Here is a 57,671-nt window from a genome sequence, read left to right as displayed (position 1 = left end):
TTCTACTGGATTGTAGATGAAATGAATATAAATATCGATTTACCATAAACTATAGCTACAAAATATATTCTATAAAAAAAGGAGGCATTTTTATGAATGAAAACTTTAATTTCCCTACCAACGTACCTGAGCAAAAACAAGATAAACAGCCAGGACTCGAGTCACTTATGAATCCAAGACCTATTTCCGAAAATCCAAATTGTGTAGGTTCTAGCAAATTAGTGAATAAAGTTGCCTTAATTACAGGAGGTGATAGTGGCATTGGAAAAGCAGTTGCGTTGTCTTATGCCAGAGAAGGCGCAGATATAGCCATAGTATATCTTGATGAGCATGAAGATGCGCTAGAGACAAAAAAACTTATTGAAACAAAAGGTAGGAAATGTATTTTGATACCTGGAGATATAGGAGAATATAATTTTTGTAATGAGGCTGTAACCAAAACAATAAATGAGCTTGGCAAAATAGACATTCTTGTGAACAACGCCGCGGAGCAACATCCTCAAAATAGTATTGAAGATATTACAGTGGAGCAACTAGAAAAAACCTTTAAAACCAATATTTTCGCCATGTTTTATATGGTAAAAGCTACATTACCCCATTTAAAAGAAGGTGCTACAATTATAAATACTTCTTCAGTTACCGCCTATGAAGGACATAAAACACTAATTGATTACTCCTCAACTAAGGGAGCAATAGTTACCTTTACTCGTTCCTTAGCTCTTTCCCTTGCAAGTAGAAAAATACGAGTTAATGCAGTGGCCCCAGGTCCTATATGGACACCTCTTATACCCGCATCATTTAGCGCCATTGAGGTTGGCAAATTTGGAAGCAAAACTCCCATGGGAAGACCAGGTCAACCAGTGGAACTTGCTGAAACTTATGTATTTTTAGCTTCTAACGGCGCTTCCTATATAAGTGGCGAAACTATCCATGTCAATGGTGGGGTGGTTATAAATGGCTAGTGGCATCTTTATCCACACATATAATAAGAATTCATAGGCAATTATATATAGCAAAAGTATTTTTGAAAAGGAGATACTATTATTATGAGAAAACACTTTGCTTTAATTTTTGCTACTAGTTTACTTTTTATCATGATAAATATAAGAATATCCCCTGTTGCAAATGCTATTTCCACTAAGGAAAATACTACTATATATAATGTGGCAATGAAGCAAGACCTACTATGTCTAATGATAGCTTATCCTAAATATATTACAAATATTGAAGAAAAAAATGGATATGTATATTTAGTACTTAGGTCTGGAAAGAAGCTCTTGTACGATGACAAAATAAGAAAAAATTCACAAGAAAAACTAGAAAACCCAGATCTTCAAGATACCCTAGAGCAAATATACCCCCTTTCACCTATTAGAACTATTATGAAAATAGATTATGACCCTGGTCGTAATCGTTCCTATGGATTATTGACGGAAATTTATGGTTCTTCTAAAAAAGATATAGAATCTAGACTTACAAAAGTTAAGGTAGGCTACAACAATTATCAATTCAATATAAGTAATAGTGCAGCCGATTCACTTCAAGCTGTTATGAAAGAAGTAATGCCCCTTGCACAAAGAAACCCAAAGGTAAGAACCTGCCTTTTGCCTTGCAGTGGTACTTTTAATTACCGGGTAATTTCAGGCACAAATAGGTTAAGCCCTCATGCTTTTGGAATTGCTATAGATCTTGCTAGTGATAAAAGAGATTATTGGAAATGGGCTTCTAAAGAAGCTGGTGAAAAAAGACTAGCCTCCTATGCCAACGAACTTGTGGAAATCTTTGAGAACCACGGTTTTGTTTGGGGCGGTAAATGGTCACACTTTGATATCCTACATTTCGAGTATAGGCCTGAAATAATTTTAAAAGCACGCTATTTTACAAATAGTATGGATTCAACAAAATTATGGTATGAAGGTGCACCATTAAAACAACTTGATATAAAAAATGTCGTAGAAAAAATCGATACATTAATAAAATAATAGGAGTAAAATATTATGAATTTTTTTAAAGGGTCAAATCTACAATGGTCCAAAAACAGATTATTTATATTTATAATACTTCTTTTATTGGTGCAAATATGCTCTCCTAACTTTGCCTACGCTGCAACAGATGATGAAAAAAAAGAGGTTACGAGTCATATAGAAAAAATTTTTCAAAGCAGAAACAAAGCTATATTAAGCGGTGATTTAGAATTAATTAAATCAATTTATAACATGGACACAAAATATGGAACTTGGGCTTATGAATATGAAAAACGAAAGATGGATTATATTAATAATTGGGAAGAAAAACAAGGTGTTAAGTTTATAGATATTACACCAACAGTAATTGTAAAAAGAATTAAAGGTAGTAATGATAATTTTTCTGTTTATTTATTGTGTTCCACAGAATATAAGTATGTATATGAAGATCAACCAGAAATAGAAAATATTTCAAGAATCGGAACCTATCACAATTTACAGCTTATGAGTAAGGGCGGATCTTTGGTGATTTCTAAAGAGTGGTATAAAGATCCCTTTGCTAATTCACTAGACTTAGACAATATTAAGGTAGATTCAATAAAAAGCCATATACTATCTCAAACTGCAAGAGATTTTTCTACTCTGCACAAGAGAAGAGTCACGGCTATAGAATATGCTGAAAAATATTGCGGTGCTGCAAGTGAAGCTGAAAATGAATATAAGTATAACAAAAAATATGTTGACTATAATCCCCAAGGTGGTGATTGTGCAAACTTTGCCTCACAAATTCTTTTTGAAGGTGGGAAATTTAGAAAAAATTCTGCTTGGAACTATGACAAAAATGGTGCAACAACAGGTTGGCTTAATGCGGATGGATTTAAAAGATACATGACAAATAGTGGCAGAGCATCGATAATTGCCTATGGTAGCTACGAGAAAGTATACAAGGCTAGTTATAAACTACTGCCAGGAGATTTCGTTGCCTATGAAAAGAAAAATGACATCACTCATATTTCTGTTGTGACGGGGGCAGATTCAAAAGGATATTCCTTGGTTAGTTGTCATAATTCGGATAGAAATAAAGTACCTTGGGATCTTGGGTGGAGCGATAAGAGCATTAAATTTTGGTTAGTTAGAGTTCATTATTAATAAAAATACTAAAAGCTGAGGAGATTAAACCCTCAGCTTTTATATGCCACCAACATGCCACTTGCCACGTAGATAGCACCAGTTTTTTAAATTTCCATGATAATAGGAAAAATAGTTGGTCTACGATTTGTTTTTTTGTATAAATATCGCTCTACGGATTTTTTCATGTTAGATTTTAATACATACCATTCAATGACTTTATTATCTAAGCATTTATTAAGTTCAGTCCTTACAATCTCTTTTACTTCATTAATCAATTCATCTGATTCCTTTGCATATATGAATCCACGAGTAATTATATCTGGTCCTGCAATTATACTATAAGATTGTCGCTCTAAGGTAACTACTATTGTTAACATCCCATCTTCTGCTAGGTGCTTTCTATCTCTAAGCACTATACTTCCAACGTCACCAACACCTAACCCATCTACAAATACAGCTCCCGTGTGTACTTTCCCTGCTATTTTAGCTTCATCAACTGTAATTTCTAATATCTGCCCTGTTTCCATAGTAAATATATTTTCACCCTGCATACCTAACCCTTGTGCTAATTTAGCATGTTGCCTTATATGTCTATATTCACCATGAACTGGCATAAAGTATTTAGGATGAACTAAGGCATGGATTAATTTTAATTCCTCTTGGTAGGCGTGGCCGGATACATGCACTTCTTCTAAATCCTCATAAATTACCTCTGCTCCTTTTTTGAATAACTCATTTATTACTCTAGATATAAGTTTCTCATTGCCTGGAATTGGAGATGCAGAAATAATATACAAGTCCTCTGGCTCAATGGTAATTTTCCTATGAGTAGAAAAAGCTATTCTTGCAAGACCTGCCATGGGTTCGCCTTGACTTCCAGTAGTTATTATTGTAATGTTTTTATTATTGTAATTTTGCATATCATCCATTCTTATAATGTACTCTTCTGGTATATGAAGATATCCTAGGTCCATAGCCACTTTTGAGATATTCTCCATACTCCTTCCACTAAAAACAATTTTTCTATCATTCATTACAGAAGCATCTGCAATTTGTTGCATTCTATGAATATTTGAAGCAAAGGTGGCTACAATAACTCTTCCCGCGGCATTAGAAATTATTCTAGTTAAAGTCTTTCCTATAGCTTTTTCTGAAATCGTATGCCCTTCCCGTTCCACGTTTGTACTATCAGCCATAAGAAGCATTACGCCCTCTTTACCTAAATTTGAAATACGTTCTAGGTCCATGACTAATCCATCAATGGGAGTAAAATCTATTTTGAAATCACCTGTATGTAATATGACACCAAGTGGTGAGTGAATGGCAATAGCACAGGAGTCTGCTATGCTGTGAGTGACCCTTATAAATTCTATTTTGAAATTCTTTAATTCTATTATGTCTCCTGCATTTACATTGTGAAGTTCACAATCTGATAATATATTGTGCTCTTTTAGCTTATTTTCAACTATTCCTAATGTTAGCTTTGTACCGTAAACAGGTACATTCAATTGTTTTAGAATGTAGGGCAATGCTCCTATATGATCTTCATGTCCATGAGTTAAAAAAATACCTTTTACTTTTTCTGCATTACTTTTTAAATAGGTTATATCTGGAATTACTAAATCCACACCATACATTTCCTCATCAGGAAATGAGATACCACAATCTATAACAATGATTTCGTCCTCATACTCAAAAGCAGTTATATTCTTACCTATTTCTCCGAGGCCACCTAATGGAATAACCTTGATGCACTCTTCGTTTTTCACTAAATCCTCCCCTTCATTTATATGGATTAAATTATTAATTTCATTTTCTTTATTTTGCCTTATATTATGAAATTAATACCTTTCTTTTGGATAATTATTATTGTAAGGTATTTTCAAAAAAAATAACTGCTTCAAAGTAGATTCTATGCTGCTGACATCTATAATTTAAATAGGTATTCATCTTTAAACCCATAGCTGTTCTTTACCTTACTTTATAAAAATATTTAAAAGAATACTAAAAAAATTAATGAGCACCCTAGTAGTATAGATAAAACCGTTAAAACTATAAACTATAAGGAGATAAACTAATATGAGAACTGAAGAACAAATCAAATCAGAAGTTTCAAGGCAGGTTATTGACAGTATGAAAACTACTTTAAATGAAGAGTTAACTCAGGTAGAAAAAGAATTTGAAGAAACTTATAAAAATAAGCTTGAACAAGAACTACAATATTCTTTAGAGCTTGCGGAGAGTGGCCTTCAACATAATTCTAGCAAAACACTAAAAGTAGAAAACAAAAAACTAATGCAACAATTAGATAGTATAAGAGTTGAGAAAATGAAAGTTGAGAACAAGTTAAAAACATTAAATGAATTCGAAAATATATAGTTTCAAAAAGTTAATAAATCACTTAAAAAAAAGCTCATAAAAATCATGAGCTTTTTATTAATTAATAAATAACTATTATAAGTGCTCCCCTTAGTAAGTATAAATCTATGAAATGGTAGATTTCTATCATCAACCTTACCTCTCCATAATATATCTTTATTTACATAATATTTTTTCAATATGATTTAAATCAAAATATAAAAAAATAAACTGTGGTTATTAATAATAATTAGTCAGTTTAAGTTAAAGATGATATTATAAAATAAGTTAACCAAAAATTAAAAAATACATTTGGTAGGTGATAAATATATGAAGCAGTGTAATTGTACAAATTGTAATACCTCAATCTGCGCTAAAAAAGTACCAATATTTTCTTTCCTTTCTGATAAGGAACTAAAAAAAATTGTAGATATGACTGGACATAAATCTTACAAAAAAGGATCTATATTGTGCCACGCGGGAGATAAATCTGATACCTTATTTATAATTAATGAAGGTGGAGTAAAGATTTCAAAGCTCACGAAAGATGGCAAAGAACAAATTGTTCATATCTTAACTAGTGGAGATTTTTTTGGAGAATTGAGTCTTTTCAACAATAATGAAACCTATAATTTTGATGTTTATGCCATATCAGACACAAAAATATGTACACTAACAAAGCAAAATATGGATGAAATTCTTCTGAATAATCCTGAAATATCTTTAAAACTACTACAAGTAATCACAAAACGTCTCAGTGAAACTGAAAATCTTGCTCAGAATCTGGCTACTAACGATGCTGAAATTCGAATAGCATATATGCTTTTAGAATTTGCTGAAAAATATGGCGTTCCCACTTCAGAGGGTTTGCAAGTTAAACTGCCTATTAGTAAAGAAGAGATGGCAAGCTATGTGGGAGTCACAAGGGAAACTATAAGTAGGAAACTTAGCATATTTGAAGACTTGGGCATTATAAGCCATAAAGGCAATAAGATGCTAATTATAGAAAAATTAGATATGTTAAAATCCTATGTAGAGTAAGCATTTAGATAGCCACAATTTGACTTATTCTTTTCATTATAGTATGATTTAGCTTAATGAATAAATATTACATTATGCTTTATATGTATATTTTAGTATAGATAAGGAGAATTAAATTACCATGAATATTTCTACTAAAGGAAGATATGGTTTAAGGGCAATGGTTGATATCGCTGTTAATTCATCGGGAGACTATATTCCCTTAAAGGTTATCGCTGAAAGACAAGCCATCTCAGAAAATTATCTAGAACAAGTTTTCTCAGTACTTAGAAAGGCTAATCTTGTAAAAAGTGCAAGAGGGTCCCAAGGTGGTTATACCCTATCAAAAGAAGCATCAAAAATCACTGTAGGAGAAGTTCTAAGAATTCTTGAAGGTGACTTAAGTATTACTGGCGATAATGATGGGGCCTTAGGCCTTGATAAAACCATAAAAGTTTGCATAAACACCTTGGTATGGGAAAAGGTTAATGAGCAAATTAATAAAGTTATGGACTCTGTAACACTACAAGATCTCGTAGAAAAGTACAATACCCTTAATACAGAATATACCTTAGACTTTATAATATAAATGAAGCATAGTAACACCTAGATTTTTTAAGTGTTATTATTCTTCATTTATTTTTATAACCATAGATACCACAACTACTAAATTCTTTTCCAAGAGGTAATATATTCCTCAAGCATTTTACAAAGTACATTTCTAATTTTGGAATAATGCTCACAATTAATAATGTTAGCATATAAAATTTGTATGCTAATAGGCAATGTTCAAGCAAGCGTTATATGTGTATATTTAAGTAAATCATAACATAATGCTTCAAAAATAGTAAAGATTAAATATATTTTGAATCATATTGTGTAGACTAACCTCTTAAATAGTACAACCATAAAAAACACCTGATTTCTTATATGATGTAAGATTGGCATCTCAACTTTCTCTTGTTATTCTTTTTATATGCTAATTATTTTCAAACAATAGATCTTTGATTTCTACTTGTAAAGGTTACTAAATACTTAAAAAAAATATACTGACATCGACAAATACTAGTCTTGATTAAGATAAAAGCAAAATGGAGGGTAGTTCCATATGAATGATAAAGAACATCTACGCTATTTGTGTATGATAGAAGATATGACCGATCCCAAGCAGGCAGATGCTGAAAAAAAGAATATAGCTAGGGAACTCAAAGATAGGATTCAAGAACTTGCCTTTCAAAACAAAGAGAAAGCGCAACGGGCAGCAGAGTTAATCATTGCTAATAAAGAACTTGCATATCAAAACGAGGAGAAATGTAAACGAGCGGCAGAGCTAATCATTGCTAATAAAGAGCTTGCCTTTCAAAATGAAGAGAAATGTAAACGGGCAGCAGAGTTAATCATTGCTAATAAAGAACTTACATTTCAAAATAAAGAGAAAGGTAAACGAGCGGCAGAGCTAGTCATCGCTAATAAAGAGCTTGCCTTTCAAAATGAAGAAAAAGGTAAACGAGCGGCAGAGCTACTCATTGCTAATAAAGAGTTAATCATTGCAAATAAGGCACAGGGAGAATTTCTTGTTAACATATCTCATGAACTTAAAACGCCATTAAATGTTATTTTTTCAGCAGCTCAGTTGTTTGATATGTACTGTAAGAGTGGATCACTGGAGGATAAGAAGGATTCAATTATTAAATATATTTACTCAATAAAACTAAATTCCTATAGATTATCCAAACTTATTAATAATATAATTGATTTATCAAAAATTGAAGCAGGATTCTTTAAATTGAGCTTATCAAATAACAATATCGTGGAAATTGTAGAAGGAATAGTGATGTCTGTAACCACTTTAACAGAAAGTAAAGGTTTAAATATTATTTTTGATACGGATATAGAAGAAAAAACTATTGCTTGTGACACAGAAATGATAGAGAGAATGATATTAAATCTTATATCAAATGCCATAAAATTTTCAAATGTGGGTGATGAAATAATTGTAGATGTCAAGGACAAAAATGAATTTGTTGAAATATCAGTGAAAGATAATGGTATTGGCATTAAAAAAGAGCACTTAGATATGATATTTAATAGATTTAAACAGGTAGATAAATCTCTATCAAGAAATACAGAAGGTGCGGGTGTTGGCTTAAGTTTAGTTAAATCAATTATAAAACTACATGGTGGTAGTATAAACGTTAAAAGTAAATTTGGTAAGGGAAGTAAGTTTACAGTTATGCTTCCTTCTATACAAGTACTTCAGGAGAATATGATAGATAATAACAAAATGATAAGTGGAGATGAAAATATACGAGTGGAACTTTCAGATATTTATATGCAAATTCCTTAATATCCATATTTTATGCCCCTACTTTATTAGGTACATAATGCATTAGTTTTATACTTTTTTAATTCATATAAACCTTACTATTAATTTACACAAATAAAATATAGCAGAAAAAAACTCTCCTACTATATTCGATGGATTATTTGTAAAGTTATTTTTTGTACTAAATATTAGTGGTGTAACTTTCATTATTTATTTGCAACTGAATTTAATTTTCTATTTAATAATAGTGAAAAAAATAAATTTGCTATTGCATATTTAGGTTGACTTAAGGCAATTAAAATTCTTTTTTTAATAATAGAGGGGGATACTTCGTTTAAATCTGGTTCATAAAATACTAATGCCTTATTAAGGCTATCCACTTTACTTATTGAAAAAATATTATTTGTTTCCAATGTTACTTTCTTATAATTTTCAAATTCCTTCATGATTTCCTCAATTAATTGCTCTAAACTGTATATCTGTATTCTATGTATTCCTAAACATTCTGAGCATATTTCGGCCATAGATATAATAACACTATGTCCATTTAATTCACCTGTTATATATTTTCTTATTTTTCTTAATAATCTAAATTTAACGCCGCTTGCAATGTTTGAATTGCTTTCATTTATATTTGATCCATAAAATGCATATATTTTCTCAATTTCTTTTTCTTCTAAATCATTAGCGAATTTATTCTTGCTCTCCTTACAAATTTCACAATCTACAATGTAGTACTGTTTTCCTATAGTCTTTCCAAATGCCCTTAGAGTATCAAAATAACCAAGTTCTATATTGTTTTTTGAGCTTTCTTCACTAAACTGAAGTGTTCTTCCAAGATATTCTGAATTTTTAATGTAGATAATTTTATTATTACTTGTATCAACCTTCTTTATCCTACCTAAACCAGAAACATCTACTATGATGATATTTTTACTTTTCTCGCATATTAGTGAAATGGGTATATTATCATATATTCCCCCATCTACATATCTTTTTTCATCAATAATCTGAGGTTTGAACGTAGGAAAACATGAACTGGCAAGCAAATATTCTATAAGCCTACCTTCTGGAATATCTTTTATAAAAATATTTATTGGCTTAAAATCTGTTAAAGAAAAAGTAACAATTCCAAAATCAATTTTTGATTCTCTTATTTTCTTTTCATCAATCACCTTGTATAATAGTTCTTTTAATGGTGTGACATCCATACCACCTGATAGTAGTGAACTTTTTATAGTATTCATAATTGACACTAAGCTTAAGTTTTTGTGTGTTAATACATCCCCTTCTTGTCCAAAATTAATGATTTTACTCATGGTCAAATCATTCCACATGTTATAAGCTATATCAAAATCTCCTTGCACCATAATAGCTCCATTTAAAGCGCCCACAGAGGTTCCTACAACTACCTCCACATAAATCCCCAATTCACTTAGAGCTTTCCAAACTCCTATTTCATATGCTCCTTTGGCACCGCCACCGCCTAAAACAACTCCGTATTTTTCATTATTCATCATACTTTTTTCCTCATATTAAATTTCCTCCTTAAGCCTATATTGATATTATATCAATAAAAAGAGTACATAATTACAATTAGATGTTTTAAAAAACTTTATTACTTGTTTTTTATCTATAGGTGTTGAAGCCAAAATACCGTTAAAATAAAATTAAAAAAGGGGTCCCACTTTGGGGACCCTATACATACTTTCTCATGTGCTTTAATGCATTTTTTTCAACTCTAGATACCTGTGCTTGTGATATGCCTATTTCATCGGCCACTTCCATTTGAGTTTTTCCATCGAAGAACCTCAGATTTAAAATTAACTTTTCTCTATCTTTTAATTTTTTCATTCCCTCATTAATTGATATATTTTCAAGCCAACTATCATCTGAGTTTTTACTGTCGCTAATTTGATCCATTACATAAATTTCATCTCCACCATCATGATAAATTGGTTGAAATAAAGATACCGGATCTTGTATAGCATCTAGTGCAAATACTACGTCCTCCCTTGGTAAATTTAGTTCTTTTGCTATTTGAGATATAGTTGGTTCTTTATTGTCTTCATTTACCAATCTATCTCTAACTTGTAATGCTCTATATGCAATATCCCTTAATGATCTACTAACTCTTATAGAGTTATTATCTCTTAAGTATCTTCTTATTTCCCCTATAATCATAGGGACTGCATATGTTGAAAATCTAAGGTTTAGACTTAAATCAAAATTATCAATGGATTTCATTAAACCAATACAGCCTACTTGAAATAAATCATCTACATTTTCCCCTCTATTATTGAAGCGCTTTATAACACTTAAAACCAACCTTAAATTCCCCTCAATAAATTTTTCTCTACACTCATACTCGCCATTTTGTATCCTTAATAGTAACTCTTTCTTCTCTTTTTCTTTTAATACAGGCAATTTTGAAGTATTTACTCCACATATTTCTACTTTATTGAACATCATAAGGTCATCCTTCCCTTCAGAGTAATTGCTTTTAAATTATGTCCTTATGATTTATTTTTTATACTACAGACAACCCTAAAACATTTTCTTATAATTTTTTTATTCAACATTTATTGGCCTTTTGATATATTTGAAGGTTTAATATATTCTATTCCTAATGCCCATGAAGCAAATAATAGAAGCAAATTCAAAATATTAGTGTATTATATGTCCCTAAAATCAAGGTTTAATCATATGGCTATATAAGACACCACATAATAAGAAGGTTACGAACTAATTTCTATTTCTTATTCTTTTATAAATTATTTGCATAAAAGCAATCATAGTTATAAAAAGACCAATAATACTAATTAATGTATCATTTTTGTGATAATTATATGTTAATGCCTGTTGCATAGATATAAACCATGGCAATAGTATCCCACGCTTTGTTCACTTTTCTCATACCCCCATATTTGTAGCACTAATTTTTCATGATATACATCTAATTACTTTCATCTATTTCAATACCAGCTAACTTCATTAAGTACATGGCATTTCTTGTAGGTGAAACTCCAATTTTTAATTTATAATCAAAATGAATTTCATTCTCTCTATAATATTCAGAAAAATGATAGTTCTTAATTTTTGAATTTTTATGATTTTCCATTTCGCCGAGCTTTAAATCATGCGTGGATATAAATCCTAGATTTCCAGCTTTACTTAGTTGTTTTACCAAAACCATAGCTCCAGTGTGTCTATCCCTTGAATTGGTTCCTTTAAAAACTTCATCTAATAAAAACAGTACTTGTTTTTCATCTTTTGAAGCCTTAACGATATTTTTAATTTTTAATATTTCTGCATAAAAGGAAGATATACTTTGCCCTAGATTATCACTTACCCTCATGCAACTATAAAGATCCATAATAGTACAATAAAACTGCTCTGCACATACCGGAGCTCCAGCATAAGCTAATGCAATGTTAATTCCCACAGTTCTCATAAATGTACTCTTCCCAGACATATTAGAACCTGTTATAAGCATAACTGGATGTGATGCTTCTACCTTTAGGTTATTGCATACCCGTTTTTCTCCTAAAAGTGGATGCCCCATATTTTTAGCTGTAATCATTGATGGCCCCGTTACAATCCTTGGCATACACCAATAGGGATTATCATATTTGATAACTGCAATACTACACAAAGCTTCTAATTCCCCTATTGTATTAATCCACTTTTCAAATTCATTCTCTGATTTTATCTTCCACCTTTCAATAGAAATAGTCCAGTGATATTCTATCATTAGAATTGGATTTAAAATAGGGTATAGCGTATTACGCCTATTGGCTATAACTTCACATATTTTAGAAAAAGCATCAATCTGTTTAGACGCACTTCGCCCCTCATTATCATAAAGTTTTTCACATAAATTCACAATATACTCTGATTTAAATTTGTGCTTTTCTATATGTCTAAGCATATTTCTATATGTTTTTATGTTATCGTTATATTTTTCAGCAATAATTAAATTCTTCATTCTATCTTGTTTTTTTATCCTTAGAACAATGGATTGAATCATAATTAATAAAATAGGTATATAATATGGAATTAAATAAAATATTTTTGGCGCACTTCTATTAATATCAAATAAAGCTGCTAGAACATAGTCCATTATTCTAACTACCACGGTTAAGGTAGTTATCGTAGTCACCATTGAAAAAATTCTTAAAAACCAAATTACTTGCTTTTTTAATATATAGTTATTTCTTTCTTTTATCCAGGAAAAAAGCTCTTTGGGATTCTGTTTGTTGCTGCAAATTATTTTTCCTTCTGCCTCAAGTCTTTGTCTAAAATATATTTTTTGTTCAAGTTCTTTAACTGCAGATTGTCTATCATATATGCTCTGTTCATTTTGAGGTTTTTCCGTAAATATCTCTTTAAGCTTTTGTCTTCCAATGTAAGTATAGGCTACATTTATCCATTGGAATAAAGAACCCTTCCCAAAAATGTCAAGATCATATGAATAATTATGATTTTCATCTATAAAGTCTTCACCAGTATCTTCAAAGTGTTTCCAGTCTCCATTAAATCGTTTTATGGAAGTTTCATTTATTTCATATAATGCATCTGTGTATTTTTTTCTATTCTCTATGATTTTATGTAAATAGGCTAAATAACAAAATAAAATAATGGTACCTAAACCTACTAAAGCAAATAAATAATATCTTCTCAAAGTATACGTTCTCATTAAAATTATAAGCCCTAGGACAAAAATAGCAAATCGTAAGATGCTTATATTATTTATACGCTTCTGTTGCTTCTTACCCCATAGATTATATTGAGTTCTTCTCTTTTTATATTTTTCTAGCGCTGACATTAAATCCTATTCCTCCTTTAATGTTGTTATGTATTAGTTGTTTCACTTGTTTCCCAAGCCATAACATGTCCCATATGTATATCCCACCCCTCTGGTGTATATTAATTCAACATTAACCCATCTTTCCCTTCATTTTTTGTAAAAATAGGTAAAAATAAAACTCTGAGATTACCCCAGAGTTCAATTAACTGTTCTTTAACCTTATAAATACTACTTCGTTACAGCTTTTGCAGACTAAAATTAAAGTACCATCATCAATAGTTTTAAATTCATACCTTTCAATCAACTTATCAGTTTTTATATCTTCAACATTACCACATTTACAAAGTAATTTCATTTCGTTGCCTCCTACTAGGTTACTTTATTAACTTATTGTACCATATTTTGAAAACAATTACTATAGCTACAATTAAAAAAACTATAGACATAACCTGTACGATTCATCAAGTTTGTTTGGTAATTCTTACAATTGTTTATGAATAACTTTATGAATAATAAAATTAGCATTTATACAATTGTAATTTTCAAATAAGCATTTATTCCGAGTACTCTCCTCACACCACCCAAAAGCTATCCTACCTGAAGTATTAATTAAAAGATATTCTCAAAAAAAGTTTTATAAAAGTTAAACAATAAAAATTATACCGTCTTCTGCCATTCACAGTTTATACCGTATTCTAAAAAGCCTACACTCTTGTACAAAGTCTGTGAAGCGATATTATTGCCTCCTGTGCCAACATATATATATTTGGTTCCACGCTCTTTCAGTAGGTTCATCCCATATAATAAAGTACTTTTCATAATACCTTTACGTCGATGTTCCTCTACGCATGCAACAGGCTCTAATATTGCTATCTTACTGACAGGGTCCTCCCAAATTGTACAGTAAGCAATTATCTCTGCCTTATCCGTCTGAACTACCAAATCCATTGCATAACAATATGATGGCGAACTCATCATTCTTTCATATCTTTCTGCTGTTGTTCCTATTCCTCCGGTAGCGAGTCCAAATATTTCTGCACGTCTTTCTACATCCTTCATCTGCGATAGACGCATGCTGAATCCATCTGGCAATGGCGAACATATGGATATTTTAGATAAATCACATATACCATTAAAACGAGATCTATCTGTTTTGGTATACCCTCGCTCTTCCAAAATATTACTTAATAGCTTGTCCTCACTATTTGCGCCAGTTGTGATGGTATGCCCGTGAATAAAATAATTATGTTCTATATAATCCAATATATATTCTGTATGGTGTTCAAATTCTAAAAGAAGGGTAATGTAAAATTCATCTTTCTCCACTGTGATAAAACCAATTTCCATTTTGTTATCAGACACAAACCATGTTGTCTTATACAATATATCTGGACTTTCTTCGAAGGCATATCTTTCAAAATCTAGATTGCCTATATGCAACTGGGGATATAAATGTCCAGTTTGCGCACAATTGTGCTGCACTATACATCGCATAATATTATAATCACTCTCTTTATCAAATTTACGGTAACTCAGCATTTTTAACCTCCCTATTTAAATCCTTAATTTAAATTATTGTTTTCGTGTAATTAATCTACTTCTCTTTCTCTTTCAAAAATGTAACATCAATTTAAACAGATAGTGATAACTTTATTTCCCAATTTTCTATGTCTACAAACTTCATCTGTGACTCACTTTCCTGAAAAATTATCTTCCTATTAACGATATATGATCTCTTCTTTACACGCATTTTTATTCTACTTTATGTTTACGCTCTAATAATACCATAATTTATCATAAATTCAAAGATTATATATATATACTAAGATTCACGATGGCCTATATTTCTAAAATATCACTAATTCAAAATCCCTGATTCAACAAATGGATAATCCTTAGTGCCTCCTAATTTAGTATTAATTTTATTATTAATATTACAATTCTATGCCATTTTAAGTTTACTATGCATAAAAATGGTAGTAAAATTAAATTAAGGGTGATGATAAGATAGTGTTAACACTATCGATGATAAAAGGAGAGGATATAAATGAATGATGAAGCATATAAAATTAGATGGGAGATTGATAATCTTAAGAAAAAATTAAAGGAAATTGAGAAAAATGAGATGTCTGCAGAAGAACACGCTCAAGCATGCTCTTCTGCAGTGTGTGGACAAGATGAGATTTTATCAATTATTCAGAAGCTATGTAAGGAGAGAGGACAAAAAAATTTAGCTGTAATGGCTTGTTGGGAAAAAGATGAAGATGGCAAAGCTAGGTGGTATGTAACAAATGCATCTCCTGTCTGCCTACCATATTTATTAAGAGGAGTAGAAAATATTATAAGTTATTTTTCACCTATAAATAATGAACTTTCTCTTAAAATACTCGAATTAATGTTGAATGAAGATAGTGTAATTACTAATTTTTTCTATAAAAAGCTTGAATTTAGTGAAGAGGAAATTAATAAAAATTTACAGGTGTTAGAGGAGAAAAGTTTTATAGCAGGCGATAGTGGAAAATGGAAGCTTCTTGATAAAGGGTGGAAAAGTTATATTGTTTTAGCACATTTAGCAGCAAAATTAGAAGTAGGCTTACCAATTGAAAAGGCCCTTTATATAGCCGAAGCTTTTGAGGAAGCGTTAGGCAAACAATGGGGAGATCATTTAGGTAAAAGCTTTGAAGACATAGTTGTTATTCTTAAAGATAGTAACTGGTTAGAAAAACTTCAACATAAAGGTATTACATTAAAGGATATAGAGCAAGCAGTATATGAAAATAATTGTTAAATCATCTTCTGCGAAGCTGCAATATTAACGACTTCAGAAGGAGATTTAGACTCCCACTGAAGTTTTCTTTTTGTTATAGTACAGGACTCTCACTTATAGAAGTAGGAGACTTCCTTCTGAAATGTCGTTAAAATATAAGAATAAAATATGATGAGATTAGGCGAATTTTTGTAGGGCATCTTGGGTAAATATTTATTTGAAATATCAGGAGAAATTAAAAAAGAGCTAATTGAAGCTTTTTTGAATATACACATAAAAAATATAAAAACATACCTTAATATGCAAGGTATGTTTTATAATTTTATGCTACTCCTCTGAAGGGCTTCCTTCTGAAATGTCGTTAAACAATATTGGTTTTAATGGAGTTATAGTAGAAATAGCATGTTTATATATCATCATTTGTTTTCCATCGCAATTTAATATTACTGTGAAACTATCAAACCCTGTAACATTTCCCTTTAACTGAAAACCATTTGTCAAATATAAAGTAACAGGTATTCTATTTTTTCTTGACCCATTCAAAATTATATCCTGTAAATTATTAGTAGATTTATTCATAGCACACCTCCATAATATGTATTTTAAGAATATTCTATAAACAACCTAAAAATCCTTTTTATTTTATGAAAATATAGTAATTTATAATTTTTTCATAGAAGCTAACTTACTTACAATATATTCTACGATTTCATCATCATTGTTAAAATCATCCTTATTAATCCAATTTATTCGTGGATCTTTTCTAAACCAGGTAAGTTGTCTTTTAGCATAATTTCTACTTCCTTGTTTAATCATTTCTATAGCCTCATTTAAGGATATTTCATGGTTTAAATAATATAATATCTCTTTGTATCCTATGCCCTTCATTGACTGCATATCTGAATTATAGCCCATTTCTTTTAATTTTATAACTTCCTGGATTAAATTTTTTTCCATCATTATATCTACACGGGAATTTATTCTACTGTATAGCTTTTGTCTATCCATATTTAGCACAAAATAATGTACATTATAAGGGATATCTAAAAGGTTTTGCTCCTCTTTAAACTCGCTCATGGGTTTACCACTGACTTTATAAACTTCTAAAGCTCTAATAACTCTTTTTAAATCATTAGGATATAGTTTATTGTAGGATTCTTCATCGATATCTTTAAGCAAGCTATGTACATATTCATTTCCCTTTATATCTGCAAGTTCTGTAAGGTAATCTCTATATTCTTCATCTTTATTAGATGAAGCAAAACTATAATTATATATTAGTGAATTTATATAAAACCCAGTTCCACCAACTATCATTGGAAGTTTATTTTTATAAGTTATCTCTTTAATAGCACTTTCAGCCTTTTCTTTAAACTCTGCCACACTAAATCCTTCACTTGGCTCTATTATATCTATTAAATGATGGGGAACTCCCCTCATCTCCGCTTTTGAAATTTTAGCAGAACCAACATCCATATATTTATATATTTGCATTGAATCCGCTGATATAACCTCTCCATTTAACCTTTGTGCCAGCTTTATAGAAATTTCCGTTTTGCCTATAGCTGTAGGACCTGCTAAAATAAATAAATCTTTCATTTTTTCACCTTTTCTCTATTGTATTCTTTTAAATTTTTTTTCTAGTTCATTTAGTGTTATTTTTATTATTGTAGGTCTTCCATGAGGACAAGTAAATGGCTCATCAATATATCTTAAATCATTGATTAACTTATTCATTTCCAATTCTGACAACTGATTATTTGCTTTTACAGCTGCCTTGCAAGCAAGCGTTGCTATACGAGTATACTTAATTTCTACAGTTTTACCTGTGCCCATATTTTTTAAATTATCCAAGATTTCATTAAAGAGATTTTTAATATCTGGTATACCAAGTATAACAGGAACTTCCTTTATACTTATTGTGTTTTCACCAAATTCTATAATATCAAAACCTGAATTCTTAAACACCTCTTCATTTTCAACATAGTATGCATAATCATCTTGGCTAAGTTCCATTACTGTTGGCGTAAGTAAAATCTGAGATATCACCTCTGAATTTATAATTTCTCTTTTATATTTCTCAAACAGTATTTTTTCATGAGCTGCATGTTGGTCAATTAGGTAAAGCTCATTGTATACTTCACCTAGTATATAGGTTTTATTAAATTGCCCAATAATTCGAAGCTCAGGAAACTTTGAAATTTTAGAAATTTCATGTGCAGAGGGCTCCTTACTTATATCATAATTAATGACATAGCTCTCTTTAACATTTTCACGCACATCTTCATTAGGTAATTCATAAGTATTTCCTCCATACAAATTATCCCTTTCAGCATTTACTGTTTTATAATTAAAATCTAATGGGATTTGAACCTGTTTTTCTAATTCCTGCTTATCCTTTTCATCTATTACTATCCTGTTAAAATCATAAATTTGACTTCTCAAGGTATTTTTTTCTATTTCTTTTCCAACATAATTTTCATTATCCTCTTCTTCTATAGTGAAATTGCCTCGCAAGCTATCAGCAATTGCTGTATGCACCGCATCAAAAACAATTTTGAATACAGCTTTGTCCTCTTGAAATTTAATTTCAGTTTTTTGTGGGTGAACATTTATATCTATATACTCAGGAAAAATGTCCAGAAATATAAGAAAAAAAGGAAATTTATTTATAGTCAAAAAAGATTTAAAAGCATTTTCTACAGCTGCGGTAATTAGACTGCTTTTAACATACCTTTTATTAACAAAAATACTTTGCCTATTTCTACTTCCGCGACTTATTTGTGCATTACCAATATATCCATGAACGGACATTATATCTCCCAACTTTTCGAAACTTGTAACATTATCTACAACCTCTTTGCCATATATATATCTGATGGTATCACAAAGATTTGTAGAGCCATAGGTAGTTAAACCCTTTTTATCATTATTGATTAGCTTAAAAGAAATTTCATTGTTAGCAAGTGCTAGTCTTCCTAAAATATCTGATATTAAAGCTGCTTCTCTTTGAGGTGATTTTAAGAACTTTTGTCTTGCAGGAACGTTAAAAAATAAATCCTTAACTTCTATAGTTGTACCAATATTACATCCTATTTCTTTAACGTATAGTATGTCCCCTGAGGACTGAGATATTTCTTTGCCTACCGTTGATTCTCTAGTTCTACTATTTAATGTAGTTTTAGATACAGAGGCAATACTGGGTAGTGCCTCTCCTCTAAAACCTAAGGTGTGTATATTATAGATGTCTTCAACATATTTTATTTTACTAGTGGCATGCGGCAAAAATGCCTTTTCTATATCATCTATATGTATTCCAGCGCCGTCATCAATTACTTTTATATTTTTTTGACCACCATCAAAAATCTCCACGATAATATTTTTAGCACCTGCATCTATGCTATTTTCCACTAACTCCTTTACTACTGAGGAAGGGCGCTCTACCACTTCACCTGCAGCAATTTTATTAGAAGTTTCAACTTCTAATATATTGATTCTCATGATAACTCACATCCTTCGCTATTATAGCAACTTAGCTCTATTAACTAACTCATATAGCTTATTAAAGCCATCCATTGGTGTTAGATTAAGGATATTTATGTTTTTAATTTCATTTAATATATTATCTTTCTCTATGTCTGTAAAATTAATTTGAATGACCTCATCTGTTACTATATTAGGTTCATAAGCTATAGCTGCTTCTTTGACTGCAGTTTCAACAAGCTTTTTTTCATTCTTATTATTAGTTTTTTTACTTGAAGTTTTCTTGTCGATTAAATCAATTTCAGTATTATTAAGATTCTCTAGTACTTCTAATATTTCGCTTGCCCTGGTAATTACATCTTTTGGAAGGCCTGCAAGCTTTGCCACCTCTATACCATAGGATTTATCAGCTCCCCCAGGTACAATTTTTCTTATGAACACAATTTCATTTTCTATTTTTTTTACAGCTACAGAATAATTTTTAACGCCCTTAATCATACCCTCAAGTTTTGTTAACTCATGATAGTGAGTAGCAAATAAGGTTTTACTCCTCAAGCTTAAATTCTTACAAATATACTCAATTACAGACCAAGCAATACTTAGACCATCATAAGTACTAGTTCCGCGACCTACCTCATCAAGTAAAACTAAACTTCTATTGGTTGCATTTTGCAGTATATTGGATACTTCCCACATTTCTACCATAAAAGTACTTTTACCAGCAGCAAGATCATCTGAAGCTCCTATCCTAGTAAATATCTTATCACATATAGATATATCAGCTGACGCACAAGGAACAAAGCTCCCTAATTGAGCCATAATAGTTATTAAGGCCACTTGACGCATATAGGTAGATTTACCAGCCATGTTAGGTCCCGTTATTAATAGTAATTGATTATCTACAGTATCCATATATGTGTCATTTTCAATAAAAGTATTTGTGGGCATCATTTTCTCAACTACTGGATGCCTTCCCCCCACAATATTAAAAATACCCTTTGTATTTATTTCAGGTTTTGTATAATTATTTTCAAGGGCAATTGTAGCAAGGGAGCTTAAACAATCAATTTCTGATATTAGCTGAGCAGTATTTTTCATTCTTTCAACGTGCTTTTCAATCTCTTCACGAATACCTGTAAATACCTCGTATTCAAGATTTACTAATTTTTCTTCTGCACCTAAAATCTTTTCTTCCATTTCCTTAAGTTCAGGAGTAATATATCTTTCTGCATTAGATAGTGTTTGTTTTCGTATATACCTGCCCTCAGGTATTAGTGGAATATTTGCTTTTGTTATTTCAATATAATAACCAAATACTCTGTTATATCCTACTTTTAGTGATCTTATTCCAGTTATGCCCTTCTCATCATTTTCTAAGGTAGCAATCCATTCCTTACCGCTTGCTTTAGCTAGCCTTAGCTCATCTACTTCAGTATTTAAGCCTTCTTTAATAATATTTCCCTCTTTGATAGAAATAGCTGGATTTTCAATAATGGACTTATTTAAAGTATCATATATATCTTTTAAGTCGTCTAAACCTAAATATATTTTCCTCATTAATTTACTATTAAGTCCTGCTAAAATCAATTTAATCTTTGGTATTTTTTCTATAGAATTTTTAAGAGAAATCAATTCTTTTGCATTAACATTTTTAGAAGAAATTTTTCCTACAAGTCTTTCTATATCATATATATCCGTAAGTACATCTTTTAAATCTTCATGGCTGGATATATTACTTTTTAATTCCGAAACGACCTCTAATCTCTCTTCTATTAACGCTTTATTTATTAGTGGTTGATCTAACCATTTGCGGAGCCTTCTAGCACCCATGGCAGTATTTGTTCTATCTAATACCCAAAGTAGCGAACCTTTCTTAGTTTTATCTCTTAGTGTTTCTGTGAGCTCCAAATTTCTCCTGGAATTCGCATCCAAACTTACATAATCTAAAATGTCATAATATTCTATAGTATCTATGTGTGACAGAGAATTTCTTTGAGTATCCATAATATAGCTGAGAAGTCCTGTAATACTTCTCAGTAATTCTTCTGACAAGGTGATTTCACAAAAATTGTTAAACTGGTTTTTTATTAAAGTGTAGTCTTTTGTTATAAAATAATCATTTGGATAAGATGAATAGGATACATTAAATCTTTCTTTGATGGCACTTAGCATATCGCCTGATATATCCTCTGATACAATAATTTCTTTTGGACTAAATTTTGAAATTTCATCTAATATATTAACAAGGCTTAGTTTAGTATCCGTGCAACTAAATTCCCCTGTTGATACATCACAAAAACAAAGTCCACAGAAATTGGTTTTTTTATCAATGTAAATACTCATAACATAATTATTTTTACTTTCCTCTAAAAAACCAGAATCAGTGTAGGTGCCTGGCGTAATTATTTTAATTATATCTCTTTTAACTATCCCCTTTGCCACTGCTGGATCTTCTACTTGTTCACATATAGCAACCTTATATCCTTTAGCAATTAGCCTGCCCACATAGGTGTTTGCTGCATGGTATGGAATCCCGCACATAGGTGCCCTTTTCTCTAGTCCGCAGTCACGACCTGTAAGCACCAGTTCTAATTCTTTTGCTGCAAGCTCTGCATCTGTAAAAAACATTTCATAAAAGTCACCTAATCTAAAAAACAGTATACAGTCCGTGCAGGTTTCTTTTATTTCAAAATATTGTACCATCATTGGAGTTAATGCCACTTATAATGCCCCCTTGCTTGTCTATGCGCCTAATATTTCTTCACCCATAAGTGAAAAAGAATGTGCATTGGTTATTTGAACTGATACCAGCTCTCCAATAGCTTTGTAATTGCCTTCAAAATTAACTAATTTTCCTGTTCTTGTTCTTCCAGTTAGTTTGCTTTTATCATTTTTACTAAAACCTTCAACCAGTACTTCTACAATTTTTCCTACATATTCTACATTTTTTTCTTTAGAAGTTCTATTAACAACTTCGATTAATCTATTAAATCTTTCATGCTTAATTTTATCTGGTATTTGATCTAGCATTTCATCTGCGGGAGTTCCTTTTCTTTTAGAATAAAGGTACATAAATGCTAAATCAAATTTTACCTCTTCCATAAGACTTAATGTTTCTGCAAAGTCTTCTTCCGTTTCTCCTGGAAATCCAACAATAATATCTGTACTGAGTCCAACACTGGGCAGTATATTTTTAATGTTTTTAACTAATTCCAAATATTGCTCTCTATCGTAGTGTCTATTCATTTTGTTTAAAAGATTAGTTGAACCTGATTGTACTGGCAGATGAATTTGCTCACAAATTTTATCGCACTCAGCTATTACTTCTATTACCTCAATAGATAAATCCTTTGGGTGAGATGTCATAAATCTTATTCTCTCTAAATCCTCAATATCGTTAATCCTTCTGAGTAACTCTGCAAAATTTATTTCAGGAATTAATCCCTTGCCATATGAATTAACATTTTGACCAAGTACGGTTATTTCTTTATAACCCTCTGAAACCAAAGTTTTTATTTCACTTATAATATCTTCTGGAGTTCTACTTCGCTCTCTCCCTCTTACATAAGGAACTATACAATAAGTACAAAAATTATTGCACCCATACATAATAGTAACAAAGCCTTTTATACTACTTTCCCTGTCTATTGGCATTCCTTCTATTATAGCGCCTTCTTTATCCCAAATTTCTACAATAGAGGACTCTCCGCCTTGTATTCTTTTTAAGTACTCAGGAAATTTATAAGCATTATGTGTTCCAATAATAATATCTACAAATGGAAATTTAGTGATTATATGTTTAGCCATACCTTCCTGTTGCATCATACATCCAGTAACTGCTATTATAAGGTTTGGATTTTGTTTTTTCATATTCTTTAGAGCTCCTATGTTCCCATCAACCTTTTGCTCTGCATTCTCTCTAACACAACAGGTATTGAAAATAATTATATCAGCAGCTTCCTTATCCGTAGTTTTTTTATATCCCATAGGTATTAGCATACCGGATAATTTTTCGGAATCCTCCTCATTCATCTGACAACCCCATGTTTCTATATAATAGTTAAGTATTTCATTCATTAGTGCATTCTCCTTTATAAAAAAAGTATTACTATCTACCTATTATATATAATGTGTAGGGTTTTTTAAAGGTATTTTTAATATTTCAATGTATTTAATCATTTAATTAATTTACTTGAAATATATGTTTAAATTAGATTTTAATAATAGTAGTCCTATTGTATTGTAATACATAAAAAAAACTATAAGTAAATATGTTCTTTATTTTCCACTTTTCTCTAATATTCATTTATTTAGCTATTACATTAAATTTCTGATTTTTGGGTAATATACCTAAAGAGGAGTGATTTTATATGTATGATGCAAAAAAAGATGAAAATTTTAGAAGTAAGCAATTACAATATGATTGTATAGGTGACAGGAGTTATTTTTATATGTGTGCCCATACTAATATGGTAAATATAACAGTACCTTATGTACCTGCAGAAATTATAATAAGAGACTTTAAATAGTTTTAAATTTAGGAAGTGTGCATTATAACAAAGAAGTATCTTATTTAATTAAGATACTTCTTTTTATTCTGTTAGTAAAAAATTAAATTATAGGGATTAGAACTCGCCTGTTACCGTTTTTAGCGGTTTAGTACTCATTTACCATAAATTGAGCATTATAGCAATAATCTAATTAACCTGATATAATATTATATGAAAGTAACTATTTTATAAATTATAATTATATTTTTAGGGGGTATTTTTATGAATAAACCAATACTGTCAGAACATTTTAAGAAAAGGATGCCATCAGATGTCAGACTTGGTCAGATCAAATTTGATGAGCGCACAGTTAAACCTGCATTAGTCAATGTAGCAATTGGAAACGTTTCCCTACCAACAAATCCTGCTATGCAGAAAAGGATGTTTTCATTGGATGCACCTGAAAGCCCATTTGCAAAGGGTATTGTAAGATATTCAGGTACTGCCGGTGTAGCTGAAGCTAAGGATGCATTTAAAAACATCCTAAGGTGCCAAGGTTTTGATACTAGTAAATTATTCGTTCAGGTAACCGATGGCGGATCCTCTGGTATGGAACTTTTATTACTGGGCGTTTGCGGAGATGCAGGCACTGATGATAAACCTCTTATGATGATTGACCCAGCCTATACAAATTATATTTCTTTTGCAGAAAGAATCGGACGTAAAACTGTTACAGTAAAACGTAATTTAGGCGCCGATGGCAAGTTCAGCCTTCCAGAGCTTGACAAAATTGAAGAAACCATTAAAAAACACAATCCTGGAGCACTTCTTGTAATCCCTTACGACAATCCTACAGGACAGCTCTACGACTATGCAACGCTTAAAGAGCTTGCTAAAATATGCGTAAAATATAATATGTGGATGATCAGCGATGAAGCTTATCGTGGACTATTTTATGTTGACGGTGACCTGGTAAGCATTTGGGGAATCACTGATGAAGATGTACCTGGCATAGAAGGCAGAAGAATAAGCATCGATACCGCATCAAAGGTATGGAGTGCCTGCGGTTTAAGAATAGGAGCTTTAATCACTGATAATGAAGAGTTCCATACCCAATCAGTAGCTGAATATACTGCTAATCTTTGCGCCAATGTAATAGGTCAGTATATCTTCGGAGCACTGGCTCATGAGAGCAAGCAGCAGATTGATGGATGGTGCAAAGGCATTCGTGAGTATTACAAAAATATCATGTTTAAATTCTATAACGGTCTGAGAGAACTGGACCCTGGTCTGATTGTTTCTAGCCCTGATTCATCTATATATTCAGTAGTTGATGTTAGAAATGTTGTAAAACCAGGATTTGATTCAATCAAATTTGTTATGTACTGTGCAAAGGAAGGTTCTGTGGACTTAAACGGAGTAGAAACAACTCTTTTGGTAGCACCTATGAAAGGTTTCTATGACCTTAACCCCGGCCAGGCTAATCCAGGAAGCACTCAGATGCGTATCGCATTCGTAGAAACTCCAGAAAACATGGAAAAGGTTCCTGAACTATTCGTTAAGCTTCTAAGGAAGTATGAAAAAGCACGCTAAATAGTTATTAACGTCCTTCAATTATAATAATAAGGCAGTAATGGTTGCACCTGCAAAAGGTTTCTATGCAACTAATGGACTAGCTGTATTATACTATCGCGTTACCACTACATTAAAATATGCTATTGAAATTTCAGGGATAGCTCTTGAAAAACATATGGAATTAAATAAACATACAATAATATAACAGGAGGTAATAATACCTCCTGTTATATTATTGAAGTCTAGTTTTTTCCCAAGTATATAATTCTCTTTTAATGTTAAAGCCAAGTGAACTATATAATCTAAAAGCATCAACATTATTAGAATCTACCTTCAGAGACACTTTAGAAAAGTCATTTTCCCTAGCTATATTAAGCAAATAGCACAGTAGCACTTTCCCATATCCTTCTTTTCTATATTTTTTTATAATCCCAAAATTTACTATGATTGCCACCTTATCTTCAATTATAATTTGACCATATCCAATTGGTATTTTATCCAGCTCAATAAATATTGCACCTTTATCAAAATAGTATTCCTGTGCTTCATCATAATAAATATCTTCTATATCTATTGGAATCCTATCATCGTTGTTAAATATATCATTTTGTAATAGACATCGTGCTTTTTCATCTTTATTCTTTTCTACTATAGAAAAACTAATGTTCCTCGGCTGGGCGGTACTAATATATTCTGTGCACTGTTTTTCAAGTTCCATAAAACCTTTAGCTCTAGTAAAACCTAATTTACTTAAAATATCTATATTCACTGCATTATCTTCACATTCATAAGTTATTAAACTATCATTTTTCAATGGACCTATTAAAGTTTCATAATAATAAATTGAATTATTATCTCCGATTACATTTATTGAGTTAATAGAACTATGATGTTTATTATGTTTTTCAAACCATATATAACCTATATAAGTATTTTTTTCTAATAGTAGGTTTACATTTTTCCTTAAAAACATTCTTTGGATAATATTGCTGTTATCATAGAGTTGAAAGAAATCTTGATTTGACAAACTAAAATTAGTATTAAATTGGTAAATTTTTCTAAATTTATTAATGTTTTTCAAAGTTAGACTTATTGATTTATACATTTAGCTTTACTCCATTAATTTTTATTTTTAAATATATTTGATTACTGATAAAGTATAATACAATTCTAATTATAAATCTATTAATAATATTTTTACAATAAGTTTATTGTTATTTATAAATATCCCTTCAAAAAAATCAAATAATCAGCAAAAAATTTCTCTTGATTTTCACTGTAGCTTAAAATCCTCTTTAGCTTATGCAAATATTTAGTCTCGGACCATTTTTTTTGATCTATATACCTTCTATATCCTAACCTCCAAAATTTTTGAGGGAAAATTATTAATGCAAACATTATTTCTAAATCTTCTTTGCACAATCTATTAATAGAATTATAAGCTTCAATTAGAGCTTTAGCAAAATCAAAGTTCCATCCATAAGATTTTTTAAACATCAACCTCCTAATAAGAGTTCCTAAATCACTTATTTGTAAATCAATTATAATACTATCAAAATCAGTTATAAAGTACTCTCCCTCCTTTTTAATTATATTCTGATTATAAAAGTCTTTGTAGCATATTGTTTTACCATCATTTGCTACTTTTGATAGTTTATAATATTGTGACTTATTTATCATGTTAATGGCTAACAATCCTCTATTATAAAAGTTATCAATTCCTTCTAGAAAAAGCACATCAAAATCATTTTTTATCCTTTTGCTAATAATTATTTTTTTGAATTTTTCAAGATTATTTAAATTACTAGCGAAAATCTTTGGCCAATTATTTAAACTTCTTCCTATATGAATTTTGTTATGGTCAATTTTATTTAATTTATTATGAAATTCGGCTAAAAGTTTTGTACAATTTACAGCTTCATCAATATCAGTTAAATCACATTCACAGCCTTCTAGCCATTCTGTTAAGTAAAATATACTACTTTTATACCTTACATAAAAATCTCCCTCCTTTGTTCTAAAATACTTAGCTATATTTGTAAATTTATTAAATATTAACTCTTCTGTTAAAAGACAACCATTTTTAGCTTTATTTCTTCCATGTTTTATTCTCTTTAAAGAGAAATTGCCACTATCTGCGGTAATTTTGTATGCACCTCTAATTTTTTCTGCAGTTACTAATTGGATATTGTACTTATGCATTACGCTTATTAATACTTGCATCTCTTTATTGTTAATTATTTTAAAGTGCTGAGCTGCCCTGGTATTCCCTTTCAATTTTTTCTCTCCCCATAATAGTGCTATTAAATTATATTACTTAATTTTATTTAGTATTCAATAATTTTTCAAATAAGATATTTATTTAGAACCTATTTATGATTCCACAATTTTAGAAGCCCAATAAATCATAAAAAACGTGTATGCATAATTTATGCTACACGTTTTTATAGTAAACATTATAATTTTATAAATCTATTTACCAGAATTGATTTTTATAATTGCTTCCTTAATAATCCAATCTGGTGTAGAAGCTCCTGCTGTAACACCTATATTTTTTAAATTCCCATCTTTTATAAATTCATCCGGGATACCTGATAAATTTTCTACATGTACTGTGTTTTCGCAATTTTTTTTGCATATTTCATAAAGTTTTGTAGTGTTTGAACTATTAAACCCGCCAATAACTACCATAGCATCAACTTTTGTTGATATTTCCTCTGCAGACTTTTGACGAACTTCTGTTGCACTACAAATAGTATTGAATGCAACTATTTCTTTACTTGTTTTTATAAGCACAGATAATACCTCTTCCCAGGTAGATTGCCTTTCAGTTGTCTGAGATACAACACATACTTTATTGGGTATATTAAAAATGGGATCACCACTCTTAAGTATTAAAGCTGAGTCATTACACCATCCATTAATTCCAATAACTTCAGGATGATCTTTATCCCCTACAATAATAATACTATATCCCAAATCGTAGTATTTCTTTACCTTTTTGTGAATATTTTCTACATAGGGACATGTTGCATCTATTATATTAAGCTTATGTTTTTTTAAAACATTTAACGCTTTTTCAGATACTCCATGTGATCTAATAATGATTGTATCATTTTCTTTTAAGCTATCAATATTATCAAGTTCTATAGGGAATATTAGATTTTCCTTTAAAAAATCCACAACATCATTATTATGAATAAGTGGTCCTAGTGTATAGATTTCACTTTTGTACTTCTCTTTCATTTTTAAAGCTGTATCTACTGCTCGTTTAACTCCAAAGCAAAAGCCAGCTGAATCTGCAAGTGTTATTTTTTTCATTCTGCCTCCTCCTTATTAAGGTATCTCACAAAATACTAATTATTATTTTTAATATTTGAATTAATATAATCTATCATTTTTTGCGCTACCCCATCAATATCTAAATCATTAGAATCAATTTCTATAGCATCTATTGCTTTTTTTAGTGGACTAACTTCTCTATGGGTATCAATATAATCCCTTTTTATAATATCGCTTAAAATGGTGTCATAATCAACATCTATGCCCTTAGTAATTAGCTCTTTATATCTTCTTTTAGCCCTCTCTTCACTGCTTGCAGTTAAATAAAATTTAAAAGTAGCATCTTTAAGTACAACAGTGCCAATATCGCGGCCATCCATAATAACATTGAATTTTTTAGCTATATCCTGTTGCAACTTAACAAGAATTTCTCTGACTTTAGGAACTGCTGCATACTTTGAAACATTATTGCTTATAACAGGCATGCCTATCATATCTGTCAAATCTTCCTTGTTAACAAACAAATGATCCTCTTCAAAATGCATTTCTAAAGATGCTACTATTTTAACTAAATCATCTACATTTTTTTCAGAGATATTTGCATTCATAGCCGTAAGTGTAACTGCTCTATACATTGATCCTGTGTTAATATACATAAGATTGAATTTTTCACCTATCATTTTAGCAATAGTACTTTTTCCTGCACCCGCAGGTCCATCTATTGCAACTGAAATTCTCATTATATTCCACCCACCCTTTATAAATATGATAGTATTAGTCTTCCCCTACACTATTTCCAGCTAAATAGCCTGTTGATAATGCTATTTGAAGGTTATAACCTCCTGTATATGCATCTACATCTATCATTTCGCCTGCAAAATAAAGATTATCAATTACTTTTGACTTCATAGTAGACGCATCTATTTGCAACGTATCCACTCCACCACTAGTTATAATTGCTTCTTCAATTGGGCGAAGACCTTTTATGTTAAGAGTCAAATTTTGAAGTAAATTCACTAAGACTTTTCTTTCTTCTTTAGTAATAGAATTCACTTTTTTATTTTCATCAATATTAGATAATTGGATTATTGTATTAATTAATTTACTAGGAAGTAAATCATTTAATGAGTTTCTAAAATCTTTGTTTGCATATTTTATGAAATCGCTTTGAATTCGCTTATCAAGCTCAACTTCACTTAAAGCTGGTTTTAGATTTATGAAAGCTTTTAATTTTACTCCCTCTTTTACAAAACTACTACCACTTAAAACAATAGGTCCTGAAATACCATAATGAGTAAAAAGCATTTCTCCAAACTCTTTATATACACACTTATTTTTATTATTAGTAATTCTTAATTCTACATTTTTTAGAGAAAGACCCTGTACATCCGGAATCCAAGCCTCCTCAGCCTCTATTGGTACTAGAGATGGTCTAGGTTTAATTATATTATGTCCTAAAACGCGAGCATAAGATAAGCCTTCACCAGATGAACCTGTTTGTGGATATGATAAACCACCAGTACATAAGATAAAGTAATCCCCTAATACAATACTTCCATCACCGAGCTCAACGGAAACAATCTTTTGATTATCTCTAATTAACTTTTTCACTTTTGTGTTTAATAGTACTTTAACCTTTTTATTTTTTAATTCCGTGCTAAAAGCTTTTATAATATCTGAAGACTTATCAGACTGCGGAAATACTCTATCTCCTCTTTCAACTTTAAGGTTAACTCCCAACTCTTTGAAGAAATTCATTGTATCTTCGTTAGTAAAGGAATATAGTGAACTATATAAAAACTGCGGATTACATGGTATATTTTCAAAAAAATCACCGATATCCTTCGCATTTGTAATATTACATCTACCCTTACCTGTTATATAAAGCTTCCTTCCTAATTTTTCATTCTTTTCAATGAGTACCACTTCGTGTTTTGATGAAGCTGTAACAGCTGCCATCATACCTGCTGGTCCTCCTCCAATAATAATTATTTTTGACACTTAATCACTCCCTTATAATACTTACCATTATAACTTAATATAATATATTAATCTATTAACCTTATTTAAAATAAATAAAATAGTTTAAAATAATGCATAGATTTTTCTAATAAGCTTTCTTATAAAGATAAAAACAAGTGAAACGAAAAAAGAATCCCAATAAAGGGATTCTCTTAAAAACGTTTACTTAATAATTAATAGCTTCCTTGTGAATGCATAGCTTCTGCAACTTTAACAAATCCTGCAATGTTAGCTCCTGCAACTAGATTATAACCAAATCCAAATTCTTCTGCAGCATCTCTACAATTATTGTATATATTAACCATAATTGCATGTAATTTTGCATCAACTTCTTCTTCAGTCCATGATAATCTCATACTATTTTGGCTCATTTCAAGTGCTGATGTAGCAACTCCACCTGCATTTGCAGCCTTAGATGGTCCTACTTTAAGTCCCTTTTCTAAGAAGTATTCAACGGCTTCATTAGTACATGGCATATTAGCGCCTTCACAAACCATTGTTATTCCATTTGCAACTATTTGTTTAGCATGCTCAATATGAATATCATTTTGAGTAGCACATGGTATTACTATATCAACTTTTACATTCCATGGTTTTTCTCCAGCAAAGAATTCACAGCCATACTTGTCAGCATAGTCTTTAACTCTTGCGCCTTTGTTTACACGTAACATTTCAACCATGTAATCTACTTTCTCTCCAAGTACTCCAGCTGGGTCATATATGTATCCGTCTGGACCAGAAAGTGTTACTACTTTACCACCTAATTCTTCAACTTTTTTGCAAAGACCCCAAGCAACGTTACCGAAACCTGAAGATGCTACTGTTTTGCCTTTAAAGCTTGTTCCTTCATGTTTAAGCATTTCTTCACAGTAATAAGCTATACCAAATCCTGTAGCACTTGGTCTTCCTATACTTCCACCATAAGATAATCCTTTTCCTGTAAGAACTCCATTTTCGAAATTTCCTTTGATTCTTCTGTATTGTCCAAATAAATAACCGATTTCACGTCCACCAACACCAATGTCTCCAGCTGGAACGTCTACATCAGGTCCAATGTGTCTGTAAAGTTCAGTCATAAAGCTTTGGCAGAATCTCATTATTTCAGCATCAGATTTTCCTTTTGGATCAAAATCAGAACCACCTTTACCTCCACCTATTGGAAGTCCAGTTAATGAATTCTTTAATATTTGTTCAAATCCAAGGAATTTAATGATTCCTATGTAAACTGATGGATGGAATCTTAAACCACCTTTAAATGGTCCTATACATCCATTAAATTGCACTCTAAAACCACGATTAACCTGATTAACGCCTGCATCATCTATCCATGGTACTCTAAACATAATTTGTCTTTCTGGTTCACAAAATCTTTCTAAAAGATTTGCTTCCATATATTCTGGGTGTTTTTCTAAAACTGGTCCTAGTGATCCTAATACCTCTTGAACTGTTTGTAAAAATTCTGGTTCATTAGCATTTCTCTTTTTAACATTTTCTATTACCTGTTGAATATAAGCTTTTGTTTCCATAACTTAATCCCTCCCAAAAATGAATGTATAAATTCAATTTAATACCATCATGCATACTAAATTGCTTTATATATAGTATATTCTATATATTTTTTAATAATCCTTCTTTATTTTTAAAATAAAACATTATTTTTTAAAAAAAGAGTAAACATTTACATATAATTATTTTAAAGGAATATTTTATCGGGATTATCTTTCATTCTTATCTTTATAAGAGTAAACTTGATATTCTTCCCATATACTTTCCAAAGTAGAAAATGTTCTTGAAATTTTTTCTTTTTCGCGAAGTCCAACAGCAATAATTAATGCATTTATTACACTAAGCGGCGCTACTAAAGAATCAACAAAGGAAGCCATATTACTTTGGGCAATTAATGTGTAGTCAGCTTTAGCCGCAAGTGGAGATAATAAACTATCTGTAATTGCTACAACATCAGCATTTCTGCTTTTAGCAAAAGCTAAAGCTTCAATTGTTCTTGTAGCATACCTTGGAAATCCTATTCCAATCAGTACGTCTTCTTCAGAAACATTAATTATCTGTTCAAATATATCGCTAACTCCATAGGCAACAACCTTAACATTATCCAAAATTAAATTTAAATAAAAGGCTAAAAACTCTGCCAGTGCTGAGGAACTTCTAAGTCCAATTATATATATTTTTTTAGCTTTAAATAGTGAATTTACTACGTCCTCAAAAGTTTTATGATTTATCTTTTCAAGAGTAGCGCGAATATTTTCCATATCAGCTTTTAATACACCTTTTAATGCATTTTCTTGCGTAATAAAATCATTAGATAATTCAATTCTTTGAACAGTAGTTAATTTATTTTTAATTAATTCTTGAAGAGATTTTTGTAGTTTTGGATACCCACTAAAACCTAATTCATTAGCAAATCTTACAACTGTAGATTCACTTACCCCTACACTAGAACCTAATTTTGCAGCCGTCATAAAAGCAGCCTTATCATAGTGCTTTAAAATATATTCTGCTATTAACTTTTGTCCCTTACTTAAACGCGGAAACTTCACTTGAATAGCCCTCATCAAATCTTGTTTGTTGTTTTCCATAATAACCCCAATCCTTTCTATGTTAACTTTTAAAAAATGAAATAAAAATTTCATTATATAAATAAATGAAATTTTTATTTCATTTTATCATTTATTGAACATAGTTTCAACAAATTATTCATTTCTTATGAAATCTTAGCTGTTTTCTATTTTAAACAGCTAAGATTTACTCAATAATATCTTGATTTCTTCAAAACACTACTGACATTTAATAATTATAAATTCTTCAAATATCTTATTTCTTCTTCAGTCAAATTTCTCCATTCACCTTTTTCCATATTTCCCAGTGTAATCTCACCAACTGAAACTCTTTTTAATGCAATAATTGGATGATCTATAGCCTCACACATTTTTCTAATTTGACGATTCTTTCCTTCATGAATAGTAATTGTAACTTTGCTGTTAAATCCAATTCTCTTATTCATTTCAAAATTTGCTCCTGCTGTAATATATCCGTCAATATCTATACCATTACAGAACTTAAATATTTCTTCCTCTGTTGCACAGCCTTCTAATAAAGCTATATAAACTTTATTAATTGCTTGCCTTGGATGAATCACCCTATTATAGATATCTCCATCATTAGTTAATATAATTAAACCAGATGTATCATAGTCCAAACGCCCTATAGGGTATATCCTTTCTTTTGTCTTCACTAAATCTAAAATGGTTTTTCTTTCTTTTTCATCTTTTACAGTAGATACTATTCCCTCAGGTTTATTTAATGCAATATAAACCTTATTTTCTTCTATATTGATAATTTTATTATCTACATATACAGTATCTTTATCAGGGTCAACTTTTTGTCCAAGTTCTGTAACTACAAAATCATTTACTTTTACTCTCCCACCTGTAATTATTTCCTCACATTTTCTTCTTGAAGCAACCCCACATCTAGCCATGAATTTTTGCAAACGTTCTTCCACTATACCACTTCCTAATATTATTTTAATTACTATATAATTAAGTCTTCATAAAGAAGTATATAAGTATATTAGTAAAAAATCAATTGTCGAAATCTTTTTTCATTTGATTAGCACCTCCAACGTAAAATTTTATGATATATTTCACTACCCTTTCTTTTAACTTGCCTAATGATATAATATATACATAATGTAATATTCTATAAATAGAATAAAAGGAGGTATATTATGGAGTTTATGAATTACTACATGCCCACAAAAATATTGCTAGGTGAAGATGTAGTATTAAAAAATAGCAACTTATTTAATAATTATGGAGAAAAAGCTTTAATTGTAACAGGTAAAACCTCTTCAATAATAAATGGTTCATTAAAGGATGTTACGAGTGCGCTTAGGAAGGAAGGGATTTTATATGACATTTTTAATAGTGTAGAAGAAAATCCCTCTTTAGAAACTATAGAAAATATTGCAGAGCTGGGACGGGCGCAAAAATCTAATTTCATTATAGGTATTGGAGGAGGCTCTCCCCTTGATGCCTCAAAGGCAGCTGGTGTGTTAATAAATAATCCAAAGTCTACAAGATATAATTTGTTTGATAGTCCACATTTAAAATCTATACCGATAATTGCCCTTCCAACTACAGCTGGCACCGGAAGTGAAACAACTCCTTATTCTATAGTTACAGATAATGAGTTGCAAACAAAGCATGGCATATGTCAAAGGATATTTCCTAAATATGCCCTACTAGATGTAAAATATTTAATGTTCCTACCAGAACAAATAACTATTAATACTTCCATAGATGCACTATCCCATTTAATAGAAGGGTACATGTCTTCAAATGCGAATGTATTAAGTGATGCTCTAGCCGAAAAGGGCTTGAAATTATTTGGAGAATGTTTAAATATGATAAAAGAAAAAGATTTTACTTATATAGTGAGAGAAAAGTTAATGCTTGCATCTTCCATTGCTGGTATGGTAATAGCTCAAGCCGGAACATCTCTTCCACATGGTATGGGATATGCTCTTACATATTTTCATAATATACCACATGGGAAAGCAAATGGATTACTTTTAAAGTCATATTTAGAATTTTGCATGGATGAAAATAAGGTTAGAAAAATTTTATATTTATTAACCCTAGAAAATTTAGATGACCTTGGTAATTTCTTAAACGCTATGCTTGGGCACGTAAATACTATAAGTTATGAAGAAATGTGCTTATATGCAGACAAAATGACTTTAAACAATGATAAATTAAAAAATCACCCTGCACCTGTAAAAAGAGAAGATATACTGAAAATATATAATGATTCCTTAAAAATATAACTCACGTTACAGTCAACAAAGACATAAAAATAAGGAAGTGTAAAATTTACACTTCCTTATTTTTATGTCTTTAAACTTTTCTTTAACTTAATCATCATTTAAATTAATGTGGCAGTAGCCTCCAGGATTTTTTTGTAGATACTTTTGATGATAATCTTCAGCATCATAAAAACAAACTAAAGGCTGTATTTCTGTAACTATGGGTTTATTATATTTACCTTGGACTTCATCTTTTGTTTTTAATATAATATCTAAATCCACTTTATCAGTATAATAAATACCACTTCTATATTGACTGCCTACATCAGGCCCTTGCCTATTAGAAACTGTAGGATCTATTATTCCCCAAAACTTATTTAATATTTTTTGAAGGGATATAATGTTTTCATCGTAACTTATTAAACATGCTTCTGCATGACCTGTGCTTCCCGTGCAAACCTCATTATATGTTGGATCTTTCTTTGAACCATTAGCATAACCAACTACAGTTTCAATAATACCATTTATTCTTGATATGTAAGCTTCTACACCCCAAAAACATCCTCCTGCTACAACAATAGTCTTCATAAACGCACCTCCATATTATATAAACTAGTACATATATATATATATTACTACAAATGCATTTGCTTTTCTAACTAATTGTAAAAAATAATCTAGTAATAGTAAATTTTCCTCTTGTTAGTTTTACTTACATTATACTATTTCTTTCTTTTTATCTAAAAATTTAAAATCCTCCGCTACAACTTCCATACTATATTTTTTGTTTCCATCTTTATCTATATAACTGCTACTGCAAAGTCTACCAGTTAGACCAATTTGGCTTCCTTTCCCTAAATATTTGCACATAGTTTCTGCTAGTGTATTCCATACTAAAACATTTATAAAATCGGCTTCAGGTTGTGAGTCCTTACGTTGTATCCTATTAATTGCCAATGTAAATTTAGTATAAAATCCTTTTCCATCATTAAAATCTTTTAGTTCCAAATCTCTTGTTATTCTGCCTATCAATGATACATTATTCATAATATCTCTCCTTTTTTTTAATAGCTTTTTAAATTATTGACAGCAAAAATAATTTTTATACAAACAAATGTTTGCTTTTAAATTTATTGTTTTGTGGTAACAAAAAACTTTCGCCTTCCTAGAGTCAATCTAAGAAAGCGAAAGTATATTTTTTATTGAAAATTTATTTATTGTAATATATAGTCTTAATATTTTTTTCAATTTCCTCTTTAGTTCTTGTGTCAAAAGGATTATTAGTCATTGCCGTAACAAATAAATATGGAAAAGCATTTTTTAAATGCTTCATATACAAAACCCATTGACTTACGCTTGCTCCATATACTCTTTTTATATCAATTTCTAAATGTTCTTTTTCATCATCTCTTAGTTCTGATAAATTTCTTGAAGATAACTCATCTTGTAAATGAAAAACTGCAGTTAATAAATGCGTAAAAATTTCATGTTCTAATAAATTTGGGTTTTCTAATAATTTAAGTAAAAATTCCCTTTTACATAATAGAAATTCATTCATTCTTTCTAAATCAACTTTGCAAAATTCAATTTGATAGTTATAATTTTTGCATTTTTCTAATGCTTTTTTAAAATCTCTTTCTTCCCAACTTGGTTCAACTATAAGGGAATTTGCTATTTCATCTACCTTTGGATGAATGGATGTACAGTATTTTAAAATAGTAGTACCTACTTCATTAAAATATACACCTATTATTAAATTGAGTTTTTCCATTAAGGCTTCTCTCTCTCTTATTTTAATAACTCCATCTATAACTAATGATACAAATAAAACCTCAATAGGTATAAATGCTAAATCACCTACAATATATAAGAATATATGATGTGCATCTCTAAAAACAAAATAGTGAAAACAATATAATAATGCTGATGAAAGTATCAATAATACCGAAAGTTTTAAACGCCAATCCGTTTTCTTCATGTTTGTCCCCCTCTGGAATTACTCTAAGTAAAATATTGACGCTTTTATAATTATTGATTCTTCGTGACTTCTACTTTGAATCATAAATTGTGAAATAATTTCTTTATCTGTTCTAGTTACTATTGCTAAATCACCTTGATTAAGATTTATTTTCCCATTTATTTCTGAATCTATTTCTATATCACCTTTTACTATATAGAATGCTTCTGTTATTTGAGAAGACTTTTCAACATCATTCACATTAATATCTTTAAACTCTCCTGCATTAACTGAAATCGCCTCTAATTTCCCTTTGTAACCTTTAGCCATCATTAAATTAAAATCTGTAACCTTACCAAAACTTTTTGTCACCCACTCTCCGCTAAAATTATCCTGCTGAAATGCTTTTAACGTAGCATTGTGATGATTTTCATGTTCAAGAAGTAGTTCTCCCTCAAGAACCATAATAATCCTAGATATGCCTTGCAAAAAAGTAAATGTAGAAGATTCTACTTGGACCTTTGCAGAACTAAGCCTCCATTTAAAATTACGAAGACTATATTGTGAATCCACAGGATAAATGTAAAGCTCAGTTGTTGTACCACCAGACCATTCACTTGTTTTATGTTGGTTTTTTTTAATTACTTCAATATTGCATGACATTTATATATCCTCCTTTTTTTTATAAGCCTACCAGTAACCTAAAATTTAAAAAATCAATAATGAAAATAATAGGAATTAAGTATATACTCAGCATTATACTTATCACATAATTTTTTCAGATAAATCTTAACCTTTTCTTTATGTTCTAAATCCATTAGAAGTTTTTTAAAATGCGCATGTTCTTTATCAGAAGCACTATTTTTCACATAGCCCCAAACATGTTCGCAAGTATTTATAAAACTTCCATTCTCTACAGGAAAATTCATTACTTCATCTGTGTACTCATAGAATTCCTGAATACTGCAATTTTCTTTAACAAGGCGGCTACACTCTTTATAATATTTATAATTTCTTTCCATTAGCAAATATTTATATTTTGCCCACTGCTTTTCTGTAATTACATGCTTTAATTTCTTATTCATATTACTAACTACAAGATTGCATTTTATAGCTGAAACATCCTTATCTTTTACTTCTAGCATAATATCAAGATTAAACTCTTTAACTTCTTCATAGTATTCTAGAAAGTTTTTAATTATTATAGTATTTGAATGCGCCCCTACATGTTTAAGTAAATCTTGTTGACTATAATGGACCTTTGGATTTCCATCTTCTTCTTTCCATGTTTTAGCTACCCTATTCATTATCTCTTTTATTGGAATCTCCATTTCATGATTACACTCATGGTGAAGGTTATCAAATATTACTGGTATATTAATTTCAGCACTTACGAAAAGTAAATCATTAATATTGAATGTTCTATCATCATTCTCAATTACAAGCCTATTCTTTACTGATAGGGATAATCTTTTAAAATTTTCAATAAACCTATTCATAGCGGAAGCCTTATCTCCATAACCACCACCAATATGAAGTATTATCTTATTCTCTCCGTCTACCCCTAATGCATCAAGAAATCTAGCATGATATTCCAAATCTTTAATTGCTTTTTCTACAATGTCTTCTTTTTCTGCATTAAGAACTGTATATTGTCCTGGATGCATAGAAACCCTCATACCACATTTTTTTATATATTCCCCTATTTCATTTAATTCATTTTGAAAATATTTATGCCAAGGAATTTCATTAATACTATGGCTTCCTAGTGGAACTATATCTGAGCTTATTCTAAATAACTTTATGTTATACTTCTCATTGTTCTCTAGTATTTGTCTCAAATCTATTAGATTTTGCTCTAATACCTCTAAAAGCATCTTTTCGGAAAAATTTTTCAGTGTTAATCTTCTGTTTGTTCTTGCATCTATTGTAAGTGGTATGCATGCATATCCAATTTTCATGTTTTCCTCCTGTTGATATTTATATTTATAAAAAAAACTATACTTATATTGCTACTACTTCTGCCAGGTTATTCTTCTATATTAATCACATAAATGACGTTAAAAAGCAATAAAAGATTAAGAAAGCATAAATAACTTTCTTAACCCTTTTATCACTATACACCAATATAAATTAAACTTCAAATAAATATAAGTCACTTACTATTTCATAAATTATTGAAAATCAAATACATTTTCAAATTTAGGCTTTATGACGAATTTACCTTGTTTATCTATGAACCCCCACTTATTATCCATTTTAACCGCTGCTACACCTTCTGAAAAGTCTGAAGCTGATTCAAAGGTAGGTTTAATAGTCCACTGCAACTTACTGTCCATATAACCCCATTTATCATTTTTTTCTATTGCTACTAAGCCTTCAGAGTACTTTAATTTGGAATAGGGGTTATCATCAAATTTAGGTTCTATTATAAGCTCCCCCTTTTTATTTATTATTCCCCACTTATTTTCAGTTTTTACTGCAGCTAATCCATCTGAAAAATCTGATACATCTTCAAACTTAGGTTGTATCAAAAAAGCACCATTTTTATCAATAATACCCCATTTATCCTTTACTTTTACAAAAGCAAGCCCACCCGAAAAGTCCTCCGCATCATCAAATTGTGGTTTTATAATGAAATTTCCTTTTTTATCTAAATACCCCCATTTATAGTTATAACAAGCAGGTATTAGCCCTTCAGAAAATTCTACAACTTGAAAATTTCTAGAATAATTCCCAATATCATCAAACACAGGTTGAATTATAAATGAACCACTTTTATCTATGCATCCCCATTTTCCATCACTACAGATTACTGCAGCCCCTTCTTTAAAATTCCCAAGTGAAGTTCCCTTAAATTTAGGTTCTATAACCATAGTCCCTTTTTTATCTATATAGCCATATTTACCATTTTGGCTTGCTAATGCTAATCCTTCTGAAAAATTGTATGCATTATCAAAATTTGGCTTTATAGACCATTCCCCCTTTATATCTATATACCCATACTTATTTTCATATTCAGCAGAAGCTAGCCCTTCTGAAAATTTTCCTACTGCACTAAACTTTGGCTTAATAACCCACTGACCACCCTTATCAATAAAACCCCACTTTCCTTCATAATTAGCAGCTACCATATTACTTTTGTTCGTAGCCTCCAGATTATTCGAATTTACAATTTCCTTGCCTTTTTTACTTACTGAAGGTAAACATATGATTAGCCCTGTTATTAAAATAGTAACTGCTGTTATTCGTATTCTTTTATTTTTTTCCACATATTACATCTCCTCGTAACTAAAATAATTAAAACAATTCGTAATTAATTGGTAATATATTACATATAATACCATCATAAAGTGTTTATGTAAATAGTTTTTACAAAATATGTAATATATTTATACATTGAAACTATCAAATTTATTTGTTTTTTATAATAGTAAAAATATAAAATTCCCTAAAAAAATAAAACCTTATAGGTTTCATTTTTTTAGGGAATCATGATGCTAAGGATTTATTCAAATTTTAGAATCTACTACCCTGTTAAATCATCACCTGCGGTGCTGCAGTATTAACGACTTCAGAAGGAGATTTACCCCCAGTGAAGTTTTATTTTTGTTGTAGTATGTAACACCCACTTATAGAAGTTGGAGACTTTCCTTCTGAAATGTCGTTAAAATAAATCAATTAAATCACCAGCATTATTTTTCAACCTATCTACAGAGTGAATATACCGATTAGTGGTGGCTAAATTTTTATGCGCAGCAAAATCACGAACTTTTTCTACGGTAGCCCCTTCTAAAATTGCTAGAGTAATGGCTGTATGCCTAGTAGAATGAACTTGCAGATTTTTATCTATACCTGCATTTTTGCATACTTTTTTTATCATGTAATTTAAAGTACTTGCATCTAATTTTTCTTTATTCTTGCCATTACTGGAATGACCAATAAATAAATACTCCTCTCCACTAGATAACTTATTTCTCTTAGTAAGCAGAATATACTCGTTAATCATAGCAAGAACGTTTTTTTGAAGTTTTACTATATCCTCCTTGCCACCCTTTCTCCTTACTTTAACTACATCATAACCAGTATAAGTAGTAACATGTTTTATTTTAATATTTATAATTTCTGATTTTCTTAAAGCAGTGGTTAATGCAAGTACTAATATAGTTTTATTTCTATGGCCTAATATAGTAGTTGTATCTATACTACTTAATAAAACCTTACACTCTTCTTTTGTTAAAAACTCAGTTTCCTTGTTGTTTATAACTGGTTTTTCTTCTTTTAAATTTGCAAAAGGATTATATTTAATTATATGAATATCTGTGGAGTTATCTTGGTATTTTAATAACCATTTATATAGTGCACTCAATGATGATATTTTCCGATTTATAGTGGCAGAAGCCATATTTTTATCCATTAATTTTATTATATAATTTTGTGTATTTACTATAGAAACTTTTCTAATATCTTCTATACTGATATCAGAAATAGAGTCTACGCTGAAATAATCTTTTATATCGCGTTCATAGCTTTTAGAAGTATAAATACTTTTTCTAGCTTTGATTTCAAGAAAATACCATATAAAATGTTTATTGTCTAAAAATACGTTTGAATCACAATTGTATTCTATAATTTTTTTTATCATATATATTCTCCCTTAATATTTTCCTTTTTCTATGAATTTTAAAAAGCTGCAAACAGTAAGTTAGCAGCTTTTTAAAGTATACAGACTATAATGCATCTTTGACTTGTTATTTTTTAAATGATTAATTACTCTTCTAATGAGCTAATTAGATTTATTATTTCTTCTAAGGCTAATTTTTCATCATCACCATTTGCTATAACGTTTACAGTACTGTTAGAACCAACACCAAGAGATAAAATACCTATTAAACTCTTAATATTGGCCTTTTTACCCATATATTCTAAACCTATATCGGATTTGAAAGAAGCAGCTTTCCTTACTAATAATGTGGCTGGCCTTGCATGCAGCCCTTTTGGATTACTAACCATAACTTCTCTTGATACCAATTCACTTCACCCCAATACTTTAATAATAGCATGAGCTAACATATAAAAGTTTACTATTAACTCATACTACTATAATAGCATTAAAAAGTATGTAAATCAATTTTAAATATTTTCAACAAACTTTGCTATTCTATCAATTCCATTTTTTATGTTTTCCATTGAAGTAGCATAGGATAGTCTAATAAAATTATCTGCTCCAAATGCAATACCGGGTATAACCGCAACTTTTTCCTTTTGAAGTAAAAGTTCTGAAAATTGGAGTGAATCTTTTATAATTTTTCCATCTATTGATTTATTTAATACTTTGCACAAATTTACCATAACATAGAAAGCACCTTCAGGTTCTATGCAAGATAAATTACCGATACTATTAATTCTCTCTACCATATAATCTCGCCTTAGCTTAAATTGTTCAACCATAACGTGCATATCATCTTGCTTACCGTTTATTGCTTCAACTGATGCATACTGGGCAATTGAATTAGGATTCGAGGTAGTATGGCTTTGAAGGTTAGACATCAATGCTATTATTTCTGCACTAGCAGCAGCATACCCTATTCTCCATCCTGTCATAGCATAGGCCTTAGAAACACCATTGATTACAATAGTTCTATTATAAGCATCCTCTGAAAGAGTTGCTATACTAATATGAGGATTAGTTCCATATAATAATTTTTCATAAATTTCATCTGATATTATAAATAAATTGTTTGTTTTTGCAAAATCAGCAATTTCTATAAGTTCTTCCCTTGAATATACTGTCCCTGTAGGATTATTGGGACTATTTAATACTATTGCTTTAGATTTAGAAGTTATTGCTCTATTTAGGTTTTCAATTGTTAATTTGAATTTGTGTATTTCTTCTGTTTGTACATAAACAGGCTCTCCATCTGCTAATTTAACTAATTCTGGATAACTTACCCAATACGGAACTCCTATTAACACTTCGTCTCCTGGATTTAAAATAGTTTGAAAAACATTAGCTAAGCATTGTTTTGCTCCAGTTGAAACTATAATTTGGGATGGTATATAAGTTAAGTTATTATCACTTTTTAATTTTTGAATTATTGCATGTTTTAACTCAATAATACCTGATGAAGCTGTATATTTGGTCTTTCCTTCTTGAATTGCTTTTATAGCAGCATCTTGAATGTTTTTTGGTGTATTAAAATCAGGTTCACCAGCACCAAAACCTATGACATCTATTCCATCAGCCCTCATTTTTTTTGCCTTTGCAGTTATATCCAATGTTAAAGATGGTGATATTTGTTTAGCTTTTTTAGAAAAAATCATTTTTTTTACCCCCAACACATATATTATTTGTATATTTTTACATGAATTTGATTTAAATTAGATAATTGAATTTTTGCCTTCATTTATAAATAAAGTGAAGGATATAATTCATATACTACTAATATAGCATTTTTCTTTTGTAATGTAAATAGTACAAATTTTCTATAAATAGTGTACAAATTTCTATAAAAAAATAAAGAGCTTATACCACAAGCCCTTTTTATATTTATTATCTAGGTTGAACTATTAATTTAATTGCAGTTCTTTCTTCGCCTTCTATTATTACATCTGTAAATGCAGGTATACAAACTAGGTCAACACCACTAGGTGCAACAAACCCTCTTGCTATAGCAATAGCCTTAACTGCTTGATTAATTGCACCAGCACCTATTGCTTGAATTTCTGCTGCTCCTTTTTCTCTTAGTACTCCTGCTAAGGCTCCTGCTACTGAATTTGGGCTAGATTTTGCTGAAACTTTTAACACTTCCATAATAAACCTCCTATTAGCCAATTTAATTGCTACATTTGTATTATTCTACAAACATAAAAAAAATCCTCTTAAAATTTGGAAATTTTCTAAATTTTAAGAGGAGTAAATATTATATTGGTTTATTTAGCATAATCAATGGCTCTTGTTTCTCTGATTACATTCACCTTAATTTGGCCTGGATATTCTAGTTCATTTTCAATTCTTTTAACTAGATTTCTTGCCAATTCAACAGCACCTGCATCATCAATTATTTCTGGTTTAATCATGATTCTAACTTCTCTTCCAGCTTGAATAGCATATGACTTTTCGACGCCTTCATAGGAATTTGCAATTTCTTCTAATTTTTCTAGTCTTTTAATATAGGCTTCCAGAGTTTCTCTTCTTGCACCTGGTCTTGCAGCTGATATAGCATCTGCTGCTTGAACTAGTATTGCTTCAAGAGACTGTAGTTCAACGTCACCGTGATGAGCTGCAATAGCATTTACTACAATAGCTGATTCGTGGTGTTTCTTTGCTATCTCTGCACCTATAAGTGCATGTGGTCCTTCAACTTCATGGTCTACAGCTTTACCTATATCATGAAGTAGTCCACACCTTTTAGCAAGAGTTGGATCAATTCCGAGTTCAGAGGCCATAAGCCCAGCTAAGTATGAAACTTCAATAGAATGTTTTAATACATTTTGACCATAACTAGTTCTGTATTTAAGCCTTCCAAGTAGTCTAATAATTTCTGAATGAAGACCATGCACTCCTGTTTCAAAAGTAGCTTGTTCTCCTTCTTCTCTTATATCACTCTCAACCTCTTTTTTAGCTTTTTCTACCATTTCTTCAATTCTAGCAGGATGAATTCTTCCATCCACTATTAGCTTCTCAAGTGCTATTCTAGCAACTTCACGTCTTATAGGATCAAATGCTGAAAGAATTACTGCTTCAGGTGTATCATCTATTATTAAATCAACGCCTGTAAGTGTTTCTAGAGTTCGAATATTTCTACCCTCTCTACCTATTATTCTTCCCTTCATTTCATCATTAGGAAGCGAAACTACATGAACTGTTGTTTCTGCAACATGATCAGCAGCGCATCTTTGAATAGCATAAGTAATAATTTCTCGTGCTTTTTTATCGGCTTCTTCTTTTGCCTTAGTTTCAATTTCTTTAATCATAATTGCGGCATCATGTTTAATTTCTTTTTTAATTTCATCTAATAAAACTTGTTTTGCTTCATCGGCTGTTAAACCTGATAGTCTTTCTAATTCTTCCCTTTGTTTTGTGTATAAATCTTGAATACTTGCTTCTAACATCTCAATTTCTTGTTGCTTTTTATTAAGATTTTCTTCTTTTCTCTCTAGCACATCACTTTTTTTATCTAAAGATTCCTCTCTTTGGATATTTCTTCTTTCTAACCTTTGAACTTCATTACGTCTTTCTCTTGATTCTTTTTCTAAATCGGTTCTAAGTCTGTGAACTTCTTCTTTGGCTTCTAAAATAGCTTCTTTCTTTTTTGTTTCAGATTCTTTTGAACTTTCATCAAGAATTTTTTTAGCTTCTTTTTCAGCTTCAGAAATATTTGCTTGAGATATATTTTTTCTAGTATAAATTACAACAAAAATACCCACTAAAACAACAACCAAAATAGCACAACCTATTAAGATCATTCGACTATTAGTATCCATCGATTATCAACACCTCCTTTGCTTATTTTCGAGTCTATTTAAGAGTAAACATGAAAGCTAGAGAAGGTGTAATATTTATTCAATTGGTAGCAGTTTGAATATGCTAAACCAGTATTTGTATTTATTTTATATTACTTTTCAATTAATGTCAAGATTTTAACATTTAAATAAATTATTTTACTTTACTATCATACAATAATTATGCTAAACAATAATATGCTACACCTTAAAAAGCATATACTTCACATTATTATAGTACTACTATTCCACAATTATACTTAGAATATACTAGTTAAATTAAAATAGCATATAATCTCCAATAATGAAAAGAAGAAAAAAAGCAAGTAGCCACTTGCTTTTATTCTTCTTTTTTACTAACTTCTTTTATTTCTTTTGCTTGTTTTACTTCTTTCTTATCAATTACTGGAGCTTTTGATAAAGGTAGATTATATTTTTCTCTGATTTTATTTTCTATTTCAAACATTACCAGAGCATTGTCTTTAAAGTATTGTTTTGCATTTTCTCTTCCTTGTCCAAGACGTATATCTCCATAGGCAAACCATGCTCCACTTTTTTGTACAATTTCTTCTTTAACGCCTATATCTAAAACATCTCCCTCGCGAGATATACCTTCACCGTACATAATATCAAATTCAGCTTGTTTAAATGGAGGGGCAACTTTATTTTTGACTATTTTTATTCTTGTTCTATTACCCATAAATTGATCACCTTGTTTAATTGTATCTATTCTTCTGATATCTATTCTAACAGAAGCATAAAATTTTAATGCTCTACCGCCAGGAGTTACTTCTGGATTTCCAAACATTACTCCAACTTTTTCTCTTAATTGGTTTATAAACACAAGAACACATTTTGATTTATTTATAGATCCAGCAAGTTTTCTTAGCGCTTGTGACATAAGTCTTGCTTGCAATCCTATATGAGAGTCTCCCATTTCGCCTTCAATTTCGGCTTTAGGCACCAATGCGGCTACTGAATCCACAACAATAACATCTATAGCCCCTGAACGAACTAAGGCCTCTGTAATCTCTAAAGCCTGCTCACCAGTATCTGGCTGAGAAACTATTAAATCATCTATATTAATTCCTAGTGATTTAGCATAAATAGGATCTAGTGCATGTTCTACATCAATAAATGCAGCTGTTCCGCCTTCTTTCTGTGCTTCTGACACTATATGTAGTGCAACTGTAGTTTTACCTGAAGATTCTGGTCCAAAAATTTCAATCATTCTTCCTCTAGGAACACCACCTATACCAAGCCCTATATCCAGTCCTAAACAACCAGTAGAAATAGCATCTAAATTTAACGTACTATGGTCTCCCAGTTTCATTATTGAACCTTTACCAAATTGTTTCTCTATTTGACCCATAGCTGCTTCTAGTGCTTTTAATTTTTCATTATTCATACATTTCCCCTTAGGGTTCACCATCCTTCTTATTACGAACATTTGTTCTATGTTAAGTATACACCATTTGTTTTGCATGGTCAACATGCAAAATAAAAGTTCCTAGTTTTTCCTTCACTTGGAATATTACAATAGGAACTCCATTATTTGTATTATTAACAAACTATAATAAATTAATCACTTATCAATTCTAATTGAGTCTTTATTTTTAACAAAATAGTCAACTCCTGATATTATTGTAATAATTACTGCAGCAGCCATAAATATATCAGTTAGCACATTTAAAATTGGATGTACATAAGATAAGTTTAATAATGCTGTAATTATAGCAACTATTTGAATAACAGTTTTTATTTTTCCCCACCAGCTAGCTGCAATTACTTTTCCCTCCGAGGCAGCTATTGTTCGAAGACCTGAAACTGCAAATTCTCTAGCAATTATAATCATAGCTACCCAACTAGCTACAATCTGAAGTTCCACTAAGGAAACAAGTGCAGCAGTTACCAATAGTTTATCAGCTAGAGGATCCATAAATTTACCGAAATTAGTTATTTGGTTTCTGCTTCTAGCTATATATCCATCTAATTTGTCTGTAAGAGAAGCTACTATGAAAATAATAGTAGCAACTTCTCTTCCATAAGGTATGTCTTGAACTGCCATAAATATTAAAAATATAGGCACTAGAAAAATTCGGAGCATTGTAAGTTTATTCGCAAGATTCATAGCACACAACTCCTATTAAATCGTATTCTAAAGCTTTAGTAACTTTGACATTAACAAATTCTCCCTTATTATACACCACATCAGATTCAAAGAAAATATTTCCATCAACCTCCGGTGCCATTTCATAACCCCTGCCAAAATATGTTTTATCATTAACCCCTTCTACTAAAACCTTGTATGTTTTTCCTATCTTTTTACTATTTAGTTCTTTGGATATACTTTGTTGTATTAACATCAGTTCTTCTTCACGTTTTACTTTTATATCTTCAGAAATTTGATTTTCCATTTCTGCTGCGGCAGTACCATCTTCCATTGAATACTTAAATACTCCCAATTTGTCAAATTTAGTTTCTTTAATAAACTGTTTTAACTCCTGAAAATTTTCCTCTGTTTCACCTGGGAATCCAACAATAAGTGTAGTTCTAAGGTTTACTCCAGCAATGTTTTTTCTCATCTTGTTTATGTTTTCTGTTATAATATTCTTTCTTCCTTTTCTTCTCATGGATTTAAGAATATCATCACTTATATGTTGGATTGGTATATCTACATATTTGCATACTTTATCGTTTATTGATATTTCACTTATAATTTCATCCGTAATTTCTTCTGCATAACAGTAAAGTACTCTAATCCATTCAATTTCACTTATTTCAGAAATTTTTCTTATCAGCTTATGCAAGGTTTTCTCACCGTACAAATCAATACCATATCTAGTAGTATCTTGAGCAACTAAAATAATTTCTTTGCAACCATGCTGGCTTAAGTCCTTAACCTCTTGTACTATATTTTCCATCTTTCTGCTTCTATATTTACCTCTAATATTTGGTATTGCACAATATGCACAAGCATTATCACAGCCCTCTGATATTCTAACATAAGCTGTGTACGTTCCTGTAGTTAATACCCTTTGACCTTCATTAATATTTTCATCACTATAAGTATAATGTTGTACTTTAATATTTTTGGAAAGCACCTCTTCTATACTACTCAGTAACTTACTATAATCATTGACACCAAGCATTATATCAAGTTCTGGCATAAGCTCAAGCAATTCTGCTCCATAACGCTGAGTAAGGCACCCAGTTGCAATTAAAACCGTACACTTGTATTTGTCTTTGTATTTTGACATTTCTAAAATAGTGTCTATTGATTCTTGTTTTGAAGATTCTATAAATCCGCAAGTATTTACTAAAATTATATTTGCAAGTTTAGGATCGTTTGTAATGTCATATTTTTCACTTAAACTACCTATTATAATCTCACTATCAATTCTATTTTTATCACAACCTAAATTTATAACTCCAACTTTTAATTTTTCCACGGGTCATCCTCCTTGTTTATATACCTTTTTAGATAACATTTAACTGTTATCTTCCTTGTCTGGTTTTATAGGTGCATAATAGTTATTAACTATTAACCTTATACATTTGTACACATAAATTATTGTAAATGTGATTTACAAATTAAACAAGGGTATTTGCAGTTTTTCTTACATAAATTTATATTATTAATCTTTTAATTCACTTTGGCTTAATAATATTTCTCTAGGCTTACTTCCATTTCTACCTGAAATAATTCCACGTTCCTCCATTTGCTCTATAATTCTTGCTGCTCTATTATACCCTATTTTTAGCTTACGTTGCAATAAGGAAGTGGAAGCTTGATCATTTTCAACTACTATTTTAATTGCTTCATTTAATAACTCATCAATATCGCAAGCCTCATCTTTATTACTTAAACTACCTTCTATTTGGTCTATTATTTCTTTTTCATAGTTTAATTCTGAGTTCTGACTTTTTATAAAATCAACCACTCGCTCAACTTCTTCTTCTGATACAAAAGCCCCTTGAATTCTAAATGGTTTAGCCTCTCCTACAGGGTAAAAAAGCATATCGCCTTTACCTAGCAATTTTTCTGCACCAGCGGAATCTAAAATTGTTCTTGAATCTATTTGACTTGAAACTGCAAAGGATATTCTTGAAGGTATATTTGCCTTTATAACCCCTGTAATAACATCTACTGATGGTCTTTGCGTAGCAATTACTAAATGCATACCAGCCGCTCTTGCCATTTGTGCCAGTCTTCCAATGTATTCTTCTACGTCATTGGCACAAACAGTCATGAGGTCTGCTAATTCATCAATTATAATTACTATCCAAGGTAATTTATTTTCCTCAATACCTTTATTAACTAATTCATTATATCCTTCAATATTACGTACATTGTTTTCAGCGAAAAGTTTGTACCTTCTTGTCATTTCATTTACAGCCCAATTTAAAGCGCCTGCAGATTTTTTGGGATCTGTTACAACTGGTATTAATAGATGTGGTATTCCATTATAAATATTTAATTCAACTACCTTAGGGTCAATTAATAAAAGCTTAACCTCCTCTGGAGAATATTTATAAAGTAAACTTATTATTAATGAATTTATACAAACACTCTTTCCAGATCCCGTAGCTCCTGCTACTAGCAAATGAGGCATTTTCGTCAAATCTGAAACAACACAATTACCTCCTATATCTTTTCCTAGACTAAAAGATAAATTTTTATTTGTAGCTGAAAATTCATTTGACTCTATTACCTCTCTTAGGTAAACTGCACTTAACTCTTTATTCGGCACTTCAATACCTACAGCTGCCTTACCAGGTATAGGGGCTTCAATTCTTACACCAGAAGAAGCCAAATTCAATGCAATATCATCTGCTAAATTTACAATTTTGCTGACCTTAACACCAGCATTTGGTTGAAGTTCAAATCTTGTCACTGAAGGTCCTTTTGTAACTTGAATAACTTTTGCTTCAACTCCAAAGCTACTTAATGTTTCTTGCAACTTAGTAGCACTACTAAGCAATTCTTTTTTATCATTTTTATTCATTTTGGAAGTAGTATTTTCATTTAATAAATCCACAGTTGGAAAATCATATTTATAATTTGATTTTGAATGTGCACTATTTAATTGAATTTCTTGTTCTACTTCTTGTTTAATAGAATTATCTATATGCTTTTCTTTAGATACGCCTGCATCGCCTTGTCTAATATCACTAACAGTTTCTTCTTTATTTACAATTTCCACTTCTGACGCAACTTCACTTGATCTTATAAAATCAAATATTTTAATTTTATTGTTACTTCCTTTAATAAAATCATTTTTTTCTTCATTGGGTAGTATCAACTCTTCTTGCTTATCACTATTTTCTATATATAACTCCTTATTATCGTTAGTCTTCTTAGTCTTTTTAGTCTTTTCAGTTACAAATTTATCCTTTAGATCGAAACAAATGTCATGCCAAGATATTTCTAATATTAAAGTTAAACATATAACATAAATACCAATAAAAATTATAAAAGTTCCCACAGTTCCAAATAATGTATGCAGTGGTACATCAATTGAATAACTAATAATCCCGCCATGTGGCACATGCTCTGAATTGTATATTTTATTTATTCCCTGCCAAAACTCACCTTTAACATAATACTTATTAAAAGATAGCATTTGTATAAATAGCAATGTATTTATTATAAAAAGTATTATTCCATAAAACTTCTTACTGAAGTTTATCTTACCTTTCTTAAGGATGGAGCATATACCCATAAATATTATCAAAAACGGCGAAAAGTATGCACCTACCCCTAGTATTGCAAAAAGTAAGTGGTTAATAAAATCTCCTATAGTACCTGATATAGAATCAGAACTTGAAAACATAGTAGAGAAGATACTAAATAAAATTAATATGCCTATTGTTATTAAAATAATTCCAAAAATTTCACTATCAGAACCTACACTACTACTAACTTTAGATTTAGTTTTTTTTCTAGCCAAAGTATCACCTCCATTCTTAATATTTCTACAAATTTTAGAAATCTCCTTTAACTTTATATAGATTTATAGATGAATTTTAAAGTATAACATAAAAAACTCAATTACTCCTATGGCTTATGGTAAAAAAATCAATAAAATAGATATAAATAGGCCCATAGAACCTATTTATATCTATTTTTAAGCTTTATCTATTATTTCATTTAATTTTGATAAGGCTTCACTAATTCCACCAACTTCATCTATTAATCCATTATCAACTGCTTGTTTTCCGATAAGTATAGTACCCATATCATTTAAAAGTTCATCAGTTTGAAGCATTAACCTATTTACGGTCTCCTTATCGATTCGAGAAGTTCTAATAATAAATTCAGTTATTCTTTCTTGCATTTTATTAAAATATTCAAAAGTTTGGGGAACCCCTATTATCAAACCATTCATTCTTATAGGGTGAATTATCATAGTTGCAGATGGTGATATGAATGAATAGGTAGCAGCAGTTGCGAGGGGGATACCTATTGAATGGCCACCTCCAACTACTAATGATACTGTTGGTTTGCTAACACTTCTAATCATCTCAGCTATTGCAAGGCCTGCTTCCACATCGCCTCCTACAGTGTTTAGAACTATAAGAATACCTTTTACTTTTTCATCCCTTTCCATAGCAATTAGCTCTGGAATAACATGTTCATACTTAGTAGTTTTAGTTTGAGGAGATAACATCATATGTCCTTCTATTTGACCAATAATAGACAAAACTTGAATTTTGTCGCTTTGATTTGGAACATTAGTTACTCCCAGTTCTTTGATATTTTCAACCTGCTGATTTGAATTTTCCACAATAATGTCACTTTTCTTATCTTCTTTATTTTTTTGTTCTTTTGGCATTTGCATTCCTCCTAATCCATCTTTATTTTGTGCATTAAGAGAAACTATATACATTTATTATCCTAATTTAAATTCCCTGTGCAAGGCATTAATTGCACCTTCAACATATTCTGTTTCTACAAGACACCATATAGTCATATGTGAATCTGCTGTTTGCAACACTTCAATTTTTTCTCTAGTTAACGCTTTAAGTATCCTAGCCATAACACCTGGTATACCTCTCATTTTTGAACCTATAATTGAAATTTTACTACACTCCTTCACAAAAGAACAAACCAGATTAATCTCTTTTATTAAATTTTGAAATTTAATAAAGTCTTTTTCATCAATAGTAAATATTTTCTCTTTAGGGAAAACGTTTATAAGATCTATGCTTATAAGGTTTTCAGCTAAGATATCAAAGAGATCCTCGTAACTAGAATCTGAATTTTTACATATTTTTATTTGAACTCTATTATTCATATGTGTAATACCTGTAATTATACTTTCATAGCCTTCATTTCCTAAATTACTAATTACCGTCCCATCACAATTGTTCATAGTGTTCTTTATTACGAGTGGTATATTATATTTTCTAGATATCTCCACGGCTCTTGGGTGTATCACCTTGGCTCCTTGATCTGCAAATTGAAAAATTTCATCATAACTTATTTTCTTTATTAAAGTCGCTTCAGAAACTATTCGTGGATCTGCTGTCATAATACCATCTACATCAGTGTATATTTGAGTCTCTACTGCATTAAGTGCTGCTCCGAGTATTGCAGCAGTAACATCACTTCCACCTCTACCTATAGTTGTAATATAGTTATTTTCATCCTTACCTTGAAATCCTGCTACTACAGGAATTTTTCCCTTTTGCAGTATGCTAAGTATTTGCTTTGTATCCACGTTAAGTATTGCTGCATTGTTATAATTGCAATCTGTAATTATACCTGCTTGTCCTCCAGTTAAGGGAACAGCATCAATACCTTTACTATTTAATTCATTACACATTATTACAGTACTTATAGTTTCCCCACAACTCATTAGCAAATCTAGTGCTAATGGATTTGCTACTTTAAAATTATCATCTATAAGTGATAGCAGAGTATCTGTAGCGTAAGGATCTCCTTTTCGTCCCATGGCAGATACTACTACCACAGGAAAATAGCCTTCTTCCTTTGCGTTCATTACTTTACACACTACAAGCTTTCTCTTTTCCTGCGTTGAAACAGATGTGCCTCCAAACTTTTGCACTAATATTTTCATTTATGGCCTCCAAAGTTAAATATGAGATTTTTTTAAAAATTCATTATCAACATCAATTATTATAGTTCTTGAGCCTATTTTTTTTACATATTCCCAAGGTACCTCAATAATATCATTATTTTTGAAAAAACTAAATTTAGAACTACCCTCATTAATAATTAAAAATTTCAGAAGACCATTCTCATCAATAACCACATCATTGCTACCTAAATTGCTATATTTATCACCATCATTAATATTGATAATTTCATATCTTTCCATTTCACTGTATAATTTTATATTATCTTCCATATAAGCTCCCTCCTTACCAATTCTCTGAGGGACATGAAAATAAATAACAAATAACTTTTATTTATTTTCATGCCCCTAAAATACTATGGAATATATTGTGGAGTTATGCATAATTTCTATATTATCATAAATAAATTTACTTATCCATAGAAATAATATTTCCTTTAAAGAGCTTATTTAGCATTTCTCTTTCTTTACCTACATATGCAGAATTTATTATACCCTTTTTAAAAGTCTTTTCCATGACAGAGTTTACACGTGCCATATCTATCTCATTTATTTTTCTAAGTACGTCTTTAGGAGTATTAATTTTATTCAAAAACATAACAGATTTGCCATTACTAAACATTCTACTGCTGGTGCTTTCAAGCCCTAGAATATAGCTACCCTTTAACTGTTCTTTAGCCTTTAGTAATCTTTCATTATCAATTCCTGATTTTGCAAATTTTTTAACCTCTTCTTTTATTGCATCAATAGCAACTTCTGCCTGTAATGGATTTAGCCCCGCATAAATGCTTACAATCCCAGTGTTTTTAAAGGCTGATATGTAAGAATAAATTGAGTAACACAGTCCTAATTCTTCACGAATTTTTTGAAATAACATTGAGGAAGCTCCTCCTCCTAATATATTACTTAGTAATATTAGAGTATATGTATCCTCATTTCCAATTTCCACTCCAGGCATTCCTAGACTTATGTGAAGTTGTTCAATATCCTTTTTTCTAAAATAATGGTGATTTAGAAGCTCCGGACTACTATATTTAGTAATATTTTTATTTTTAGTATGCCATTTTCCAAAATATTTTTCTAGAAGCTTTTCTATATTTTTCATGTCAAATTTACCAGAAATTGATATAACTGAATTTTCCGGTATATAATATGAATCAATGTAATCTAACATCATTTTTCTATTAAAAGATTTTACAGTTTCCATGGTTCCCAAAATAGGTAAAGATATAGAATCCTTATTCCAAATTGCCTTTGTGTGTAAATCTATTAATACATCCTCTGGTGAATCTTCGCTCATATTTATTTCTTCGCAAATTACACCTTTTTCTTTTTCAATTTCCTCTTCTGAAAAATTACTATTAAAAAGCATATCTGACAGAATATCCAATGACAATTCTAAATGTGTATCTAAAGCTTTTATGTAATAACATGTAGCTTCTTTTCCTGTAAATGCATTTATTTGACCACCAACGTCTTCAATAGCTTCGGCAATTTGTTTTGCAGTCCTACCACTTGTTCCTTTAAAAAGCATATGCTCAATAAAATGTGATATTCCACTATTACTTGCATTTTCATTTCTTGAACCATTTTCTATCCATAGTCCTACGCTTACAGAATTTACATATTCTATGTTCTCAACTACAACTCTTAACCCGTTATTTAACTTAAATAAATTATACATATGCGCCTCTCCTTAATGAGAATTTATATTTAATATGTGCATATTAGTGTTTTTTTATTAAAAAAAATAAAAAGGCATCTAAGCCCTTCTATTATTCAGCATCTTTTTTTTCAGTTTCACTATCTTTAATAGCATCTCTTCTTGAAAGATTTACTCTTCCTTGATTATCTATTTCCATTACTTTTACTAATATTTCATCGCCCACTGAAACAATATCTTCTACTTTATTTACTCTAGCAAAATCAAGTTTAGATATATGCACTAATCCTTCTTTATTAGGAAGTATTTCAACAAATGCTCCAAAAGCAGCAATTTTTGTTACTTTTCCTAAATATATTTCGCCTACCTTAACTGATTTAGTTAAATCTTCAATGATTTTTACTGCTCTATTTGCACAAACACTATCACTAGACATAATTACAACTTTTCCATCATCATAAGTGTCAATTTTAACACCGGTTTCTGCTATAATTTTCTTTATCATTTTTCCACCAGGTCCAATTATGTCTCTAATCTTATCAGGTGCTATGTTTAGTGTGTAAATTCTAGGAGCATATATTGATATTTCACTTCTTTCTCCTGAAATACATTGATTCATTTTCTCTAATATATGAAGTCTAGCAACTTTGGCATCATTAATTGCAGTTTTAATGCAATAATTAGACAAGCCATGAAGCTTTGTATCAACTTGTATAGCTGTAATACCTAGCTCAGTTCCAGCTACTTTAAAGTCCATGTCACCAAAGAAATCTTCTATACCTTGAATATCTGTCAATACTTTTTCTTTAGTTAAATCAGCATTTGTAATAAGTCCCATTGCAATACCCGCAGCAGGTCTCTTAAGTGGAACCCCAGCATCGAGTAGTGCTAAAATACTTGCACTTACACTTGCTTGTGATGTTGAACCATTAGAACTTAACACTTCTGATACCACACGAATAGCATATGGGAAATCTTCTACAGATGGTAAAAGTGGTTCTACTGCTTTTTCTGCTAGTGCACCATGACCAATTTCACGTCTTCCAGGTCCACGCATTGGTTTAACTTCTCCTACGCTATAAGCTGGAAAATTATAATGATGCATATATCTTTTAGAATCTTCATTTCCTATTCCATCTAAATTCTGAGCTTCACCTAATGCTCCAAGTGTTGCAACACCCATTACTTGAGTAAGCCCTCTTGTAAATAGACCTGTTCCATGAGTTCTAGGAAGTATCCCTACTTCACAACTTATTGGCCTAACTTGATCAAAAGCTCTTCCATCTGGTCTTCTATCTTCATTTAGCATCATATTTCTAACTATTTCTTTTTGGATGCTATATGCAACTTCACCTATATCAGATTTTTTATCTGCGTATTTTTCATTA

General features: G+C 30.5%; 49 protein-coding genes and 2 pseudogenes (1 of these 51 only partly in view). 11 read left to right on the top strand and 40 right to left on the bottom strand.

All coding sequences use genetic code 11. The annotated features are described in order from the left end of the window. The first annotated feature begins 92 nt into the window (after positions 1-92). From Ctaglu_RS06325 to Ctaglu_RS06315, 3 genes are all read left to right on the top strand, one after another. Positions 93-962 (top strand): SDR family oxidoreductase, encoded by an 870-nt coding sequence (locus Ctaglu_RS06325; RefSeq protein ID WP_124999189.1) that lies wholly within the window; start codon positions 93-95, stop codon positions 960-962. A gap of 84 nt (positions 963-1,046) precedes the next feature. After that, positions 1,047-1,982, top strand: a complete 936-nt coding sequence (locus Ctaglu_RS06320) for a M15 family metallopeptidase (protein WP_124999187.1) — start codon at positions 1,047-1,049, stop codon at positions 1,980-1,982. Between the two features lie 15 nt (positions 1,983-1,997). Beyond that, the gene (locus Ctaglu_RS06315; RefSeq protein ID WP_124999185.1) at positions 1,998-3,113 is read left to right on the top strand and encodes an amidase domain-containing protein; all 1,116 of its coding nucleotides are present in this window, start codon (positions 1,998-2,000) and stop codon (positions 3,111-3,113) included. A gap of 86 nt (positions 3,114-3,199) precedes the next feature. Here Ctaglu_RS06315 and Ctaglu_RS06310 read toward each other — a convergent pair whose 3' ends face one another. Next, on the bottom strand, positions 3,200-4,864 hold the full coding sequence (locus tag Ctaglu_RS06310; RefSeq protein ID WP_124999183.1) for a ribonuclease J: 1,665 nt from the start codon (positions 4,862-4,864) through the stop codon (positions 3,200-3,202). Positions 4,865-5,174: 310 nt separating this feature from the next. On the opposite strand from Ctaglu_RS06310, the gene Ctaglu_RS06305 reads away from it, so the two are divergent. After that, positions 5,175-5,474, top strand: coding sequence for a hypothetical protein (locus Ctaglu_RS06305; RefSeq protein ID WP_124999181.1), 300 nt, complete (start codon positions 5,175-5,177; stop codon positions 5,472-5,474). Between the two features lie 50 nt (positions 5,475-5,524). Here Ctaglu_RS06305 and Ctaglu_RS25865 read toward each other — a convergent pair. Beyond that, positions 5,525-5,656: pseudogene (locus Ctaglu_RS25865) on the bottom strand (FprA family A-type flavoprotein); the annotation flags it as partial. Positions 5,657-5,783: 127 nt separating this feature from the next. On the opposite strand from Ctaglu_RS25865, the gene Ctaglu_RS06300 reads away from it, so the two are divergent. From Ctaglu_RS06300 to Ctaglu_RS06290, 3 genes are all read left to right on the top strand, one after another. After that, positions 5,784-6,494, top strand: coding sequence for a Crp/Fnr family transcriptional regulator (locus Ctaglu_RS06300; protein ID WP_124999179.1), 711 nt, complete (start codon positions 5,784-5,786; stop codon positions 6,492-6,494). A 121-nt stretch (positions 6,495-6,615) separates the two neighbouring features. Beyond that, positions 6,616-7,062 (top strand): RrF2 family transcriptional regulator, encoded by a 447-nt coding sequence (locus Ctaglu_RS06295; RefSeq protein ID WP_124999177.1) that lies wholly within the window; start codon positions 6,616-6,618, stop codon positions 7,060-7,062. A 519-nt stretch (positions 7,063-7,581) separates the two neighbouring features. Next, positions 7,582-8,820, top strand: a complete 1,239-nt coding sequence (locus Ctaglu_RS06290) for a sensor histidine kinase (RefSeq protein ID WP_124999175.1) — start codon at positions 7,582-7,584, stop codon at positions 8,818-8,820. Positions 8,821-9,005: 185 nt separating this feature from the next. On the opposite strand, the gene Ctaglu_RS06285 is transcribed toward Ctaglu_RS06290, so the two are convergent. From Ctaglu_RS06285 to Ctaglu_RS06270, 5 genes are all read right to left on the bottom strand, one after another. Next, positions 9,006-10,319 carry a patatin-like phospholipase family protein gene (locus tag Ctaglu_RS06285; RefSeq protein WP_124999173.1) on the bottom strand — a complete coding sequence of 438 codons (1,314 nt, stop codon included), beginning with the start codon at positions 10,317-10,319 and terminating at the stop codon, positions 9,006-9,008. 178 nt (positions 10,320-10,497) lie between these two features. Next, positions 10,498-11,271 (bottom strand): RNA polymerase sporulation sigma factor SigG, encoded by a 774-nt coding sequence (gene sigG, locus Ctaglu_RS06280; protein WP_124999171.1) that lies wholly within the window; start codon positions 11,269-11,271, stop codon positions 10,498-10,500. A gap of 484 nt (positions 11,272-11,755) precedes the next feature. Continuing rightward, positions 11,756-13,627, bottom strand: a complete 1,872-nt coding sequence (locus Ctaglu_RS06275; protein ID WP_124999169.1) for a MutS family DNA mismatch repair protein — start codon at positions 13,625-13,627, stop codon at positions 11,756-11,758. 184 nt (positions 13,628-13,811) lie between these two features. After that, positions 13,812-13,964 (bottom strand): hypothetical protein, encoded by a 153-nt coding sequence (locus tag Ctaglu_RS25045; RefSeq protein ID WP_164943911.1) that lies wholly within the window; start codon positions 13,962-13,964, stop codon positions 13,812-13,814. A 302-nt stretch (positions 13,965-14,266) separates the two neighbouring features. Beyond that, a complete protein-coding gene (locus Ctaglu_RS06270; RefSeq protein ID WP_124999167.1) occupies positions 14,267-15,148 on the bottom strand; it encodes a GNAT family N-acetyltransferase in 882 nt (293 codons plus the stop codon). A 508-nt stretch (positions 15,149-15,656) separates the two neighbouring features. On the opposite strand from Ctaglu_RS06270, the gene Ctaglu_RS06265 reads away from it, so the two are divergent. Beyond that, entirely contained in the window at positions 15,657-16,397 is a 741-nt protein-coding gene (locus tag Ctaglu_RS06265; protein WP_124999165.1) for a hypothetical protein, read from the top strand. Between the two features lie 306 nt (positions 16,398-16,703). On the opposite strand, the gene hfq is transcribed toward Ctaglu_RS06265, so the two are convergent. The 5 genes from hfq to miaB all read right to left on the bottom strand — a co-directional run bounded on the left by hfq (position 16,704) and on the right by miaB (position 23,936). Continuing rightward, entirely contained in the window at positions 16,704-16,955 is a 252-nt protein-coding gene (gene hfq / locus Ctaglu_RS06260) for an RNA chaperone Hfq (protein WP_124999163.1), read from the bottom strand. Positions 16,956-17,036: 81 nt separating this feature from the next. Beyond that, complete coding sequence (gene miaA, locus Ctaglu_RS06255) at positions 17,037-17,975, bottom strand: tRNA (adenosine(37)-N6)-dimethylallyltransferase MiaA (protein WP_124999161.1); 939 nt, start codon at positions 17,973-17,975, stop codon at positions 17,037-17,039. A 15-nt stretch (positions 17,976-17,990) separates the two neighbouring features. Then, positions 17,991-19,877: a DNA mismatch repair endonuclease MutL gene (gene mutL / locus Ctaglu_RS06250; protein ID WP_185732602.1), complete on the bottom strand. Its 1,887-nt coding sequence runs from the start codon at positions 19,875-19,877 to the stop codon at positions 17,991-17,993. Positions 19,878-19,898: 21 nt separating this feature from the next. Further along, positions 19,899-22,580, bottom strand: a complete 2,682-nt coding sequence (gene mutS, locus Ctaglu_RS06245) for a DNA mismatch repair protein MutS (protein WP_124999157.1) — start codon at positions 22,578-22,580, stop codon at positions 19,899-19,901. 21 nt (positions 22,581-22,601) lie between these two features. Continuing rightward, on the bottom strand, positions 22,602-23,936 hold the full coding sequence (miaB, locus tag Ctaglu_RS06240; RefSeq protein WP_124999155.1) for a tRNA (N6-isopentenyl adenosine(37)-C2)-methylthiotransferase MiaB: 1,335 nt from the start codon (positions 23,934-23,936) through the stop codon (positions 22,602-22,604). Positions 23,937-24,229: 293 nt separating this feature from the next. On the opposite strand from miaB, the gene Ctaglu_RS25040 reads away from it, so the two are divergent. Further along, positions 24,230-24,388 carry a hypothetical protein gene (locus Ctaglu_RS25040; RefSeq protein WP_185732601.1) on the top strand — a complete coding sequence of 53 codons (159 nt, stop codon included), beginning with the start codon at positions 24,230-24,232 and terminating at the stop codon, positions 24,386-24,388. Between the two features lie 243 nt (positions 24,389-24,631). Continuing rightward, positions 24,632-25,942 (top strand): pyridoxal phosphate-dependent aminotransferase, encoded by a 1,311-nt coding sequence (locus Ctaglu_RS06235; protein WP_124999153.1) that lies wholly within the window; start codon positions 24,632-24,634, stop codon positions 25,940-25,942. A gap of 214 nt (positions 25,943-26,156) precedes the next feature. On the opposite strand, the gene Ctaglu_RS06230 is transcribed toward Ctaglu_RS06235, so the two are convergent. The 8 genes and pseudogenes from Ctaglu_RS06230 to Ctaglu_RS06195 form a co-directional block, all read right to left on the bottom strand. Continuing rightward, the gene (locus Ctaglu_RS06230) at positions 26,157-27,029 is read right to left on the bottom strand and encodes a GNAT family N-acetyltransferase (protein ID WP_124999151.1); all 873 of its coding nucleotides are present in this window, start codon (positions 27,027-27,029) and stop codon (positions 26,157-26,159) included. A 113-nt stretch (positions 27,030-27,142) separates the two neighbouring features. Continuing rightward, complete coding sequence (locus Ctaglu_RS06225) at positions 27,143-28,201, bottom strand: CotS family spore coat protein (protein WP_233439698.1); 1,059 nt, start codon at positions 28,199-28,201, stop codon at positions 27,143-27,145. Between the two features lie 204 nt (positions 28,202-28,405). Further along, positions 28,406-29,245: pseudogene (locus tag Ctaglu_RS06220) on the bottom strand (4-hydroxy-3-methylbut-2-enyl diphosphate reductase); the annotation flags it as partial. A gap of 35 nt (positions 29,246-29,280) precedes the next feature. Beyond that, a complete protein-coding gene (gene cmk, locus Ctaglu_RS06215; protein WP_124999147.1) occupies positions 29,281-29,946 on the bottom strand; it encodes a (d)CMP kinase in 666 nt (221 codons plus the stop codon). 34 nt (positions 29,947-29,980) lie between these two features. Next, the gene (locus Ctaglu_RS06210) at positions 29,981-31,207 is read right to left on the bottom strand and encodes a BaiN/RdsA family NAD(P)/FAD-dependent oxidoreductase (protein ID WP_124999145.1); all 1,227 of its coding nucleotides are present in this window, start codon (positions 31,205-31,207) and stop codon (positions 29,981-29,983) included. A 194-nt stretch (positions 31,208-31,401) separates the two neighbouring features. After that, positions 31,402-32,754: an NADP-specific glutamate dehydrogenase gene (gene gdhA / locus Ctaglu_RS06205; RefSeq protein ID WP_124999143.1), complete on the bottom strand. Its 1,353-nt coding sequence runs from the start codon at positions 32,752-32,754 to the stop codon at positions 31,402-31,404. Between the two features lie 189 nt (positions 32,755-32,943). Further along, positions 32,944-33,822 carry a MurR/RpiR family transcriptional regulator gene (locus Ctaglu_RS06200; protein ID WP_124999141.1) on the bottom strand — a complete coding sequence of 293 codons (879 nt, stop codon included), beginning with the start codon at positions 33,820-33,822 and terminating at the stop codon, positions 32,944-32,946. A 215-nt stretch (positions 33,823-34,037) separates the two neighbouring features. Beyond that, positions 34,038-34,748, bottom strand: coding sequence for a pseudouridine synthase (locus Ctaglu_RS06195; RefSeq protein WP_124999139.1), 711 nt, complete (start codon positions 34,746-34,748; stop codon positions 34,038-34,040). 225 nt (positions 34,749-34,973) lie between these two features. On the opposite strand from Ctaglu_RS06195, the gene Ctaglu_RS06190 reads away from it, so the two are divergent. Next, complete coding sequence (locus tag Ctaglu_RS06190) at positions 34,974-36,074, top strand: iron-containing alcohol dehydrogenase family protein (RefSeq protein ID WP_124999137.1); 1,101 nt, start codon at positions 34,974-34,976, stop codon at positions 36,072-36,074. Positions 36,075-36,161: 87 nt separating this feature from the next. Here Ctaglu_RS06190 and msrA read toward each other — a convergent pair whose 3' ends face one another. From msrA to Ctaglu_RS06090, 20 genes are all read right to left on the bottom strand, one after another. Further along, on the bottom strand, positions 36,162-36,641 hold the full coding sequence (gene msrA / locus Ctaglu_RS06185) for a peptide-methionine (S)-S-oxide reductase MsrA (RefSeq protein WP_124999136.1): 480 nt from the start codon (positions 36,639-36,641) through the stop codon (positions 36,162-36,164). A 129-nt stretch (positions 36,642-36,770) separates the two neighbouring features. Then, complete coding sequence (locus tag Ctaglu_RS06180) at positions 36,771-37,100, bottom strand: single-stranded DNA-binding protein (RefSeq protein WP_124999134.1); 330 nt, start codon at positions 37,098-37,100, stop codon at positions 36,771-36,773. Between the two features lie 163 nt (positions 37,101-37,263). Further along, positions 37,264-38,031, bottom strand: a complete 768-nt coding sequence (locus Ctaglu_RS06175) for an MJ1433 family protein (protein WP_124999132.1) — start codon at positions 38,029-38,031, stop codon at positions 37,264-37,266. 18 nt (positions 38,032-38,049) lie between these two features. Next, entirely contained in the window at positions 38,050-38,673 is a 624-nt protein-coding gene (locus Ctaglu_RS06170) for a HutD family protein (RefSeq protein WP_124999130.1), read from the bottom strand. A 53-nt stretch (positions 38,674-38,726) separates the two neighbouring features. Beyond that, positions 38,727-39,971 carry a UV DNA damage repair endonuclease UvsE gene (gene uvsE, locus Ctaglu_RS06165; protein WP_124999128.1) on the bottom strand — a complete coding sequence of 415 codons (1,245 nt, stop codon included), beginning with the start codon at positions 39,969-39,971 and terminating at the stop codon, positions 38,727-38,729. A 213-nt stretch (positions 39,972-40,184) separates the two neighbouring features. Then, positions 40,185-41,282 carry a WG repeat-containing protein gene (locus Ctaglu_RS06160; protein WP_124999126.1) on the bottom strand — a complete coding sequence of 366 codons (1,098 nt, stop codon included), beginning with the start codon at positions 41,280-41,282 and terminating at the stop codon, positions 40,185-40,187. A 395-nt stretch (positions 41,283-41,677) separates the two neighbouring features. Then, a complete protein-coding gene (locus Ctaglu_RS06155; RefSeq protein WP_124999124.1) occupies positions 41,678-42,655 on the bottom strand; it encodes a tyrosine-type recombinase/integrase in 978 nt (325 codons plus the stop codon). 125 nt (positions 42,656-42,780) lie between these two features. Then, positions 42,781-43,041, bottom strand: a complete 261-nt coding sequence (locus Ctaglu_RS06150; protein ID WP_124999122.1) for an HPr family phosphocarrier protein — start codon at positions 43,039-43,041, stop codon at positions 42,781-42,783. A gap of 102 nt (positions 43,042-43,143) precedes the next feature. Further along, positions 43,144-44,334: a pyridoxal phosphate-dependent aminotransferase gene (locus Ctaglu_RS06145; protein ID WP_124999120.1), complete on the bottom strand. Its 1,191-nt coding sequence runs from the start codon at positions 44,332-44,334 to the stop codon at positions 43,144-43,146. Between the two features lie 229 nt (positions 44,335-44,563). Beyond that, complete coding sequence (locus Ctaglu_RS06140; RefSeq protein ID WP_124999118.1) at positions 44,564-44,824, bottom strand: stage V sporulation protein S; 261 nt, start codon at positions 44,822-44,824, stop codon at positions 44,564-44,566. Between the two features lie 119 nt (positions 44,825-44,943). Beyond that, positions 44,944-46,497 carry a ribonuclease Y gene (rny, locus tag Ctaglu_RS06135; RefSeq protein ID WP_185732599.1) on the bottom strand — a complete coding sequence of 518 codons (1,554 nt, stop codon included), beginning with the start codon at positions 46,495-46,497 and terminating at the stop codon, positions 44,944-44,946. Positions 46,498-46,855: 358 nt separating this feature from the next. Next, the gene (gene recA, locus Ctaglu_RS06130; protein WP_124999116.1) at positions 46,856-47,923 is read right to left on the bottom strand and encodes a recombinase RecA; all 1,068 of its coding nucleotides are present in this window, start codon (positions 47,921-47,923) and stop codon (positions 46,856-46,858) included. 177 nt (positions 47,924-48,100) lie between these two features. Beyond that, positions 48,101-48,646 carry a CDP-diacylglycerol--glycerol-3-phosphate 3-phosphatidyltransferase gene (gene pgsA, locus Ctaglu_RS06125; RefSeq protein ID WP_124999114.1) on the bottom strand — a complete coding sequence of 182 codons (546 nt, stop codon included), beginning with the start codon at positions 48,644-48,646 and terminating at the stop codon, positions 48,101-48,103. Next, a complete protein-coding gene (gene rimO, locus Ctaglu_RS06120) occupies positions 48,630-49,967 on the bottom strand; it encodes a 30S ribosomal protein S12 methylthiotransferase RimO (RefSeq protein ID WP_124999112.1) in 1,338 nt (445 codons plus the stop codon). Before rimO ends, pgsA begins: the two co-directional genes overlap by 17 nt. 186 nt (positions 49,968-50,153) lie before the next feature. Continuing rightward, on the bottom strand, positions 50,154-52,469 hold the full coding sequence (locus tag Ctaglu_RS06115) for an FtsK/SpoIIIE family DNA translocase (protein WP_233439697.1): 2,316 nt from the start codon (positions 52,467-52,469) through the stop codon (positions 50,154-50,156). A gap of 177 nt (positions 52,470-52,646) precedes the next feature. After that, entirely contained in the window at positions 52,647-53,354 is a 708-nt protein-coding gene (locus Ctaglu_RS06110) for a ClpP family protease (RefSeq protein WP_124999110.1), read from the bottom strand. A 57-nt stretch (positions 53,355-53,411) separates the two neighbouring features. Then, positions 53,412-54,602, bottom strand: a complete 1,191-nt coding sequence (dapG, locus tag Ctaglu_RS06105) for an aspartate kinase (RefSeq protein ID WP_124999108.1) — start codon at positions 54,600-54,602, stop codon at positions 53,412-53,414. 15 nt (positions 54,603-54,617) lie between these two features. Next, positions 54,618-54,893 carry a YlmC/YmxH family sporulation protein gene (locus tag Ctaglu_RS06100; protein ID WP_124999106.1) on the bottom strand — a complete coding sequence of 92 codons (276 nt, stop codon included), beginning with the start codon at positions 54,891-54,893 and terminating at the stop codon, positions 54,618-54,620. Between the two features lie 136 nt (positions 54,894-55,029). Beyond that, the gene (locus Ctaglu_RS06095; protein ID WP_124999104.1) at positions 55,030-56,304 is read right to left on the bottom strand and encodes a M16 family metallopeptidase; all 1,275 of its coding nucleotides are present in this window, start codon (positions 56,302-56,304) and stop codon (positions 55,030-55,032) included. Between the two features lie 91 nt (positions 56,305-56,395). Next, positions 56,396-57,671 carry the 3' portion of a polyribonucleotide nucleotidyltransferase gene (locus Ctaglu_RS06090; protein WP_124999102.1) on the bottom strand. It continues 836 nt past the right edge of the window, so only the last 1,276 of its 2,112 coding nucleotides appear in the window; its start codon lies beyond the right edge, outside the window; its stop codon occupies positions 56,396-56,398.

Origin of the sequence: Clostridium tagluense (genome assembly GCF_003865095.1) — a bacterium.
Taxonomy (GTDB): Bacteria; Bacillota; Clostridia; order Clostridiales; family Clostridiaceae; genus Clostridium_AD; species Clostridium_AD tagluense.
Note: the sequence above shows the minus strand (reverse complement) of the source record. Positions and strands in the feature narration are given on the sequence as shown.

Bases quoted from the DNA above. Each gene is read 5' to 3' on its own strand.
- Ctaglu_RS06325 (WP_124999189.1), top strand. From the start codon at position 93: ATGAATGAAAACTTTAATTTCCCTACCAACGTACCTGAGCAAAAACAA.
- Ctaglu_RS06320 (WP_124999187.1), top strand. From the start codon at position 1,047: ATGAGAAAACACTTTGCTTTAATTTTTGCTACTAGTTTACTTTTTATC.
- Ctaglu_RS06315 (WP_124999185.1), top strand. From the start codon at position 1,998: ATGAATTTTTTTAAAGGGTCAAATCTACAATGGTCCAAAAACAGATTA.
- Ctaglu_RS06305 (WP_124999181.1), top strand. From the start codon at position 5,175: ATGAGAACTGAAGAACAAATCAAATCAGAAGTTTCAAGGCAGGTTATT.
- Ctaglu_RS06300 (WP_124999179.1), top strand. From the start codon at position 5,784: ATGAAGCAGTGTAATTGTACAAATTGTAATACCTCAATCTGCGCTAAA.
- Ctaglu_RS06295 (WP_124999177.1), top strand. From the start codon at position 6,616: ATGAATATTTCTACTAAAGGAAGATATGGTTTAAGGGCAATGGTTGAT.
- Ctaglu_RS06290 (WP_124999175.1), top strand. From the start codon at position 7,582: ATGAATGATAAAGAACATCTACGCTATTTGTGTATGATAGAAGATATG.
- Ctaglu_RS06285 (WP_124999173.1), bottom strand. From the start codon at position 10,319: ATGATGAATAATGAAAAATACGGAGTTGTTTTAGGCGGTGGCGGTGCC.
- sigG (WP_124999171.1), bottom strand. From the start codon at position 11,271: ATGATGTTCAATAAAGTAGAAATATGTGGAGTAAATACTTCAAAATTG.
- Ctaglu_RS06275 (WP_124999169.1), bottom strand. From the start codon at position 13,627: ATGTCAGCGCTAGAAAAATATAAAAAGAGAAGAACTCAATATAATCTA.
- Ctaglu_RS25045 (WP_164943911.1), bottom strand. From the start codon at position 13,964: ATGAAATTACTTTGTAAATGTGGTAATGTTGAAGATATAAAAACTGAT.
- Ctaglu_RS06270 (WP_124999167.1), bottom strand. From the start codon at position 15,148: ATGCTGAGTTACCGTAAATTTGATAAAGAGAGTGATTATAATATTATG.
- Ctaglu_RS06265 (WP_124999165.1), top strand. From the start codon at position 15,657: ATGAATGATGAAGCATATAAAATTAGATGGGAGATTGATAATCTTAAG.
- hfq (WP_124999163.1), bottom strand. From the start codon at position 16,955: ATGAATAAATCTACTAATAATTTACAGGATATAATTTTGAATGGGTCA.
- miaA (WP_124999161.1), bottom strand. From the start codon at position 17,975: ATGAAAGATTTATTTATTTTAGCAGGTCCTACAGCTATAGGCAAAACG.
- mutL (WP_185732602.1), bottom strand. From the start codon at position 19,877: ATGAGAATCAATATATTAGAAGTTGAAACTTCTAATAAAATTGCTGCA.
- miaB (WP_124999155.1), bottom strand. From the start codon at position 23,936: ATGAATGAAATACTTAACTATTATATAGAAACATGGGGTTGTCAGATG.
- Ctaglu_RS25040 (WP_185732601.1), top strand. From the start codon at position 24,230: ATGTATGATGCAAAAAAAGATGAAAATTTTAGAAGTAAGCAATTACAA.
- Ctaglu_RS06235 (WP_124999153.1), top strand. From the start codon at position 24,632: ATGAATAAACCAATACTGTCAGAACATTTTAAGAAAAGGATGCCATCA.
- Ctaglu_RS06230 (WP_124999151.1), bottom strand. From the start codon at position 27,029: ATGTATAAATCAATAAGTCTAACTTTGAAAAACATTAATAAATTTAGA.
- cmk (WP_124999147.1), bottom strand. From the start codon at position 29,946: ATGAGAATTTCAGTTGCAATAGATGGACCTGCGGGTGCAGGAAAAAGT.
- gdhA (WP_124999143.1), bottom strand. From the start codon at position 32,754: ATGGAAACAAAAGCTTATATTCAACAGGTAATAGAAAATGTTAAAAAG.
- Ctaglu_RS06200 (WP_124999141.1), bottom strand. From the start codon at position 33,822: ATGGAAAACAACAAACAAGATTTGATGAGGGCTATTCAAGTGAAGTTT.
- Ctaglu_RS06190 (WP_124999137.1), top strand. From the start codon at position 34,974: ATGGAGTTTATGAATTACTACATGCCCACAAAAATATTGCTAGGTGAA.
- msrA (WP_124999136.1), bottom strand. From the start codon at position 36,641: ATGAAGACTATTGTTGTAGCAGGAGGATGTTTTTGGGGTGTAGAAGCT.
- Ctaglu_RS06180 (WP_124999134.1), bottom strand. From the start codon at position 37,100: ATGAATAATGTATCATTGATAGGCAGAATAACAAGAGATTTGGAACTA.
- Ctaglu_RS06175 (WP_124999132.1), bottom strand. From the start codon at position 38,031: ATGAAGAAAACGGATTGGCGTTTAAAACTTTCGGTATTATTGATACTT.
- Ctaglu_RS06170 (WP_124999130.1), bottom strand. From the start codon at position 38,673: ATGTCATGCAATATTGAAGTAATTAAAAAAAACCAACATAAAACAAGT.
- uvsE (WP_124999128.1), bottom strand. From the start codon at position 39,971: ATGAAAATTGGATATGCATGCATACCACTTACAATAGATGCAAGAACA.
- Ctaglu_RS06155 (WP_124999124.1), bottom strand. From the start codon at position 42,655: ATGATAAAAAAAATTATAGAATACAATTGTGATTCAAACGTATTTTTA.
- Ctaglu_RS06145 (WP_124999120.1), bottom strand. From the start codon at position 44,334: ATGATTTTTTCTAAAAAAGCTAAACAAATATCACCATCTTTAACATTG.
- Ctaglu_RS06140 (WP_124999118.1), bottom strand. From the start codon at position 44,824: ATGGAAGTGTTAAAAGTTTCAGCAAAATCTAGCCCAAATTCAGTAGCA.
- rny (WP_185732599.1), bottom strand. From the start codon at position 46,497: ATGGATACTAATAGTCGAATGATCTTAATAGGTTGTGCTATTTTGGTT.
- recA (WP_124999116.1), bottom strand. From the start codon at position 47,923: ATGAATAATGAAAAATTAAAAGCACTAGAAGCAGCTATGGGTCAAATA.
- pgsA (WP_124999114.1), bottom strand. From the start codon at position 48,646: ATGAATCTTGCGAATAAACTTACAATGCTCCGAATTTTTCTAGTGCCT.
- Ctaglu_RS06110 (WP_124999110.1), bottom strand. From the start codon at position 53,354: ATGCCAAAAGAACAAAAAAATAAAGAAGATAAGAAAAGTGACATTATT.
- dapG (WP_124999108.1), bottom strand. From the start codon at position 54,602: ATGAAAATATTAGTGCAAAAGTTTGGAGGCACATCTGTTTCAACGCAG.
- Ctaglu_RS06100 (WP_124999106.1), bottom strand. From the start codon at position 54,893: ATGGAAGATAATATAAAATTATACAGTGAAATGGAAAGATATGAAATT.
- Ctaglu_RS06095 (WP_124999104.1), bottom strand. From the start codon at position 56,304: ATGTATAATTTATTTAAGTTAAATAACGGGTTAAGAGTTGTAGTTGAG.